Annotated in this window: 48 protein-coding genes and 2 tRNA genes (2 of these 50 cut by a window edge); 30 read left to right on the top strand and 20 right to left on the bottom strand. The window is 62.3% G+C overall.

The window, feature by feature from the left end; all coding sequences use genetic code 11:
• Positions 1–1452 carry the 5' portion of a MocR-like pyridoxine biosynthesis transcription factor PdxR gene (gene pdxR, locus BUB53_RS08455; RefSeq protein WP_073034266.1) on the bottom strand. It extends 12 nt beyond the left edge of the window, so 1452 of the gene's 1464 nt are visible here — the first part of the coding sequence; it begins with the start codon at positions 1450–1452; its stop codon lies beyond the left edge, outside the window.
• A gap of 113 nt (positions 1453–1565) precedes the next feature.
• Here pdxR and BUB53_RS08450 point away from each other — a divergent pair, with 113 nt between their 5' ends.
• Positions 1566–1913: an antibiotic biosynthesis monooxygenase family protein gene (locus BUB53_RS08450; protein WP_073034360.1), complete on the top strand. Its 348-nt coding sequence runs from the start codon at positions 1566–1568 to the stop codon at positions 1911–1913.
• A 149-nt stretch (positions 1914–2062) separates the two neighbouring features.
• Here the strand turns inward: BUB53_RS08450 and BUB53_RS08445 are convergent, their stop codons facing one another.
• Positions 2063–2644 carry a HupE/UreJ family protein gene (locus BUB53_RS08445; RefSeq protein WP_073034265.1) on the bottom strand — a complete coding sequence of 194 codons (582 nt, stop codon included), beginning with the start codon at positions 2642–2644 and terminating at the stop codon, positions 2063–2065.
• A gap of 162 nt (positions 2645–2806) precedes the next feature.
• Here BUB53_RS08445 and BUB53_RS08440 point away from each other — a divergent pair.
• A tRNA-Arg gene (locus BUB53_RS08440) sits at positions 2807–2883 on the top strand.
• 113 nt (positions 2884–2996) lie between these two features.
• On the opposite strand, the gene BUB53_RS08435 is transcribed toward BUB53_RS08440, so the two are convergent.
• Together BUB53_RS08435 and BUB53_RS08430 are read right to left on the bottom strand one after the other, a co-directional pair.
• Positions 2997–6098, bottom strand: coding sequence for an efflux RND transporter permease subunit (locus BUB53_RS08435; RefSeq protein ID WP_073034264.1), 3102 nt, complete (start codon positions 6096–6098; stop codon positions 2997–2999).
• 26 nt (positions 6099–6124) lie between these two features.
• Positions 6125–7201, bottom strand: coding sequence for an efflux RND transporter periplasmic adaptor subunit (locus BUB53_RS08430; RefSeq protein WP_229709514.1), 1077 nt, complete (start codon positions 7199–7201; stop codon positions 6125–6127).
• Positions 7202–7567: 366 nt separating this feature from the next.
• Here BUB53_RS08430 and map point away from each other — a divergent pair, with 366 nt between their 5' ends.
• Positions 7568–8392, top strand: coding sequence for a type I methionyl aminopeptidase (gene map, locus BUB53_RS08425; protein WP_073034359.1), 825 nt, complete (start codon positions 7568–7570; stop codon positions 8390–8392).
• A 65-nt stretch (positions 8393–8457) separates the two neighbouring features.
• On the opposite strand, the gene BUB53_RS08420 is transcribed toward map, so the two are convergent.
• Positions 8458–10503 (bottom strand): NADH:flavin oxidoreductase, encoded by a 2046-nt coding sequence (locus BUB53_RS08420; RefSeq protein WP_073034262.1) that lies wholly within the window; start codon positions 10501–10503, stop codon positions 8458–8460.
• A 116-nt stretch (positions 10504–10619) separates the two neighbouring features.
• Here BUB53_RS08420 and BUB53_RS08415 point away from each other — a divergent pair, with 116 nt between their 5' ends.
• Entirely contained in the window at positions 10620–11285 is a 666-nt protein-coding gene (locus BUB53_RS08415) for a TetR/AcrR family transcriptional regulator (RefSeq protein ID WP_073034261.1), read from the top strand.
• A gap of 14 nt (positions 11286–11299) precedes the next feature.
• Here the strand turns inward: BUB53_RS08415 and BUB53_RS08410 are convergent, their stop codons facing one another.
• Complete coding sequence (locus tag BUB53_RS08410; RefSeq protein WP_073034260.1) at positions 11300–12868, bottom strand: trimethylamine methyltransferase family protein; 1569 nt, start codon at positions 12866–12868, stop codon at positions 11300–11302.
• 201 nt (positions 12869–13069) lie between these two features.
• On the opposite strand from BUB53_RS08410, the gene BUB53_RS08405 reads away from it, so the two are divergent.
• From BUB53_RS08405 to BUB53_RS08380, 5 genes are all read left to right on the top strand, one after another.
• Positions 13070–13921, top strand: coding sequence for a LysR family transcriptional regulator (locus BUB53_RS08405; protein ID WP_073034259.1), 852 nt, complete (start codon positions 13070–13072; stop codon positions 13919–13921).
• Between the two features lie 396 nt (positions 13922–14317).
• Positions 14318–16057 carry a type I secretion system permease/ATPase gene (locus BUB53_RS08395; RefSeq protein WP_073034257.1) on the top strand — a complete coding sequence of 580 codons (1740 nt, stop codon included), beginning with the start codon at positions 14318–14320 and terminating at the stop codon, positions 16055–16057.
• The gene (locus BUB53_RS08390; RefSeq protein WP_073034256.1) at positions 16054–17364 is read left to right on the top strand and encodes an HlyD family type I secretion periplasmic adaptor subunit; all 1311 of its coding nucleotides are present in this window, start codon (positions 16054–16056) and stop codon (positions 17362–17364) included. Before BUB53_RS08395 ends, BUB53_RS08390 begins: the two co-directional genes overlap by 4 nt.
• A 225-nt stretch (positions 17365–17589) precedes the next feature.
• On the top strand, positions 17590–17976 hold the full coding sequence (locus tag BUB53_RS08385) for a DUF2946 family protein (RefSeq protein ID WP_073034255.1): 387 nt from the start codon (positions 17590–17592) through the stop codon (positions 17974–17976).
• A gap of 100 nt (positions 17977–18076) precedes the next feature.
• Complete coding sequence (locus tag BUB53_RS08380) at positions 18077–20155, top strand: TonB-dependent receptor domain-containing protein (RefSeq protein ID WP_073034254.1); 2079 nt, start codon at positions 18077–18079, stop codon at positions 20153–20155.
• Between the two features lie 55 nt (positions 20156–20210).
• Here BUB53_RS08380 and BUB53_RS08375 read toward each other — a convergent pair whose 3' ends face one another.
• The 5 genes from BUB53_RS08375 to ileS form a co-directional block, all read right to left on the bottom strand.
• Positions 20211–21122 carry a helix-turn-helix transcriptional regulator gene (locus BUB53_RS08375; RefSeq protein ID WP_229709513.1) on the bottom strand — a complete coding sequence of 304 codons (912 nt, stop codon included), beginning with the start codon at positions 21120–21122 and terminating at the stop codon, positions 20211–20213.
• 63 nt (positions 21123–21185) lie between these two features.
• The gene (locus BUB53_RS08370; RefSeq protein WP_073034253.1) at positions 21186–22007 is read right to left on the bottom strand and encodes an ABC transporter substrate-binding protein; all 822 of its coding nucleotides are present in this window, start codon (positions 22005–22007) and stop codon (positions 21186–21188) included.
• Between the two features lie 31 nt (positions 22008–22038).
• Positions 22039–22818, bottom strand: a complete 780-nt coding sequence (locus BUB53_RS08365; RefSeq protein WP_229709512.1) for an ATP-binding cassette domain-containing protein — start codon at positions 22816–22818, stop codon at positions 22039–22041.
• Positions 22805–23512 (bottom strand): ABC transporter permease, encoded by a 708-nt coding sequence (locus BUB53_RS08360; RefSeq protein WP_073034252.1) that lies wholly within the window; start codon positions 23510–23512, stop codon positions 22805–22807. Before BUB53_RS08360 ends, BUB53_RS08365 begins: the two co-directional genes overlap by 14 nt.
• A 178-nt stretch (positions 23513–23690) precedes the next feature.
• Positions 23691–26606, bottom strand: coding sequence for an isoleucine--tRNA ligase (gene ileS / locus BUB53_RS08355; RefSeq protein ID WP_073034251.1), 2916 nt, complete (start codon positions 26604–26606; stop codon positions 23691–23693).
• A gap of 229 nt (positions 26607–26835) precedes the next feature.
• Here ileS and BUB53_RS08350 point away from each other — a divergent pair, with 229 nt between their 5' ends.
• The 3 genes from BUB53_RS08350 (at position 26836) to BUB53_RS08340 (ending at position 28716) form a co-directional block, all read left to right on the top strand.
• Complete coding sequence (locus tag BUB53_RS08350) at positions 26836–27570, top strand: hypothetical protein (RefSeq protein ID WP_159437785.1); 735 nt, start codon at positions 26836–26838, stop codon at positions 27568–27570.
• A gap of 110 nt (positions 27571–27680) precedes the next feature.
• Positions 27681–28091 (top strand): group III truncated hemoglobin, encoded by a 411-nt coding sequence (locus tag BUB53_RS08345; protein WP_073034249.1) that lies wholly within the window; start codon positions 27681–27683, stop codon positions 28089–28091.
• Positions 28092–28521: 430 nt separating this feature from the next.
• On the top strand, positions 28522–28716 hold the full coding sequence (locus BUB53_RS08340; protein WP_073034248.1) for a hypothetical protein: 195 nt from the start codon (positions 28522–28524) through the stop codon (positions 28714–28716).
• A 108-nt stretch (positions 28717–28824) separates the two neighbouring features.
• Here the strand turns inward: BUB53_RS08340 and BUB53_RS08335 are convergent, their stop codons facing one another.
• From BUB53_RS08335 to BUB53_RS08320, 4 genes are read right to left on the bottom strand one after another with little or no spacing between them, the layout of a single operon-like run.
• Positions 28825–31566 carry a DUF2339 domain-containing protein gene (locus BUB53_RS08335; RefSeq protein ID WP_073034247.1) on the bottom strand — a complete coding sequence of 914 codons (2742 nt, stop codon included), beginning with the start codon at positions 31564–31566 and terminating at the stop codon, positions 28825–28827.
• A 37-nt stretch (positions 31567–31603) separates the two neighbouring features.
• Positions 31604–32602: a YcjF family protein gene (locus BUB53_RS08330; protein WP_073034246.1), complete on the bottom strand. Its 999-nt coding sequence runs from the start codon at positions 32600–32602 to the stop codon at positions 31604–31606.
• Complete coding sequence (locus BUB53_RS08325) at positions 32599–33048, bottom strand: GNAT family N-acetyltransferase (RefSeq protein WP_073034245.1); 450 nt, start codon at positions 33046–33048, stop codon at positions 32599–32601. Before BUB53_RS08325 ends, BUB53_RS08330 begins: the two co-directional genes overlap by 4 nt.
• A complete protein-coding gene (locus tag BUB53_RS08320) occupies positions 33045–34499 on the bottom strand; it encodes a YcjX family GTP-binding protein (protein ID WP_407690091.1) in 1455 nt (484 codons plus the stop codon). Before BUB53_RS08320 ends, BUB53_RS08325 begins: the two co-directional genes overlap by 4 nt.
• 71 nt (positions 34500–34570) lie before the next feature.
• Between BUB53_RS08320 and truA the strand changes: the two genes are divergently transcribed.
• Positions 34571–35341: a tRNA pseudouridine(38-40) synthase TruA gene (gene truA, locus BUB53_RS08315; protein WP_073034244.1), complete on the top strand. Its 771-nt coding sequence runs from the start codon at positions 34571–34573 to the stop codon at positions 35339–35341.
• A 67-nt stretch (positions 35342–35408) separates the two neighbouring features.
• Here truA and BUB53_RS08310 read toward each other — a convergent pair whose 3' ends face one another.
• On the bottom strand, positions 35409–36794 hold the full coding sequence (locus BUB53_RS08310) for an aminotransferase family protein (RefSeq protein ID WP_073034355.1): 1386 nt from the start codon (positions 36792–36794) through the stop codon (positions 35409–35411).
• A 407-nt stretch (positions 36795–37201) separates the two neighbouring features.
• On the opposite strand from BUB53_RS08310, the gene BUB53_RS08305 reads away from it, so the two are divergent.
• The 3 genes from BUB53_RS08305 to BUB53_RS08295 all read left to right on the top strand — a co-directional run bounded on the left by BUB53_RS08305 (position 37202) and on the right by BUB53_RS08295 (position 40351).
• Positions 37202–38200, top strand: a complete 999-nt coding sequence (locus BUB53_RS08305; RefSeq protein WP_073034243.1) for a taurine ABC transporter substrate-binding protein — start codon at positions 37202–37204, stop codon at positions 38198–38200.
• 79 nt (positions 38201–38279) lie between these two features.
• Positions 38280–39086 carry a taurine ABC transporter ATP-binding protein gene (locus BUB53_RS08300; RefSeq protein WP_073034242.1) on the top strand — a complete coding sequence of 269 codons (807 nt, stop codon included), beginning with the start codon at positions 38280–38282 and terminating at the stop codon, positions 39084–39086.
• Positions 39086–40351 (top strand): ABC transporter permease, encoded by a 1266-nt coding sequence (locus BUB53_RS08295; protein ID WP_073034241.1) that lies wholly within the window; start codon positions 39086–39088, stop codon positions 40349–40351. Before BUB53_RS08300 ends, BUB53_RS08295 begins: the two co-directional genes overlap by 1 nt.
• A gap of 70 nt (positions 40352–40421) precedes the next feature.
• Here BUB53_RS08295 and BUB53_RS08290 read toward each other — a convergent pair whose 3' ends face one another.
• Entirely contained in the window at positions 40422–40883 is a 462-nt protein-coding gene (locus tag BUB53_RS08290; RefSeq protein WP_073034240.1) for an Lrp/AsnC family transcriptional regulator, read from the bottom strand.
• A gap of 64 nt (positions 40884–40947) precedes the next feature.
• Between BUB53_RS08290 and BUB53_RS08285 the strand changes: the two genes are divergently transcribed.
• The 4 genes from BUB53_RS08285 to BUB53_RS08270 all read left to right on the top strand — a co-directional run bounded on the left by BUB53_RS08285 (position 40948) and on the right by BUB53_RS08270 (position 43604).
• On the top strand, positions 40948–41550 hold the full coding sequence (locus BUB53_RS08285; RefSeq protein ID WP_073034354.1) for a LysE family translocator: 603 nt from the start codon (positions 40948–40950) through the stop codon (positions 41548–41550).
• A gap of 21 nt (positions 41551–41571) precedes the next feature.
• Positions 41572–42186 carry a hypothetical protein gene (locus BUB53_RS08280; protein WP_073034239.1) on the top strand — a complete coding sequence of 205 codons (615 nt, stop codon included), beginning with the start codon at positions 41572–41574 and terminating at the stop codon, positions 42184–42186.
• A gap of 96 nt (positions 42187–42282) precedes the next feature.
• Positions 42283–42501, top strand: coding sequence for a hypothetical protein (locus BUB53_RS08275; RefSeq protein ID WP_073034238.1), 219 nt, complete (start codon positions 42283–42285; stop codon positions 42499–42501).
• Between the two features lie 140 nt (positions 42502–42641).
• The gene (locus BUB53_RS08270) at positions 42642–43604 is read left to right on the top strand and encodes an acetyl-CoA carboxylase carboxyltransferase subunit alpha (protein WP_073034353.1); all 963 of its coding nucleotides are present in this window, start codon (positions 42642–42644) and stop codon (positions 43602–43604) included.
• Positions 43605–43715: 111 nt separating this feature from the next.
• Here the strand turns inward: BUB53_RS08270 and BUB53_RS08265 are convergent, their stop codons facing one another.
• Genes BUB53_RS08265 through BUB53_RS08255 form a run of 3 tightly spaced genes read right to left on the bottom strand, consistent with a single transcriptional unit; the run spans position 43716 to position 46316 of the window.
• Entirely contained in the window at positions 43716–44924 is a 1209-nt protein-coding gene (locus tag BUB53_RS08265; RefSeq protein ID WP_229709511.1) for a cation:proton antiporter, read from the bottom strand.
• A 3-nt stretch (positions 44925–44927) separates the two neighbouring features.
• The gene (locus BUB53_RS08260) at positions 44928–45575 is read right to left on the bottom strand and encodes a GntR family transcriptional regulator (RefSeq protein ID WP_073034237.1); all 648 of its coding nucleotides are present in this window, start codon (positions 45573–45575) and stop codon (positions 44928–44930) included.
• A 48-nt stretch (positions 45576–45623) separates the two neighbouring features.
• Positions 45624–46316 (bottom strand): M48 family metallopeptidase, encoded by a 693-nt coding sequence (locus tag BUB53_RS08255; protein ID WP_073034236.1) that lies wholly within the window; start codon positions 46314–46316, stop codon positions 45624–45626.
• A gap of 115 nt (positions 46317–46431) precedes the next feature.
• On the opposite strand from BUB53_RS08255, the gene BUB53_RS08250 reads away from it, so the two are divergent.
• The 10 genes from BUB53_RS08250 to BUB53_RS08205 form a co-directional block, all read left to right on the top strand.
• Positions 46432–46755, top strand: coding sequence for a TIGR02300 family protein (locus BUB53_RS08250; RefSeq protein ID WP_073034235.1), 324 nt, complete (start codon positions 46432–46434; stop codon positions 46753–46755).
• Positions 46756–46841: 86 nt separating this feature from the next.
• Positions 46842–46917, top strand: a tRNA-Ala gene (locus tag BUB53_RS08245).
• A 1155-nt stretch (positions 46918–48072) separates the two neighbouring features.
• Positions 48073–49089: a TRAP transporter substrate-binding protein gene (locus BUB53_RS08240; protein WP_073034234.1), complete on the top strand. Its 1017-nt coding sequence runs from the start codon at positions 48073–48075 to the stop codon at positions 49087–49089.
• A 140-nt stretch (positions 49090–49229) separates the two neighbouring features.
• Positions 49230–49733, top strand: coding sequence for a TRAP transporter small permease (locus BUB53_RS08235; RefSeq protein WP_073034233.1), 504 nt, complete (start codon positions 49230–49232; stop codon positions 49731–49733).
• A 22-nt stretch (positions 49734–49755) separates the two neighbouring features.
• Positions 49756–51090, top strand: a complete 1335-nt coding sequence (locus tag BUB53_RS08230) for a TRAP transporter large permease (RefSeq protein WP_073034232.1) — start codon at positions 49756–49758, stop codon at positions 51088–51090.
• 109 nt (positions 51091–51199) lie between these two features.
• Positions 51200–51697, top strand: a complete 498-nt coding sequence (locus BUB53_RS08225; RefSeq protein WP_073034231.1) for a flavin reductase family protein — start codon at positions 51200–51202, stop codon at positions 51695–51697.
• 789 nt (positions 51698–52486) lie between these two features.
• Positions 52487–53821, top strand: coding sequence for an LLM class flavin-dependent oxidoreductase (locus BUB53_RS08220; protein ID WP_073034230.1), 1335 nt, complete (start codon positions 52487–52489; stop codon positions 53819–53821).
• 75 nt (positions 53822–53896) lie between these two features.
• Positions 53897–54736, top strand: coding sequence for an ABC transporter substrate-binding protein (locus BUB53_RS08215; protein ID WP_159437784.1), 840 nt, complete (start codon positions 53897–53899; stop codon positions 54734–54736).
• 129 nt (positions 54737–54865) lie between these two features.
• The gene (locus BUB53_RS08210; RefSeq protein WP_229709509.1) at positions 54866–56194 is read left to right on the top strand and encodes an LLM class flavin-dependent oxidoreductase; all 1329 of its coding nucleotides are present in this window, start codon (positions 54866–54868) and stop codon (positions 56192–56194) included.
• Positions 56195–56269: 75 nt separating this feature from the next.
• On the top strand, positions 56270–57016 hold the 5' portion of the coding sequence (locus BUB53_RS08205; RefSeq protein ID WP_073034227.1) for a transporter substrate-binding domain-containing protein. Its footprint extends 132 nt past the window's final position; the window shows 747 of its 879 coding nt (coding positions 1–747); the start codon lies at positions 56270–56272; the stop codon falls past the right edge of the window.

Below are 57016 nucleotides of genomic sequence, written 5' to 3'. Positions count from 1 at the left end.
ATGCAGTTCTTCAGCAAGGATGGCGATTCCATCTGAAATCCGTTCGGATGGGATCGAGGAATAGGCCAGCCGGTAATAGTTGCGTGGGGCGTCGGGACCTCGGAAAAATGACAGGCCCGGCTCGATCAGGACGGACCGGGCGCGCAGGCGCTGATCCAGTTCGGCGGTATCGACGCTATCGGGCGCGCGCATCCAGATGGACGACCCTCCAAAAACGCCGCGCCCTTCAATCCCCAGCCCGTGATCCGCAAGGGCCTGCTCCATCGTCTGACGGCGGCGTGCAAAAACCGTGCCCATGCGCCGCACAAGGCTGTCATAATGGCCAAGCGACAGGAAATAGGCCGCCGTGCGCTGAATATGGCCCGGCGGATGTCGCAGCACGCTGGCCCGCAACGCGCGGCACTCACGGATGAATTGTCGCGACCCCACCAGATACCCCAGACGAAGCCCCGGAAAGATCGACTTGGAAAAGCTGCCAACATAGATGACACGCCCATCGGTATCCAATGATTTCAGGGCAGGAAGGGGCGCGCGCAGGAACGAGATTTCGAACTCGTAATCGTCCTCGACGATCAGCGCGTCCATCTCGCGCGCCTTGTCCAGCAGCACCTTGCGCCGATCCATCGGCATCGTGGCGTTGGTGGGTGACTGGTGGCTTGGCGTGGTAAAGATTACGTCCGCATGTTGTGGCAGGGCATCGGGCGGCAGCCCGTCGCGGTCGACATCCACCGGGGCCAGATGACAACGCGATTGCATGAGGATATCGCGCAACGCGTGATAGCAGGGCTCTTCGATGGCGGCGGTACGCCGTTGGGTCAGCAGCACCTGTGCGGTCAGCCACAGCGCGTTTTGCGCACCCATGGTGACAAGGATCTCATCGGGTTGTGCCAGTATCCCGCGACGGGGCAGGGTGTGGCGTGCAATGAACTCGATCAGTAAGGGATCATCCTGATCGTAGTAATCTGTGGTCAGCGCCTGAAAGTCCTTTTGCCCAAGGGCTTGCAAGGCGCAGTGGCGCCAATTGGCGTGATCGAAAAGGCTTGGATCGGCCTGCCCGTAAATGAAAGGATACCGATAGCTGGACCAGTTCTGCGGCTTTTCCGGTGTATGCCCACCTGTGAACCGGCGGCCAAGCGCGCGGCTCCAGTCGATCACGTCGGTGCCTGAGGGTCTGGGATCGAACTGCGGTGGTTCGGGTGCGTTTTCAGAGACGAAATAGCCCGACCGATCGCGCGCCTCCAGATAGTCGCTGGCCTGCAATTCGGTATAGGCCAGCGTCACGGTGATCCGACTGACGCCAAGATGGCGGGCCAGGCTGCGCGAACTGGGCAGCTTTTCGCCCTTACGAAAACGGCCCGATAAAATGCCCTGCGCGATCATCTGTTGAATCTGGGCCTGAAGCGTGCCTTCGGCGTTCGGATTCAGGAAAAAGGTTTCGACCGAGATGGACATATCGTCACGATAGTCTGGACTTATCCATCTGGCAATCTGGTCTGATGGCCATGTGCCGGCTTGTGTTCAGCAGGCATGCCGGGAATGCTGATGGCGGAAAGCGGAGGATCAACATGATTGCCATTATCTTCGAAGTCGAACCTGCCGAAGGGCAGAAAGAGCCTTATCTGGATATGGCCGCGAAAATGCGGTCGCTCGTGGAAGAGGTCGAGGGGTTCATTAGTGTGGAGCGATTTCAGAGCCTGACAAACCCCGGCAAGCTGTTGTCGCTGAGTTTCTGGGAAGATGAGGCCGCGGTGGAGCGGTGGCGCCAGTTGGAGGGGCACCGGCGGGCCCAGAAGGCCGGGCGCGAGCGGATGTTCGAGGATTACCGCCTGCGGGTGGTCAGCGTGATCCGCGACTATGGCAAGCATGACCGCGTACAGGCCCCGGATGACAGCCGGGCGGTGCATGGGGCATAGGGCGGATCATGCGAATCGGTGAATCCAACCTTGTTAACAAGGGAAATCCCCGATCGGCATCATATCGGTAAAACGTCGGTATTGCGTCGGTATCGGATCGGCAAACAGCCGGATAAACGGGGCGCGCGTTGCGCCCCGGACCGGTTTTGTTAACCAATTGCCAGAAAGATGCCGACCAGTGTGGTCGCGCCGCCCATCGCCCGCAACACGGCACCGGACCCGGCACGCAAGGCGCGGGCAAAGAGCAATGCGACGATCAGGCCGACAGCGTGCAATCCCGCCGTGGCAAGCGCGAAGCCTGCACCGAATTGCATCGCCTGCGCGCTGCCCAGTTCGCCGCCATGGGCGTGGCCGTGAAACAGTGCAAAGACGGCCACGGCGGTGATTGCCACCCACGGGGCCGGGCGCAGCGCCAGCGCCACCACCATCCCCAATACCATGATCGAAGCCAGAATCATCGGTTCGACGAACGGCAGCGGTAGCCCGGCCAGCGCCAGGATGAAGCCCGCAATCATCGCCGCGACAAAGGCGGTAGGGACCTGCCACAATGCCCGTCCACCGATCTGGGCAGCCCAAAGTCCGACGGCGATCATCGCCAGAACATGATCGAGACCGAACAGCGGATGCGTCACCCCGGCCATGAAAGACCCGTATTCGCCGGGGGGAAGGTGCGCTGCGGCAGGGCTTGCGACAAGAATTGCGGGAATGATCAGGGGAATAGGGTGTTTCATGTGGCTCCGTCCTTGGGTCTGCCGGCGCCTCGGGATGAGTCGCGCCTGAGTGCAGAAAGACACCCCTTGGCCAAGGGTGCAAGCGGTCAGCCAAACGATTTTACACGGCCGCCCCGATTTGTCTTTGATCTTGGCAAAGGGCGACGGTAAACGAGGCCAAGCGGTCCCGTAGCTCAACTGGATAGAGCAGCTGACTTCTAATCAGCAGGTTCGGGGTTCGAGTCCTCGCGGGATCGCCAATTTTCATTTGCGATGTGGTTGCGAAAGCGATCCGGGGTTCGGTCCGTTGGTATCGCATAAGAGGGGGTGTCGGGGTCCGGGGCGCACTGATGTCATGCGCCCCGGTTCGGGATTATTTACCGCCAGCCCTGCGGAACAGGCGGGCGACGATCACGAAGAACAGGGGGATGAAGAGCACCCCCAGAACGGTGGCCGACAACGTGCCCCCCAGGACACCCGAGCCGATGGCATTGCGCCCGCCCGAGCCTGCCCCGGAACTCAGCACCAGTGGCAACACGCCCAGAGAGAAGGCCATTGATGTCATGATGATCGGGCGAAAACGCTGACGCCCGGCTTCGACCACGGCCTCGACCAGGCGTTCGCCCCCTTCATAGCGGTCACGGGCGAACTCGACGATCAGGATGGCGTTCTTGCCTGTCAGACCGATCACCGTCAGCAGGCCGACCTGGAAAAACACGCCGTTCTCGAAAGACCCCAGCCATGCGCCGATGAGTGCCCCAAGCACACCGATCGGCATGGCCAGCATCACCGCGAAGGGGATCGACCAGCTTTCGTAAAGGGCAGCGAGGGACAGGAACACCGCAGCCAGCGACAAGGCGTAAAGCAGCGGGGCCTGATTGCCTGAATCGCGCTCTTCCAGCGACAGGCCGGTCCAGGCAAGGTTATAGCCATCGCCCAGTTGTGCGACCAGCCGTTCCATTTCGGCCATGGCCTCGCCCGTGCTGACGCCGGGTACCGGTGTGCCCTGAATCTGGATCGAGGGTACACCGTTGTAGCGATAAAGCCCCTGCGCGCCGTAATCCCAATTTCCTTCCGCGAAGTTGGAGAAGGGGACCAGCCCGCCGCTGGCGTTGCGCACCCGCCATTTGTCGATATCGGTGGGGGCGGTGCGTGCGTCGGCCTCGCCCTGAACATAGACACGCTTGATCCGGCCCTGGTCGATGAAATCGTTCACATAGGTTCCGGCCCAGGCGATTTGCAGCAATTGCCCCACATCGGTGGGTGTCAGCCCCATAGCCCCTGCCTTGCGCCAGTCGATATCCAGGTTGAACTGTGCCGCGTCCTCAAGCCCGCTTGGCCGGACCGAGGTGACGATCTCGCTTTGTGCAGCCATCCCCAGCAATTGATTGCGGGCATTGATCATGTCTTCGTGGCTTTGGCCGCCGCGCGCCTGAAGGTAGAAATCGAAACCCGACACGTTGCCCAGTTCAATCACCGAAGGCGGGACGACGGGGAACACCATCGCGTCCTGGATCTGGCTGAACGCCCCGAAGGCCCGGCCAGCCAGCGCCTGAACGCTTTGTTCGGGGGAGGGGCGTTCATCCCAGTCTTTCAACTGAACAAAGGCGATCCCCATGTTCTGTCCGCTGCCGGCAAAGCTGAAGCCGACGACGCCGAACATCGAGTCCACGACCTCGGTTTCGTGATTCAGGTAGTAATCTTCGATTTGCTTGACGACGTCCAGCGTGCGCTCGGCAGAGGCCCCGGTGGGGGTCTGGATCAGGGTGAACAGGATGCCCTGGTCCTCTTCGGGAAGAAACCCGGTGGGTGTGCGCATGAACAGCATGACCATCACCGCGGCCATCGCAAGATAAACCATTGCCACGCGGAACGGGCGCTTCACGGTCCACCCGACCGTGTTGGTATAGCCCGAGATCAGTTTGTTGAAACCGGTGTTAAACCAGCCGAACGGACCGCGCGTCTTGCCGTGCCCCTTGGCTTTGAGCAGCGAAGCGCAAAGGGCGGGTGTCAGCGTGATCGCCACCACCACTGACAGCGCCATGGCCGACACGATGGTAATCGCGAACTGCTGGTAGATCACGCCGGTCGAACCGGGGAAAAATGCCATCGGCACGAACACCGCCGACAGCACCATCGCGATGCCGATCAGGGCGCCGGTGATCTGGCCCATGGATTTATGCGTGGCCTCACGCGGCGGCAGGCCCTCTTCCTCCATGATGCGCTCGACGTTTTCGACCACCACGATGGCGTCGTCCACCAGAAGGCCGATGGCCAGCACCATGGCCAGCATGGTCAGGGTATTGATCGTGAACCCGGCCACCGCCAGAACGCCGAAAGTGCCCAGCAGAACCACTGGCACGGCCAGGGTGGGGATCAGTGTCGCCCGCAGGTTTTGCAGGAACAGGAGCATCACGAGGAACACCAGCACGATTGCCTCGAACAGGGTCTTGACGACCTCTTCGATCGAAATCTCGACAAACGGTGTGGTGTCGTAGGGAATGACGTAATCCACGCCTTCGGGGAAGAAGCGGGAGAATTCCTCCATTTGCGATTTGACGGCTTCAGCCGTGTCGAGCGCGTTTGCGCCGGACGCAAGGCTGATGGCCATGCCCGCAGACGGGGCGCCGTTGAACCGGGCGATGGTGGCGTAGTTTTCCGCCCCAATCTCGACGCGGGCGACATCGTCCAGCAACACGAGGCCGCCGTCCGTTTCCGCGCGCAGAACGATCTGGCGGAAATCTTCGGGCGTGCTGAGCAGCGATTGCGCGGTGATCGTGGCATTCAACTGTTGCCCGTCCACCGTGGGCCGCGCCCCGAAGGAGCCGGCTGAAATCTGCGCGTTTTGCGCTGAAACGGCCGCCACCACATCCGCAGGCGTCAGTTCGAAAGCGGCCAGTTTGGAGGGATCGAGCCAGATACGCATCGCGTATTGCCCGCCGAACACCTCTACGGAGCCCACGCCCTGAATCCGGCTGAGCTCATCGACGAGATTGGATTCCATGTAGTCGGCAAGGTCGACCTGTTCGAGGCTGCCATCCCTGGAAATCAGGGCAACCACCATCAGGAACCCGGCCGAGGATTTCTCGACGGTGATGCCCTGACGTTGGACGATCTCGGGCAGGAGCGGTGTGGCCTGGCTCAGTTTGTTCTGTACCTGCACCTGGGCGATGTCGGGATCCGTGCCGGTTTCAAACGTCAGGGTGATGCTGACCCGTCCCGCCGCGTTGGAACTGGACGAGAAATAACGCAGCCCGTCCAGCCCGGTCATCTGTTGCTCGATGACCTGGGTGACGGTATTGGCGACCGTATTCGCCGAAGCGCCGGGGTAGGTGGCCGAGATCGCCACCGAGGGCGGTGCGATCTGCGGATACTGTGCGATGGGCAGTACCCGGATCGCGAGGACCCCGATCCCCATGATGATGATCGAGATCACCCAGGCAAAGACGGGCCGGTCGATGAAAAAACGTGCCATGATTTATGCGTCCCCGTGCCTGCGCATCATTGCTCGGATGCCGCGCCGTCGTCAGACGCGGCGCGTTCCTCAGGGGCGACGGTGGCCCCCGGCGCGGTTTTCTGGAATCCGGCCACGACGATGCGGTCGCCCGGTTCCAGTCCGCTATCGACCACCCAGTCCGAGGCGCGGTCCTGAAGGATTGACAGCGCGCGCTCTTCGATCACGTTATTGGCGTTGACCACCCAGGCAACGGGCCGTCCCCGCCTGTCGCGTACCACGCCTTCATGTGGGACCAGGAAAACGTTATCGGCCACTTCGACCGGCATGTTCACCTGAACATACATTCCCGGAAGCAAAAGCGCGTTCGGATTGGCGAATTGCATCCGCAGCGTCACTACCCCGGTTTGCGGGTTCACGTTGGGTTCGGCTGCCTGCAAGCGCCCGGTTTCACTGTATTCCGATCCGTCGGCCAGTGTCAGGCGCACGGTACCATCGGCCCCGGCCAGATTCTCTTCGGTTTCGCCGCGTCGCCACCGCAACAGATCGGCGGCGGACTGGGTTACATCAACATGGACCGGATCAATGTCGCGGATCACGGCCAGAGGTTGCGCCTGACTCGCGGTGACCAGCGCGCCGGGGCTGGTTTGCGACAGACCGATGCGGCCCGACAACCGTGCGCGGATCGTGGTGTGCGACAGCTCGATCTCGGCGGCATTCAGTTGGGCGTGCGCCAGTTCCAGTGCCGCTTCCGCCGAATCGCGGGCGGCCTGCGCTTCGTCCAGTGCCTGTTCGCTGGCCACGTTACGGGCCTGCAATTCGACTAATCGCGCAGCTTCGCGCCGGGCGGCGCCCAACTGTGCCTCGGCCTGTGCCACGCTGGCGCGGGCCTGTTGAACGGCGGCCTCATAACTGGCGGCGTCGATCCGGTAAAGCGGATCGTTGGCTTTTACATGGGCGCCTTCTTCGAAGAGGCGTTCGGTGATGATTCCGTTTACTTGCGGGCGTACTTCGGCTTCTGCCGAAGCCGCCACACGACCCGGTAACGTCGAGGTCAGAGTTACGGTTTGCGGCTGCAAGGTGACCACAGTGACAGGAACGGGCTGGTCGGATTGCTGTGCCATACCCTGCAGTGTGGCTGCAAACAGAAGTGCGATGGCCGGAAGTAGCCGGGAAAATGACAACATGTCAGACCTTTCAGGGAAATCGGCAGTGCGTCTGAGAGACGGTTTGCGGTGTTGCGGCAGGGTAATGCGCAAATCCCGGTCTTGGCAACTGTGGTTGTCTGCTCAGTTTGCACAATGTGTGGTGTGTAAATGCACAGAACGGTGCGCAGGCGCGCAGAGTGGTGATTTTTCAAGCTTTATGTGCAAAAAATAAAAGGATTACTTCGTTGTGCGGCTGGTTGTCGAATGTTGTGGCCCCTCTGGCTCTTTCCGGGAAAAAACCTTAGATACAGGCCATATAGGCTGAAAGGTTGGATGACGCGCGTGAAGAGCAAACATAACGGACGAGTAACCCGGGACGGTATCCGCATCCATGAGGAAGCGGACTTTGCAGGTATGCATAAGGCCGGCACATTGGCGGCACGGATTCTCGACGAGGTCGCCGAGCATATTTTCCCCAGCCAGACCACTGGCGAGATCGACCGTATTATCGAAGACAAGGTGAATGCCGCAGGTGCAAAATCAGCCACGATTGGCTACAAGGGCTACAAGCATGCGAGCTGTATCAGCGTCAATCATGTGGTCTGTCACGGCATCCCCGGTGACAAGAAGCTGAAGGATGGCGACGTTCTGAATATCGACGTGACGGTGATCGTTGACGGCTGGTTCGGCGATACCAGTCGCATGTATGTCGCCGGCAAACTGAGCCGCAAGGCTGAGCGTCTGATCCAGGTGACACATGATTCGCTCATGAAGGGGATCGAGGCGGTCAAACCCGGCAACACCTTTGGCGATATCGGTCATGCGATCCAGACCTATGTGGAAGCGAACCGCATGTCGGTTGTGCGCGATTTCTGCGGTCACGGGTTGGGGCGCGTGTTTCATGCGCCGCCGAACGTTCTGCATTACGGTCGTGCCGGCACGGGGCCGGTTCTGGAAGAGGGCATGTTCTTTACCATCGAACCGATGGTGAACCTGGGACGCCCGGAAACCAAGGTTCTGGCCGATGACTGGACAGCGGTGACACGGGACAAGTCCCTGTCGGCGCAGTTCGAGCATTCCATCGGCGTGACGGCGGACGGGGCCGAGATTTTCACCCTGTCCCCTGCCGGGCGCTTCCATCCAACCTGGAAAATGAAGGACGCCTGACAGGGTTCAGTAAAGGCCCGTTCGTCTGACCTGCCGGTTGCCCGATGGGGCAACCGGAGAGTATGTCAGATGTCCTTGACCAGGCGCAGGGCGTCGTAGATTGCCGCGTGGGTGTTACGGGCGCTGACGGCATCGCCGATGCGAAACAGCTGAAAATCCCCGTCGGTATTGCGCATTATCTGTTGCGGCTGTCCGGCGACAAGGGCCTCGTAATCGACCGCGCCGTGGTTGGATGACAGCGGTTTGAGATCGAAATACAGCTCGTCCATCGGCATGGTGCCGTAATTCACCACGATCTGATCATAGGTCTTTTCAGAGGTGAAATCGCTGTAATCCGTGCCAATTGTCGCCTTGAGCTGGTTGCCGTCGCGCGTGACGTTCAGCAGGCGGCGGGTGACTGTGAATGTCACATCCTTGTCCTGAAGGGCGCGCATGTAGGGTGTCAGGTTCATCGCCATGATGTCGGGGGCGAACACGCGGTCAGGGGTCATTACCTCGACACTGGCCCCGGCGTTGGCGGCGACTTCGGCGGCCATCAGGCCAGGGTGATCGCCGCTTTCATCATAGATCAGCACGTTTTGCCCCGGTTTTACGTCGCCCGAAATCAGATCCCACGAAGTGACGACCAGATCCTGATCCTTACCAGTCTCGAACAGTTCGGTGTTGGGCAAGCCGCCGGTGGCCACGATCACCACATCGGGGTCGAGTGCGGTGACATCCGCGGTCTCGGCCCAGGTGTTGAAATGGAACGCCACGTCGCGCGCGGCGCATTGGGACATGCGCCAGTCGATGATCGAGATCATCTCGCGTCGGCGCGGGTTCTGCGCGGTCAGGCGCACCTGTCCGCCCGGATCGGGCTGTGCCTCCAGTACGGTCACGTCATGGCCGCGCTCGGCGGCCACGCGGGCGGCTTCCAGACCGGCGGGACCGGCCCCGATGATGGCGACTTTCTTCTTTTCCTCTGCCGGGGTGATGCTGTGCGGCATGCTGAGTTCCCGCCCTGTGGCGGCGTTGTGGATGCACAGCGCCTCACCCGCGGCATAAATCCGGTCAAGGCAGAAGGTCGCGCCGACGCAGGGGCGGATATCGTCCTCGCGCCCCTCGACGATCTTTTGCACGATGTGGGGGTCGGCCATATGGGCACGGGTCATGCCCACCATGTCGAGCAGACCGGCATCGACCGCGTGGCGCGCTGTGGCCACATCGGGGATCTTGGCCGCGTGAAAGGTCGGCATGCCGGTGGCCTTTTTCACTGCCCCGGCGAAATCGAGATGCGGGGCGTTCTTCATCCCCTGCACGGGGATCACATCGGTCATGGCCGGATCGGTGTGGATGCGCCCGCGCACCACGTTGAGGAAATCGACCATTCCGCTATCGGTCAGGCGCTTGGAAATCTCGATGCCTTCCTCGGGTGTGATGCCCCCGGCCTCGGCCTCGTCGGCGGTGTAGCGCAGGCCGACGATGAAATCGTCGCCCACGCGCATGCGAATGCCGCGCAGCACGTCGAAGACCAGCTTCAGGCGGCTGTCGAGTGTCTGTCCCCCATAAGGCCCATCGAGATCGTTGGTCAGCGGTGACCAGAACTGATCGAGCAGGTGGCCATAGACCTGCAATTCGATCCCGTCCATGCCGCCTTCTTTCATCCGTTCGGTCGCGTCTGCGAAATCGCTGATGATGCGTTCGATGTCCCAGTCTTCGGCCAGCTTGGGAAAGGCGCGGTGGGCCGGTTCACGGTGTTTGGAGGAGGACACAGAGGGCAGCCAGTCACCCTTGGACCAGCCGGTGCGGCGGCCAAGGTGGGTGAGCTGGATCATCACGGCGCAGCCGTGATCGTGGCAGGCGTCCGTCAGCTTGCGAATCCATGGCACGACTTCCTCCTTGTAGGCGAGGACGTTATTGAACACCGGCGGGCTGTCGCGGCTGACCGCCGCCGATCCCGCCGTCATGGCCAGAGCCACCCCGGCCCTGGCGCGTTCGGCGTGATAGGCGATGTAGCGATCCTTGGGCATGCCGTCTTCGGGATAGGCGGGCTCGTGCGCGGTGGTCATGATCCGGTTGCGCAGCGTCAGGTGCTTGAGCTGGTAGGGCTGAAGGAGGGGGTCTTTGGACATGGGTATGGCTCCGTCTGGCTGACTCAAGGATTCCCGAAATGTTCATTTATGTCAAGTTTGTGTTCATAGGTGACGATTTTATTGCCCTGACCCTGGCTTGGGGCTAGTGTGAGCGTATGGAAAAGACGCCCCTGACCGAAAATACCGAGAAAACCAGTGGCTGGCGCGGATCGCGCGAAGTGTGGCTTGCGGCGGCGCGCGAGGCGTTCATCGAAGCGGGGCTGGACGCGGTGAAGATTCAGCCGCTGGCCAGCCGGTTGAACTTGTCGCGCACCAGTTTCTATTGGTTTTTCAAGGATCGCGCCGCGCTGCTGGATGCCCTTCTGGCAAGCTGGGAAGACAGCAATACCGGCAGTCTTGTCGCGGCAACCGAGGCCTATGCCGAAACCGTCACCGAGGCGGTGCTGAACGTTATAGGGGTGTTTCTGGAGGGCGGTCCGTTCGAGCCGCGCCTCGATCTGGCAGTGCGAGGCTGGGCGCATCGGGCGCAGGCCGTGGCCGACCGCGTGCATGGGGCCGACGACACCCGTCTGGCGGCGATCCGGGGTGTGTTCGAGCGGTTCGGCTATGAGCGGAACGAAGCGGATGTGAGGGCGCGGACCGTTTACCTGACGCAGATCGGCTATATCTCGATGCAGGTGAGCGAAGACCTCGAAACCCGGATGATTCGTATACCCGGCTACGTCAAAACCTATACCGGCCACACCCCGCCCCAGCGTGAGCTGGAGCGGTTTCATGCCCGGCATGGGTATACCCCGCCGGGCGATGCGCGTCTGGACTGAGTGCCGTTCGGAGATCAATACCAGGCGTCCGGCATCGACGCTTTCTTGCGGGTGACAAAATCCTTCAGGGCGTCGTCCAGGGTCGGGTCCATCGCGGGGGCCTCGTAGGCGTTCAGCAGGTCTTTCCAGCGCTGGTTTGCCACCTGCGCATAGTCGGTGCCGCCCTGTTCGCTCCATGTTTCGAACGGTTGATCGTCGTTCATTGCGCTGTCCCAGTATGCGTTCTGATAGTGGCGCAGCGTGTGGTCGGTGCCGAACAGGTGTTCGCCCGGACCGTTCTGTGCCAGAGCCTCGAAGCCCAGGGTGTCCTCGTTCACCTCGATCCCGGCCATGTAGGCGTGCAATGCGCCGGCCATATCGCAATCCATCACGAATTTTTCGTAGGACATGGACAGAAGTCCGTCGAGAAACCCCGCCGAATGCAGGATGTAATTCGCGCCGCCCTGAATGGCCGACATCATCGACATCATGGATTGCTGCATTGCCTGCCCGTCGGGCAGTTTCGAAGTGCTGAAATTCCCTGCGCAGCGCAGGGGCATATCCAGCCGCCGCGCCAGTTGGCCCATGACCAGCGAGCCAAGCGCCGGTTCGGGGGTGCCGAAGGTGGGACTGCCCGAGCGTAGCGACATGGATGACAGGAATCCGGCCAGAACGGCGGGTGCTCCGGGGCGCACCAGTTGCGTCAGCGCGCAGGAGGCCATGGATTCGGCCAGGCATTGCGCTACCGCCCCTGCCATCGTCAGCGGCGCGACCGCCCCTCCCAGAAGGAACGGCAGATGAATCGAGGCCTGTCCGGCCTCGGCATAGGTGCGGATGCCCGCCGTCGTCACCCCGTCCAGCACCAGTGGTGAGGTGGTGTTGAAATTCCCCATGATGACGCAATTCCGGTTCACGAAATCGGAGCCGAACAGGATGCGGCACATCTCGATACTGTCGGCGGCGCGTTCCGGCGCGGTGATCGAGCCGAGGAAAGCCCGGTCGGAATAGCGCATATGGGCATAGACCATATCGAGGTGGCGCTTGTTCACCGGCACGTCGGTGGGCTCGCAGATGGTGCCGCCGGAATGATGCAGCCAAGGGGAGGATTGGGCCAGTTTCACGAGGTTCTCGAAATCGGCGATGGTGCCGTAACGGCGCCCGTTATCCATATCCATCACGAAGGGCGACCCGTAGGAGGGGGCGAAAACCATCGTATCGCCGCCGATCTCGACATTGTTGGCGGGGTTGCGGGCGTATTGCGTGAAACGCCCCGGCGCGGTCTTCAGGATTTCGCGGATCATGCCGGGTTCGAATTTCAGGTTCCATGCCTGCGCCGATATCTCGGTGACCTTTGCACCCGCCTCACGGTAGAGCCAAAGCGCCTCTTCGTCCTCGCGCAGTTCGATCCCGATTTCTGCAAGGATGCGGTCGGCGGTGGCCTCGATCTTTTGCAGGGCCTCTTCGCCCAGCAGGTCATAGGTGGGTATCTTGCGGGTGATGAACGGCACACGCAGATGCAGGTTTTGCCCTCGTTCGTTACTGCGCGGCGATTGCGAGCGGTTGCGGCGGCTTGTCCGTGGCTTGCGCGGGGCGTCCTGAAGCATGGTGTAATCCTTGTGATGTACGAGGAGCAGCCCGCAGTTTTGGCGTGGATGCGTTTCATGGCAATTGCATAAAATTTCATCCTTGATTAGCTGAACTAAGTCATGTTGTGTTTAGGTGCGTTTTTATTCCTTCTTTTAATGCATTTGTGAAAATCTACACATGAGGTTGTTTTGTCTAAGCGTCCCTATGATCTGCCAGCAATGAGCGCGCTTGTCGCCTTCGAGGCGGCGGCGCGGCATGTCGGGTTCAAGGCCGCTGCCCGAGAGTTGAACGTGACACCGGCCGCGATCAGCCACCAGATCAAGGCGCTGGAGACCGAGCTGCGCTGTCCCTTGTTTCGCCGCCATCATCGCGGTGTCGAATTGACGGAGACCGGGGCCTATCTGCTGGTCGCCCTGCAACGTGGTTTCGAAACCATGAGCGATGCCGTGGATCAACTCAGGCAGAGGTCGAACCGGGCCTCTGTCACGATCGGGGTGACAACGGCTGTCAGTTCGCTCTGGCTGACACCGAAACTGGCCCAATTCTGGAAGTCGCACGGCGATGTCTCGGTTGCTCAGATCGTCGACGATACCGGTCAATCCCCGGCGGACTGTGACCTGAGCATTCACTATGGGGACATGTCGCGCGAAGCTGGCAAATGCCACATCCTGTTCCATGATCGGATCATGGCGTTGGGCAGTCCGCGTTTTGCCTGCGCGCACGAGATCAAGCGGGTCGAAGACCTGGCGAAACTGTCACTGATACATTTCGAATCCGCCGTGGTCGGGTGGACCGACTGGCCGGGTTGGTTTCGCGCACTGGGATATACCGGCCCGGTGAAAAACAGCCACCGCGTCAACAACTATGTGATTGCCTTGCAGGCCGCACGCGACGATATGGGGGCCGTTCTGGGGTGGGTCGGATTGACCAAAAGGTTCATCGACGCAGGTGAACTTGTGCCGCTCCTGCCGGAACGGGTGGAAACGACCGAGGATTTTTATGTCAGGCTTCACCCTCACGCTTCGGAGCGGGCGCAACTGGTTTATGACTGGCTTGTGAACGCGCCGTGACGGACCGTCTCTCGGTCTTCGCCGGGAACAGAAGGTGCTGTTCAGGGAGCGCTTACTTCCCTTTCAGGGAATCCATCATTAATTTTTCAGGAATATGCTGACATAACAGATCCCGTGGTGTTTGAGGGCGCAACAACCAGGATTCGCGCCACAGAGAGATGGATCAGTGGAGCGTGCGGATTTCGCGGGCCGGATGTATCTGGTTGAAGATCGTTATCCGGAATATTTCCTTCAAAGAGGACATAAACCACAGATTGGGCAGTTTTAAACGATTGCGAAATCTTATTGTGCCGATGCTGACGTGGCAAACTCCGATGGTTCGTTTCAGCGAAATCCAATATGCGCTGACGGGTGTTCAAAAGTTGTAAATCGGTAATCAGGTACACGGGTTTTGTCATGAGGTTGAATAAGATTCGGATTGCCGCTGGCCAGGAAGAACTGCGCGCCGCCCGTCGGGAAAGCCGCCCACTCTACTGGTTTGTCGGGGTCTTCAGTTTTTTCGCAAATCTGTTGATGCTGACGGGCCCGCTTTACATGCTGCAGGTCTATGACCGCGTGCTTGGCAGCCGGTCGGTCGAAACCCTGGTCGCGTTGTCGGTGCTGGTGGTGTTTCTCTATGGAATGATGGGGGTGCTGGATTATTCCCGAGGGCGTATCATGGGGCGCGTGGCTGCGCGGTTCCAGGCGCGGCTGGATCACCGGGTGTTCGATGCGGCGATGCGCAAGGCCGCGATTGCGCCGGATGAGGGTATCCAGACAGGCTTGCGCGATCTCGAAGCGATCCAGAGGTTGATGTCGTCTCCGGTGCTGATGGCGGTGTTCGACATCCCCTGGACGCCGTTTTTTCTTGTGGGGATATGGATATTCCACCCGTGGCTGGGGGCACTTGCGGTTGCCGGGGGACTGACCCTGATCATTGTCACCTTGATCAACCAGATGGTCACGCGCCAGCCTCTGTCTGAAGCCAACCGCGCCAGCGTCGCATCGGAGGCGATGTCGATGCAAATTCATGGCGAGGCCGAGATGGTTCAGGCCATGGGCATGCGGGATGCGGCCTTTGCCCGATGGCGGCAGCTGAGAGACAAGACGCTGCGCGAACAAATCCGCTCGGCCGATCTGGGCGGCAGCTTTTCCAGCGCGACCAAGACGTTCCGTCTGTTCCTGCAATCCGCGATGCTGGGTCTGGGCGCGTATCTGGTGCTGCAAGGCGAACTGACTGCGGGGGCGATGATCGCCGGGTCGATCCTGCTGGGCCGGGCGCTTGCCCCGGTCGAGCAACTGATCGGTCAGTGGGCGATGGTCCATCGCGCAATCAAGGGATGGGATAACCTGGCCCATCTGCTGGCCGAACTGCGCCCCGATGCCCCCAGGACAAGCTTGCCCAGGCCACGTGCCGTGCTGTCGTTGCAGGGCGTGACAGTGGTCCCGCCGGGTCTTCAACAGGCTGCGCTGAAATCGGTGACGTTCACGGTGCAGCCGGGGCAGGCCGTTGGGGTGATCGGTCCGTCGGGGGCGGGAAAATCGACCCTGGCCAAGGCGCTGACCGGGGTATGGCGCCCCGCGGGAGGCAAGATCAGGCTCGATGGGGCCACGCTGGATCAATACGCCCCTGATGTTCTGGGTCAGCATGTCGGTTACCTGCCCCAACGGGTTCAGCTTTTCGATGGAACGATTGCCGAGAATATCTCGCGCCTGTCCACCCTTCCGGATGCCGAGGCCGTCGTCGCCGCCGCCAGAAAGGCCGATGCGCACGATATGATCCTCAAGCTGCCCAACGGATACGATACGCGGGTCAGCGCAAGTGGCGGACAGCTTTCGGGGGGACAGATGCAACGGGCCGGGTTGGCGCGCGCGATGTATGGCGATCCCGTTCTGCTGGTTCTGGACGAACCGAATTCAAATCTCGACAACGAAGGCAGCGAGGCGGTGAACACCGCGATCCGCAGTTTCAAGGCAGAAGGCAAATCGGTGTTGATCATGGCGCACCGTCCGGCGGCGATTCAGGAGTGCGATCTGCTGTTGATGCTGGAAAACGGTATGGTACGCGCCTTTGGCCCCAAGGAAACGGTCCTGCGCGATGTCGTAAAGAACCACGGTGAAATCGCCCGCACCCCGGCGCAGGGGGGCGTGAGATGACGGATCGGGATAAACGCGATCCCTGGTCTGTTCGCCGGCCTTTGATCGTCGGGCTTTTAGGTCTCGTCCTGCTGATCGGCGGGTTCGGGACATGGGCTGTCACGACTAATATTTCAGGGGCGATCATTGCCGGAGGCCGCATCGAAGTGGATCAGAACCGGCAGGTTGTCCAGCATCCCGACGGCGGCGTGGTCGAGGCCGTTCAGGTCCGCGAGGGCGATGAGGTTGCCGTGGGCGATGTGTTGTTGCGTCTGGATGCGACCGACCTGCGGTCGACGCTGGTGGTGACGGAAAACCAATTGTTCGAGATCATGGCGCGGCGCGGCCGGCTTGAGGCCGAACGTGACGACAGTCAAATAATCACGTTCGATCCGCTGCTGGTTGAAGCGGTGCAAACCAACGGGGATGCTGCAACCCTGATCGCCGGGCAGCAGCGCCTGATGGAGGCCCGCGCCCAATCCATTGCACAGGAAGTCGATCAGTTGCAAAAGCGGCGCGGCCAGATCGAAAACCAGATCGGCGGGATCGAGGCGCAGCAAAACTCTCTGTACAGGCAACTCGGGTTGATCCGCAAAGAGCTGAACAATCAGCAATCGCTGTTGGATCGCGGATTGGCACAGTCGGCGCGGGTGCTGTCCCTGCAGCGCGAGGAGGCCCGCCTGAGCGGCTCCATGGGAGAGCTTGAAGCGCAAAAGGCGCAGGCCAATGGCCGCATCACCGAGATTGACATCGAGATTCTCAAATTGCAAAGCCAGCGACGGGAAGAGGCGATCACCCGACTGCGTGATCTGCAATACCGGGAACTGGAACTGCGCGAGGAGCGCCGCGCGCTGATCGAACGCATGAGCCGTCTTGAGGTTGCGGCCCCGGTGTCGGGGGTGGTGTACGGCCTTCAGGTCTTTGGTCCGCGCTCGGTTTTGCGCCCGGCCGATCCGGTGCTCTACATTGTGCCGCAGGACAGGCCACTGATCATCAACGCACAGGTCGAGCCGATCCATATCGACAAGATCTATGTCGGGCAGGAGGTTGTCTTGCGGTTCTCGGCACTGGATCAACGCCGGACCCCGGAACTGACCGGCAAGGTGACACAGATTTCTGCCGACGCGTTTCAGGACGAGGCCACGCGGCAATCCTATTATCGGGCCGAAATCGTTCTGAGCGAAGGTGAGCAGGACAAATTGCCCGAGGGGACTGCCCTGATCCCCGGCATGCCGGTTGAGGCCTTCATTCGCACCGACGATCACACTCCGATGACCTATCTGGTCAAACCGTTGAGCGATTATTTCGCCAAGGCCTTTCGTGAATAGGCCGATGGGGGTCTTTTCGACGTCGGCTGAAAGCGGTGATGCCAAGGGGGAAACATTACCACCAGGTGAGCCGGAAATATCACCCACGCCGGAACGTAAGACGGCCGACTGTATCTTTGGTCCAGTGGCGATCCGCGGTCTCGACAACCGGTCGGTTCATGGAGTGCCTGAGTGCGACGATATATAGCTTGCTAATTCAGTGTTTCTCGCGCGATTAAGACGGCCATGCAGCGAGCAGGCCGTATAAGATCGCGTTTCAGTGGTGCTGTATCACTGTTCCTGACCGCCCTTCTGGCGGTGCAGGTGGCGACGGCGTTCCTGCCGGCAGCAGGCAGTACGCGGGCCGATGCGATCGAGATGATCATTTGCAGTGCCGATGGTGCGCAGACGGTCACGATTTCGCAATCCGAAGAGTCCGGCGGCCACGCGGATATGGAGGGGCACTGCCCGCTCTGTATCGTAGCAGTGTCAGATGCCTGGGCGACGCAGCCCGATGTGAATGTTGCCATTTCGCAGTACACATTGCGCTATGTCCTCCCCGAGGCAGCACAGGTTCCTTGCGATGCCTGCGGGCGCCCTTATGCGATCCGCGCCCCGCCTTTGACCGTTTGATCTCAGGAAAACAATGACCGACCGGCGTTGAGAAACGCCGGAGGCGGCCTGTCGCGGCACGTTTGCTGCGGACCATTCAAACGATCAAAGGATCATCCCGATGTTTTATTCTTTCGCGACGCGCGTCAGCGTCTCGGCCCTTCTGATGTGTTCGATTTCAGAGCTGGCTGTTGCCCAGCCCCATGACCCGGCAAACGCCGAGGAAGAGGCTCCGCTTGTACTGGCCCCCATCACCGTCAAAGGCGGTGCACCACAAGACGGTCCCATGACCAGTATCCTCCCGACCTCGGGGATGAGTACGCGTCCCGCATCCGATGCGGCGGAGGTTCTGCGCAGCGTGCCCGGTGTTACCTCGGGGCGGATGGGCGGTCATGGGCTGGAACTGGTGATCCGCGGCCAGCAACAGAACCAGCTCAACATTATCGACGCCGGGTCGTTCACCTATGGGGCCTGTCCCAACCGGATGGACCCGCCGACCAGCACCGCATCGCTGAATCGTGCAGATACGATCATTGTTGAGAAAGGGTATTCCAGCGTTACCAACGGCCCCGGCGGTTCGGGTGGGTCGGTCATTCTGGAACGCGAGGCACCGGGTTTTGACAGCGGCAAACGGATCGAAGGCACTCTGTCCGCCGGGACGGGAACGAATGGCACTGGAACGGAACTGGGCGGCACGCTGTCGGTCGATCTGGGCAAGGGGTTCTATATCGAGGGCGGTCTCGATCATGCAACTGCCGGCAATTATACGGACGGGTCGGGCCGGACGGTGCGCAGCGCCTTCGATCAGACCAATGCGGGGCTGACGCTTGGCTATGTGGGCGAGCGTTTCGATCTGGCCTTCGACGTGGATTACAGCCTTGCCGAGGATGTGCTGTTTCCCGGTGCGGGCATGGACAGCCCGATGGACGAGACCTTTGTCTACCGCCTGCGCGGTGGAGTTGACGTAAACGCCGGGATTCTGAACCGGATTGAGGGCAATCTTTATGTCAGCACTGTCGATCACGTCATGGACAACTACTCGTTGCGGCCTGTCGGCATGATGGCCATGCGCACGCCTTCGAGCTCGGACACGACGGGCGGCAAGCTGGAGGCGCACCTGAGCTTTGGCGCGACCGAGGCCAAGTTGGGGGTCGATTATCAGTCCAACAACCGCTTTGCGGCCATGTATGCCGGGATGCCGGGCATGATCCGACAGTTGGATGCGGCCGATCCGACGCGCATGCGCTTCCTGATGTGGCCGGATGTGACCATCGAGCAAACCGGCCTGTACTTCGAATCCGAAACCGACCTGTCGGACCGCGCCCGGCTGAAGTTCGGTGCGCGCTATGACCATGTGCGCGCCGATGCCGGGGCTGCAATCGTTTCGCCGGCGCTGGACGGGGGGCGCACGCCGAATACCTATTACCTTGCGCAATACGGCACGACCTTCAACAGCGCCCGGACCGAGGACAATTTCGGCGGGCTGATCCGGCTGGAATACGACCTGACCTCCGATACGACACTGTTCGCCGGGCTGTCGCGTTCGGTGCGGACCGCCGATGCGACCGAACGTGCCATGGCGCGTGCGAACTGGGTCGGCAACCCGGATATTGACCCGGAAAAGCACCACCAGCTTGATCTCGGCGTGCAGATCGACAAGGGCAACTGGTATCTGAATGCCTCGGCTTATGCCGACTGGGTGGAGGATTACATCCTGCGCGATCAGTTCTCGGTGCCCGGTGTCATCACCTATCGCAATGTCAGCGCGCGCCTGTCCGGTGTCGAGCTGTCGGCAGGGTGGGAGCGCAACGGTTTGGAAATCTGGGGTGACGTTACCTATACCCACGGCGAGAATGAAACCTACAACGCACCGCTGGCGCAGATCCCGCCGCTGCAAGGGCAGGTCTCGGTCGCTTATGGGCGGGATGGATGGCGTGCGGGCGCCCGGGTGAACTGGGCCGCGGATCAGGACCGGATCGACCTGTTCCGCGATCCCGGCGCGACGCCCGGATACACCACGCTGGACCTGTTCGGCAGCTATGAGTTGCACGAAAACACGGTTCTTCTGGCAGGCATGAACAACGTCACCGATGAGACCTATGCCAATCACCTGAGCCGGTCGAACCTGTTCGATACCGCCGTCACGCAGGTGAACGAGCCGGGCCGGACCTTCTATATCAAGCTGGAATCGAAGTTCTGATACCAACGCCCCGGCGTGGCCATGTGCTGCGCCGGGGCTATTTGTGCCGACCGTTTCAGGCGTTCCAGCGGACTTGCCCCAGTTCCGTGATGTCATAGCCCGCCAGTTGACCGGCATGGGTGCGGAAACTGTCACCGCGGCAGAACGCCATCAGGTTTTGCATGGGCGGTTCGAACCATGCACGGCGATCCACCAGCAGATCGAAATGCTCTTCGACGATGGGCACGAAGGCCAGCCCGTGCTGCGTGGCCAAGGATTGCAGCCCGAAGGTCACATCCCCCCGCCCCTCGGCCACGGCCAGCACCGCATCGGTTTCACTGGGGACGGTTTCGGTCATTTTCTGGCTCGCCAAGTCAAGCCCTGCGGCGGCGGCCAGTTCCTGAAACAGGGTTTGCGTTCCGGTCTCGATGGGGCGCGGGACGATCACCTGCCCGTCAAGATCGGCGACACCCTTCACCGTGCCGGACAGATCGGGGCGCATCACCAATCCGCGCGCGCGGCGCGCCCACGAAACCAGCACGGCGTTCTGATCCGTGCAGCGGGCCGAGACCTGCGCGATGTTCCAATCATCGTTCGCCGGATCATGGATATGCAGGCCTGTGGCCACACCCTCGGAAGCGCAAAAGCGATCCAGGCCGTCGAGGCTGCCGTCAAAGAAAGAGGCCAGACCGCAACGGGACTGCCGCAGCGCCCATTCCAAAAGCGGATCGTGACTGCCCAGGCAAATCGCCGGGCGCGGGGCTGACGTGGCGGGGGTGCCCCCGGAACTGGCGCTGGCGATCCAGGCCTCGATTTCAAGCCGGGGAAACAGAAGTTTTCCGGTTGCGCGCGATACCGGAATATCGCCCGAGGCCGCAAGATCGTAAACCTTGCGTTCCTTGATGCGCAGCAACTCGGCCAGTTCGCGCACGGTCAGATAGTCATGGGGCATGGGGCTGGAATGATCGGTACTGGACATGTTGTCCATGATCATCCCTCAGCTTGGCCGCGCCGACAAGCCCCGGCGCGGCCCTGTTTTGCGAAAGTCCGGTTACTCGGCGTTCGGGAAGAACAATTGCTGGCCGTTCAGCTTATAATCGCCGATCGCCTGCTGGCCCGCGTCCGAGATCAGCCAGTCGACAAAGGCCTGACCGGACTCGGCGTCGACGTTCTCACATTTCTCGGGGTTCACGAGGATCACGCCGTACTGGTTAAACAGGTCTTCGTCGCCTTCGACCTGGATTTCGAAATCACCCTTGTTCTCAAAACTGATCCAGGTGGCGCGGTCGGTCATCACATAGGCATCCATGCCCACGCCAGCATTCAGCGTGGCGCCCATGCCCGAGCCGGTCTCGCGATACCATTCCCCCGAGCCATCAGCCGGGTTCACATCGGTATCGGCCCAGAGGAGCATTTCCTTCTTGTGGGTGCCGGAATCGTCCCCGCGCGAGGCAAACAGGGCACCGCTGCCGGCGATCTTTTCAAGGCTGTCCTGAGCATCGGTCATACCGGCCACACCAGCGGGATCTTCATTCGGGCCGACGATGACGAAATCGTTGTACATCAGGTCGAACCGTTCGACACCCATGCCATCGGCCACGAACTGCTCTTCGGCGGGCTTGGCATGGACCAGCAGAACGTCACCGTCGCAGTTGCGCGCGTTCTTGATCGCCTGCCCGGTGCCCACGGCCACGACATTCACCTGAATGCCCGTCTGCTCGGCGAAGATCGGCAGCAGGTAATCGTAAAGCCCCGAGTTCGCTGTCGAGGTCGTGGACTGCACGATGATGGATTTGTCCTGGGCGCTTACAAGCCCCGCTGACAATGCCAGTGCCAGGGCTGTGGTCACACCGAACCGCAAATTGAAGGTCATCAGGTATCTCCCTTTGTTTGCCAGATGAAAGTCAGACGACGATGCGTCCTTGAAGAAAGTCCCGCGCTTCCTGGGTGTCGGGGCGGGACAGGAACAGGTCTGCCGGGCCGTGTTCATGCACACGGCCCCGGTGAACAAACACGATGTCATCGGCCAGCCGCCCGGCCTGACCGGGATCGTGGGTGATGAAAATGATCTTGGTGCCAGCCGTATGTGCCTCCTGCACGATGCTTTCGATCTTGAGGACAGAGGCGGGATCGAGGCTGGCGGTGGGTTCGTCCAGCAGCATGACTTTGGGTTTCAACGCCAGCGCCCGCGCAAGTGCCAGCCGTTGTTGCTCGCCGCCTGACAGCAGGCGCGCGGGTTGGCGGGCATGGTCCAGAAGGCCGACATGATCCAGCAGGTCATTGCGCCGGGCGGCGTCGCGGATGCCGCGTGCCTTGAGCACGAAATCGACATTCGCCACCACCGAGCGGCGGAGCAGTACGGGTTTCTGGAACACCATCGCCTGGGTGCGGCGACCGGCATCGTTCAGCGGTTCGCCGCCCCATGTCACCGTACCTTTCGTCGGTGCGATCAGGCCATGCGCCAGTTTCAGCAGCATTGATTTGCCCGCGCCGTTCGGCCCCATGATCATGGTGATCCCGTTGCCGGAAAGCGACAATGAAGCGTCTTCGATCAGGGTCGTGTCGCCCACGGTCAGCGATACATCCTGCAGCGCAAGTGCACGCTGATCCGTAGAGTCGCTGGCGTTGTGGCGCAGGTTGTCGAATTCGACAATGTTGTCGGTCACGGCATCACGCATAGGCATGGCGCACCGCCGTCATGCGCAGGGATTGGACAAGGGCATTCACACCAAGCGCGATCACCATCAGCACCAGCCCAAGCGCGAGTGCCAGCGCCAGATCGCCTTTGGAGGTTTCGAGGGCGATGGCTGTGGTCATTACCCGTGTCAGGTGGTCGATGTTGCCGCCGACGATCATCACCGCGCCCACCTCGGCCACGGCGCGGCCAAACCCGGCCAGCCCGACGGTCAGCAGGGAAAACCGCGCGTCCCAGATCAGAGCCGAGACCTGTTGCCAGCGGCTGAGAACGAGCGAACGGAACTGATCCGCGTATTCGGCGTGCAAATCCTCGATCACCTGCCGCGACAGGGCCATGACGATGGGCGTGATCAGGATGGTCTGCGCGATGATCATGGCCGTCGGGGTATAGAGCAGCCCAAGGAAGCCAAGCGGCCCGGCACGCGACAGATGCAGGTAGACCAGCAGACCGACCACCACCGGCGGCAACCCCATCAGCGCATTGAACAGAATCAGAACCGCATTGCGCCCCGGAAACCGGGTGATCGCCACCAGTGCCCCGACGGGCAGGCCGATCAGGCAGGCAAGCCCCGTGGCCGACAGGCTCACGCGCAGGGAAAGTGCAACGATTTCAACAAGATCGGCATCGCCTGACGCGACAAGCGACAGGGCAAGCCCGAATGCTTCGCCAAAATCCTGCAAAATTTCCCCTCCATCCGCAAAGTTGCGGAATTTATGCAAGGCTAACGCAGTCAAGACAGGCCGCGCAAGGGAGGAAATGTATGACCGGCACCCTGAACACGACATTGCGGTGGCGGGATACGAAAAGGGCCGCCCAAAGGCGGCCCGGATCAATCCGTACATTCTCTGCTGGCCGTGATCAGCCAAGCGCCTCGTTGCAGCGTTTGCAGGTGCCTGCGTGGCTGTGCAGCCCTACATCGGGCAGGATTTTCCAGCAGCGTTGGCACTTGTCGCCGCTGGCGCGTTCGAACACCACGCCGACACCTTCGACCTCGGGCATGCGGAAGGCCTCGTTCGGCAACGGATCGCCGGTGAGGCGGATATCCGAGGTGATGCAGATATCCTCGAAATTCACGCTTTTCAGCGCCTCCAGCATCTCGGGATCGCGCACATGCACCACGGGCGCGGCTTCGAGCGAAGCACCGATCACCTTGTCGGTACGCTGGATTTCCAGTGCCGCAGTCACAGCACGGCGGGCCTGACGGACCTTGGCCCATTTCGCGGCCAGCGGTTCGTCCAGCCAGTCGGCGGGCGTTTCGGGGATATCGACCAGATGCACGCTCGACTCCTCGCCCGGATTCCGCTCGAGCCAGACCTCTTCCATGGTGAAGGTCAGCACCGGGGCCAGCCATGTGGTCAGGCGATGGAACAGGATATCCAGCACCGTGCGCGCAGCGCGGCGGCGCAGGGTATCGCCATCGCAATAGAGCGCGTCCTTGCGGATGTCGAAATAGAAGGCCGACAGTTCCACCGTGGCGAAGTTGAACAACTGTTGCACGACGCCCTGGAAATCATAGGCATTATAGCCTTTGCGCACGACGTGATCCAACTCGGCTAGGCGGTGCAGAACCCAGCGTTCCAGCTCGGGCATCGCGGAGGGATCGACGCGGTCGGACTCTTCGAAATGCGCCAGTGCGCCCAGCATGAAACGCATGGTGTTGCGCAGGCGGCGATAGCCATCGGCCACGCCTTTCAGGATTTCCGGCCCGATGCGCAGATCGGCGGTATAGTCCGACTGCGCCACCCACATCCGAAGGATGTCGGCGCCGTATTGTTTGGTTACGTCCTCGGGGGCGACGGTATTGCCGAGCGATTTGGACATCTTGTTGCCCTTCTCGTCCAGCGTGAACCCGTGGGTCAGCACGCCGCGATAGGGCGCGCGCCCGATGGTGCCGCAGGCTTGCAGCATCGAGGAATGGAACCAGCCGCGGTGCTGGTCGGTGCCTTCGAGATAGAGATCGGCCAGCCCGTCATCCGAGCCATCCTCGCGGTCGCGCAGGACGAAGGCGTGGGTCGACCCGGAATCGAACCACACGTCGAGAATGTCATCGACCTTGTTCCACTCCGACGAGTCGTAATCGTTGCCGAGGAAGCGTTCCTTGGCGCCGGGTTTGTACCACGCATCCGCGCCTTCGGTTTCGAAGGCTTCGAGGATACGGGCGTTCACGGCCTCGTCGCGCAGCAGGTAATCGGGATCGGTGGGCAGGGCGCCGACCCTGGTAAAGCAGGTGAGCGGCACGCCCCATGCGCGCTGACGCGACAGCACCCAGTCGGGCCGCGCCTCGATCATCGAATAGAGCCGGTTGCGCCCGGTCTTGGGCGTCCATGTCACCAGTTGGTCGATCGAGTTCAGCGCGCGTTCGCGGATGGTTTTGCCGTATTCGTCCTTGCCGTCCCCGATCTCGCGGTCGATGGCGGCGAACCATTGCGGGGTGTTGCGGTAGATCACCGGCGCCTTGGAGCGCCAGCTATGCGGATAGCTGTGCCTGATCTTGCCGCGCGCCAGAAGGCCGCCGACCTCGGCCAGCTTGTCGATCACCGCCTTGTTGGCGTTGCCCTCTTTTCCCTTGCGATCAAGGATATACGTGCCGCCGAAGAACGGCAGATCCTCGCGGAAGCCGCCATCGTCCATCACGTTGTAGGTGATGACCTGCTCCAGCATACCCAGATCGCGGTAAAGCTCGAATTCCTCCATCCCGTGGGAGGGGGCGCAGTGAACGAACCCGGTGCCTTCCTCGTCGGTCACGAAATCGGCGGCGCGGAAATCGCGGGGGTCGTCCCATTCGCCGTTACTGCCTTCGGCCCCGGCCAGGGGGTGGGCGAGGGACAGGCCTGACAGTTCATCGGCGCTGACCGAGCGGACGCGTTTCCACATGCCGTCATCCAGCCGCGCGCGGGTCATGACATCGCCGGCCAGTTTGTCGGCGAGGATGAAACGATCCCCCACGCTGGCCCAGCATTCCTCGGGCGTGGCCGTGATCTCGTAAAGGCCATAGTCGAAGCTGTCGCCGAAGACGACGGCCTTGTTCGAGGGGATGGTCCAGGGGGTTGTCGTCCAGATGACGATATTGGCCCCCTGCAAGTCCCCCTCGGTCAGGACCGGGAACTTCACCCAGATGGTGAAACTTTCCTTGTCGTGATACTCGACCTCGGCCTCGGCCAGGGCGGTTTTTTCGATGGGCGACCACATCACCGGCTTGGAGCCCTGATAGAGTGTGCCGGTCATCAGGAATTTCTGGAACTCCCCCGCGATGATGCGTTCGGCGCGGAAGTCCATGGTAAGATAGGGTTTTTCCCACTTGCCGGTGATCCCGAGGCGTTTGAATTCGTCGCGCTGGATGTCGATCCAGCCCTCGGCGAACTTGCGGCACTCCTGGCGGAAATCGACGACATCGACCTCGTCCTTGTTCTGGCCCTTCTTGCGGTATTGTTCCTCGATCTTCCATTCGATGGGCAGGCCGTGGCAATCCCAGCCGGGGATATAACGGGCGTCGCGGCCCATCATCTGCTGAGAGCGCACCACCATGTCCTTGAGGATCTTGTTCAATGCGTGGCCGATATGCAGGTGGCCGTTGGCATAGGGCGGGCCGTCATGCAGGATGAAGGGTTTGCGGCCCTCGGCGCGTTCGCGCAGGCGGTCGTAGATGCCGATCCGCGCCCAACGATTCAGCCAGTCGGGCTCGCGCTTGGGCAGGCCGGCGCGCATGGGGAAGTCGGTTTTGGGCAGGTTCAGGGTGTCTTTGTAGTCGGGCGTGTCAGTCGTTTCGGCGCACATCGGGGGCGTCCTTTGTCAACGGAATTTCGTCTTGTGGGGTATGGGCGGCGCGAAAAGTCCATACGCCATTGTCCCGGCGGCTCGTATCACTCAGAGCGCCGGGCACGTAATTCGAATAATGATGGCGTGAGCATACATCATGGGCGCGTTATAAGCCCGTGATAGCGCAGCGTCCAGAGGGGCGATCCCACTTGGAATTTCGAAGCTTCCATACTCAATGATTGAGGTTATGCGGTGGTTCAGCTACCCAAAACCGAAATCTGTTCGTGTCGAGGGGTTCCAAGTGCGGAAATTAGCTCTGTTTATCGTGTGTCTGAGTATTCAGGGGTCAGTGGCCTTTGCCGGTGCACTGCCTGAAGAGATCGCTTCCATGACCTGCCGGGAGTTCGGCGAGAAAGTAACAGCTTATACAGCCGAACAGACGGGACCGGACGCGGAGGCCGATGTCATACTCCGGACGATCCGGCAAAGCCCGATGATAGAGGCCGTGTCGAGCACGATGAACGATCTTGACATCGAGGCGCACAGGCGTATTTCACCGCCTTTCATGGAACGATTTATCAACGCATGCCCGATCGTCACAAGCGAGACCGTCTCTGACGACGTTGTGACGGTAGGGGAGGCATTCGACAAGGCTGCCAATTCACTGGAACTCGATCCGATGGCGCCACGTTGGGGGCTGATGGACGCACCGGATAGCCTAGATTACGACACAATGACCTGTATGGAGATTGTGGAGGAGGCGCGTAAGATTCCGGGGCGTTCGAATAATCCGGTGAACGACCTTATGGCGGCCGCTGTTTTGCGCTATCTTGACGAATACGATCAGTCCACGCCGGAGAGTCTTCTCAAGGTCAGGATCGCCACGACCTCATTGGCATTCATGTCTGCCTTTGAACCCGATGCGCCTTGCAAAGAGGTGATGGACAAAGCCGCCGCCGAGGCGGGATTGATCCGAAAATAAGTGGTGTCGACTGCCTTTATAAAGGTGTAACAATTTGAATTTATTGATATATCTACCCTGCGGTTCAAGTGTCACTTGAAAGCCTGATCCCGCTGGCGCATGTCAGGCGTATGACAAACGCACTGCCTCCCCGTTTCGACATCACCCGGCCCGAGATCGAGCGGGTCGTTGCGGCGTTTTATGCGGCGGTGCGGCGGCATCCGGGGTTGGGGCCGGTGTTTGCGGTGCATGTCGAAGACTGGCCCGCGCATGAGGCGAAAGTCGTTGATTTCTGGGCAAATTCTATCCTGCACGAACGCAGTTACGATGGAAGCCCGATGGCCGCGCATATCAAGGCGGGGAACGTCAAGCCGGGGATGTTTTCCACATGGCTCGATCTGTTCGACGCCACGCTGCGGGTCGAGTTGCCGCCGGAAAAGGCCGCTGCGTGGTCGGCGCTGGCGCATCGGATCGGGCGCAGCCTGCGCGCCGGTGTCGTGGAGCGCGAGACCCTGCCGGGCGGCATCCCAAAGCTACGCTGAGTTTTGTACGAAACGTACGATGTGTACGCGGGTTTTGTACGAAACTCGGGGCTTTGGCCCGGATGTGACTGCATCATGTACGCAAATCGCGCGCCATGGCGCTGATACGTGAGGCAAAGGATTTCCAGACATGTCATGGGATCGGCGCTTTGTGTCTCAATTCCCGTATTCGCGGGGGCGGAATTTGGCCGAGTTCCGTCGCGGCATTTGACATGGCTTCTTTCCGCCGGAGCGGGAAAGCCGAAAAAGCCGAGATTCGCCGGAGTCGGCCAGCGGCCAGCCGCGGTCTGCCGGGGGAACCGGATATGACTTAGAGTCAGGGGGTAATGTGAGAGAGGAGAAAACCATGCAAATCCCACATGACCACCCACATGACCATATGAGTCCCAGACCGTCCCGGGATATCTATACCCCCGGAGAACCTGGCGGAATGGCATCCACAAGCGGATCGCTGACCGCGCTGCTTGTCATTGTTGCGTTGCTTGGCGGGCTCATCCTTCTGGCGAGCCTCGGTGGCGGCTCGGACGATGTAAATAGCGGCCAGAGCGGAACTGCCACGACTGACACCAGCGGTGTGGTCACGACGGCACCGGAAAGCGGCACGTCACAAGCGACGCAGGAGTGACAACGGTATACGTCACCGTACAGACCTGAACGCCGCTTCGCCCCGGCACGCCCGGTCGCGATCCCTTTATACGGGGATCGCGCAAGCAAGAATGGGCCCGGGTGGCCTTTAGCCGGGGGAGTCATCCGTGCGCGGCGCGTCGCCCCATTGCGCCGACATCATCCTGTCGAGCCACGCCAGACCGGCCAGCGCCAACCCCAGTCCGAGGAATGAGGCGACGCGGATCAGACCGCTGAGCCCGGCCATGTCGATCAGGAACACCTTGGCCACGGTCAGGGCCACGCCCGCCATGGCCACCCGCCGCAGCAGGGTGGAGCGCCGCCAGAACGCCACCAGCAAGGCCCCGAGCGCGGCGATCATCATGGCCACGGTATAGCTGTAAAGCTCGGGTTGGGTGACGTCGGGCACCGACAGGACCGGCCCACGCCAGAGGCGGCGGATTTCCAGTGCGATGTAACAGGCCGCGTATCCCGCCGAGATCACCGCCAGCAGGCGGCGCATGAGGCGCGGCAGGGTGTCCAGCCGCCATGCCGCCACGGCGAACACCGCCGCCAGCGGCAGGTAGGCCACGGCAAGGCTGTCGAGGACCGGCGGGCCCTGCACCCGTTCGACTGATCCGAACAGCCCCTTGAACAGCGGGTTGAGCAGGGTTGCCTGGAGGGCGGCCGCCCCCAGACCGGCAAGGGCAAAGAGAGCGGCCAGCACAAGGCGGACCACCTTGAACAGCCGTCCGCCCATGCGCAGGCGATAGAGCTGGTTGGCCGCCGAGGCGAACCAGACGGTTGCCAGCAGGCCCATGCCCCAGTGCGAGCCCATGTCGTTCTCGCCCATGATCTGGAACAGCAGGACGCAGGCGAAAACCGCCGAAAGGGTCCATATCCCGCTTTCGACCACGATGCGCACGGGCTGGCCCGCGCGGTGATCGAGCATCTTCCAGCCTGCGGCCAACAGGGCGAGCGGGCCGCCATAGGCCAGCATTGCCTCGGGGAAGGTCGCTTCGATGCCATGGATCACGCCGGGATCGACGATCAGGCGATAGCCGATCACGATCACCCCGAGCTGAATGAACCAGCCCAGAAGCGGCAGGTCATAGCGCCGGTCGATCAGCGCGACCCCCAGCACCATCACCGACAAGGCCAGCGTCAGCGCGGTTTGCGACAGCAGAAGGAACAGCGCCAGCGCGATCATGGTCAGGGCCGATACGGCGAACAGGGCGGTGCGCAGGCGGCGTTCGGCCTTGTCGGGGGTGGCGGCGGTGCGTTCGGCCAGCAGGGTCATCAGGGCGGCGACGGCGAGGGCGTGCAGCGCCCAGCCGTATGAGCCCAGAACGCTGGCGGGGTGCCATGTGAAGTCCAGCAGCAGCGTGGCCGTTGCGGCAAAGCAGGCCGCGCCGATGGCCCAGAGGATGGCCGGGGTCGGCCCGGTATCGGCCTCAGCGGCGCGTTTCATCCGCCAGAAGGCCAGTGCCGATCCGGCGGCGGCGATGGCCAGCAGGATCGAAACGCTCAGCGGCAGGGGCGTTTCCGGCGGGGCCTCGGGCGCGGCGGCAAAAGCGGCGTGGAGCGGGCCGGACGGATAGGCGGCTTGCAGGACGATTCCCGCCAGCAGGGCCAGCGCCGGGGCCAGCGTGAGATCGGCCAGCGCCGGGGCGTTGCGCAGCCAGATCAGCGCGGCACCCAGCATCAGCGCCAGCATCGCCACCGCCTGCCAGACGCCGGTGAGGGTATTGGCCTCTTGCATCGTGAGGACGCCGCCGATGGCGGCCGCGGGGATCATGCCGATGGCCAGCCGCGTGGGGAAATCCGGCAGCGGGTGGCGGCCCAGGGCCGCGCCCAGGAGCGATGTGCCGTCATGTGTGGGGGTCAGGCTGCGGTTCGGGACGATCAGGGTCAGCGCCGTGACGATCAGCAGGCCGATCAGGAAGTGCAGCCCGCCCGCGCCCATCGAGAAGATCAGCCATGACGCCCCCGTGGTGGCGATCAGCACCAGCGCCGAGACCCAGGCCCAACGCTTGACCGTATCCACCGCCAGCCCGGCGGCGGCGATCAGGGCGAAGTAATAGTAGAACAGCCACGGCGCATCCGACGATCCGCCCACGAGGAAGGGCGCGGCGGTGGCGCCGATGATCCCGCCCGCCGCCAGAAGCGGGCCGTGGAACCAGCCCAGCACGATGGCCAGCGCGGCCACCGCCACCAGCCCGGCCAGCGCCGGTGTCGGGCCGATCAGCCCGTAGAGCCCGCGCGCGGCGAGGATGCCCGCGAAGAGCGAGACCAGCCCGGCGGCGGAGAGGGTCGAGGGCAGGAAGCCGGTGGGCGTATCGGTGTCGTCGCCGTGGCGGCGGCGGATCACCTCGCCCCCGGCGATCAGGGCCGCGCCAAGGGTGAGCGCGCCGATGACGCGCCAGACAGGCGTGAGCAGCCCGTTTTCCACGCCGTATTGCACCATGAAGACGCCCGCCAACGCCAGCGACAGCCCGGCCAGCGCCAGCGGCCAGTTGCCGCCGAGCCAGCGACCGAGCGCTTGCAGCCTGTCCTGTCGGAACACGTAGGCGCGCGGCTCGGGATCGGGGGTCGGTTTTGGGGAGGGGGGACTGGCAGGAGTGGCGCTGATTTCCGCCGGGGTGTTGTCCGGGGCTTCGGCTTTGGCAGGAGCGGGGGCGGCAGGGCGTGGGGCGCTTTGGCTGTCGGGCGTGTCCTGCCGGTTGGCGTTCAGGGCGGCGGAGAGGGCCTCGGCGCGCAGTTCGAGCGCCCTGACCCGGCGTTTCAGCCCCGAATGCGAGATCAGCAGGTAGGGAACGCCGATCACGATCAGAAGACCGAAGATCGCACTCAGAACGCCCAGAATCTCCATACGCCAATTCCTTGAAACGAAAATACGTTGTGCAGCCCTAGCGTGAGCCGAACAGCCCCGTCAACGCGCGTTTGACCAGCCCGGTCACCGAGGGGCGGCGCGACCGGGTGAAGGGCAGGGGGCGGCAGACCTCGATCGCGGCGACGCCGACGCGGGCGGTCAGGGCGCCGTTGACCACGCCTTCGCCGAAGCGGCGCGAGATTTTCGACAGCACCCCGCCGCCCGCGACCGAGCCGATCAGGTCGTCGCCCACGGCCACGGCCCCGGTGGCGACGAGATGGGTCATCACCGCGCGGGCCAGCCGCCAGCTGCCCAATGTGCCGGAGCGCCCGCCGTAGATTTCCGCGATGCGGCGGATCATCCGCAGGTTCGATGTCAGCGCCGCCACCACATCGGCCAGCGCCAGCGGCACCACGGCGGTCACGGTGGCGACCTGACGGGCGGCGGCCTCGATTTCCTGTGTGGCGACCCGATCGAGGGGGGCCAGCAATTCGGTTTCGGCCAGCCCCAGAAGCGAGGCGGCGTCGAACTGATCGGCGCTGAGATCGGACAGGCGGTCGCGGCCCCAGCGTGTGTCCTCGCGCCCTGCATAAAGCGCGGTGAGGTCGGCCATGACGGCGCGGGCCTCTATCAGGCTGTCGCCGGACAGTGCGGCCTCGGCCCGCGATTGCAGGCGGTCGATACGCGCCAGCCGGGAAAACGCCGCCAGTTCGCGCAGGGCGATGACCAGAAGCACCAGCACGAAGGCGGCGATCAGGCCGGTGACGCCGTAGCCCAGAAGCGGCGCGCGGGCGATCAGCCCGTTGACGAAATCCCATGCCGCGACCGAGATGACCGCACCGAGGATCGCCACCAGCAGCCCCCAGAACAGCCGCGCCAGCCGCGAGGGTTTGCGCGCGGCCAGCGTGGCCACGGTTTGCATCGCGCGCCCTTCGGGACGGGGCGGCGTATCGGGGTCGGGTACCGGCGGCGCGGTATCGGGCGTGGGCGCCTCTGCGTCGTCTTCGAGGTCAATCAGGATCGGGCCCCTGGTCATGGTTGTTCCCCGTGCGTTGCCTGCCACACCATGCGAATGTCGGGCAGGTTTTCATCGTTGCCCGCACCGTTGGTGCGGGTGGCCTCGGCAAACCCGTGGCGCGCATAGAATCCCCGCGCCGGGCCGTTGGCCTGAAGCACCCACAGGTCCAGCCGGTCGGCGCAGGTTTTGGCGTCGTCGAGCAAGAGGCGGCCAACGCCGCGCCCGCGGGCGCGGGGGTGGACATAGAGCGCATGGATACGCTCCCCGTCGCGGGCGATGAACCCGGCGGGGCCCTGCGCGTCATGCACCACCTGCACCCAGCCCCGGCGGATCACCTTGAGCATGACCCGGAGGTCGGTGAGCCGCGAGCGCACCTGCGGCAGCCATGACGTATGGCGGGTGAAGGCCCAGAGGATCGCCAGAAGATGCGGCGCATGGCCGATATGGGCGCGCGTCACGGTCATAGCCTGTCCCCGATCAGGAACTGCGCGGCGCGGTCCAGCCGGATATGCGGCGGTCCCTCGCCGGGTCTGAGCGTCAGGCGGGCGGGGGCGAAGTTCATCACCTGATAGTCGGCATCGAGCCATTTGTCGGCCCCGTCGCGCGCCGGGGTCAGCAGGCGGGCGGGGTCTTCGGGCAGGTCGCCGGGATAGAAGGCCGCCTGTTTGCCGGTCTCCAGAAGACGCCCGCGCACGCAATCGAGGGTCCGGCCGTTGTGCCGGACGGTTTCCTCGACCGTGGCGCGCAGGGCGGCGAGAGTCATCGACTGGGTTTCTGCCCCGGCGAAATCGGCGCGGTCGCGCGCCTCGCGGGTCAGCGCCGCCATGATCGCGGTCAGGCGGGCATGTTGGGTGTGGTGCAGGTGATCGGCCTTGGTGGCGGCGAACAGGATCTTTTCCACCCGGCGGCCCATCAGCAGGCGGCTCAGGAAGGCGTTGCGCCCCGGACGGAAGGCCGACAGGATATCGGCCATGGCGCGGCGCATGTCCTCGACCGCCTGCGGCCCGCCATGGATCGCGCCGAGCGCATCGACCAGCACGATCTGGCGGTCGATCCGGGCGAAATGATCGCGGAAGAAGGGTTTGACGATCTGCGCCTTGTAGGCCTCGAACCGGCGTTCCATTTCCCGCCATAGCGATTTGCGCGGCGGGCTGTCGGGCGGGGCGAGGGGTGCAAAGGTCAGTGCGGGCGATCCGGCCATGTCGCCCGGCAGCAGGAAGCGCCCCGGTGTGCAGTCGTAAAATCCCGCGTCGCGGGCGGCATGCAGGCAGGCGGTAAAGCCTTTGGCCAGCGATTGCGCCACGGGTTCGTCGAGCCGGGCGGCGGTATCGGTGGATCGCGCCTGTTCCAGATAGGCGGCGGCCTGCGGGCGGTTCGCGATGCGGCTCAGAACCTCGGCTGACCAGTCGGTATAGGATTTGTCGAGCAGGGCGAGATCGAGCAGCCATTCGCCGGGATAATCGACGATATCCAGATGCACGGTGCGCGGCCCCGACAGGCCGGCCAGCAACCCGCTGGGCCGCACCCGCAGCGACAGGCGCAGTTCCGACACGGCGCGCGTGCTGTCGGGCCAGCGCGGATCGGGCGCGGTGAGAGCGGCGAGGTGGGTTTCATAATCGAAACGCGGCACGGTATCGTCGGGTTGGGGTTGCAGGAAGGCGGCGCTGATCCGGCCCTCGGAGGCGGCCAGAAGGCCGGGCATGCGGCCCCGGTCCATCAGGTTGGCGACCAGCGAGGTGATGAACACGGTCTTGCCCGCGCGTGACAGGCCGGTGACGCCGAGGCGGATCACCGGCTCGAACAGGGTTTCCGACAGGGTGTCGGTGACGTTTTCGACCCTGCGGGTCAGGCCATCGGCAATATCGGTGATGATCAACTGCGGCCCCCTTGCCTGTATGACCGCCAAGATAGCCATGGCCCGGCCCGGTTGCCAGAGGGGAGGTTTGGGGGATTGTTCCCCGGCGGGGGGCGGGGTATTTGGCGGACATGCCCAGATACGCGTTGAAAGTGGAATATCACGGTGCGCCGTTTGCCGGGTGGCAACGGCAGGCCGATCAGCCTTCGGTTCAGGGGGCGATCGAGGCGGCGCTGGGCCGGCTGGAGCCGGGGCCGCACACCATTGCCGCCGCCGGGCGCACGGATGCGGGGGTGCACGGGCTGGCGCAGGTGGCGCATTGCGACATGGAGAGGGAATGGGCGCCGTACCGGCTGTCGGAGGCGCTGAATTATCATCTGAAGCCCGATCCGGTGGCGATTGTCGGCTGTGCGCGGGTCGATGACGACTGGCACGCCCGGTTTTCCGCCGTGGAGCGGCGGTATCTGTTCCGGCTGCTGATGCGGCGCGCGCCTGCGACGCTGGAAAAGGGGCTGGTCTGGCAGGTGCCGCAGGATCTGGACATCGAGGCGATGCGCGCGGGGGCGGCGCATCTGCTGGGCAATCACGATTTCACCACCTTCCGGTCGTCGATCTGTCAGGCGCGAAGCCCGGTCAAGACGCTGGACGCGCTGGAGATTGCACGGGTCGAGGGCGTCAGCGGGCCGGAGGTGCAGTTTCGGCTGCGTGCGCGGTCCTTCCTGCACAACCAGGTGCGCAGTTTCGTCGGCACGCTGGAGCGCGTGGGGGCGGGGGCCTGGGCGCCCGAGGACGTGAAACATGCGCTTGAGGCGCGGGATCGTGCGGCCTGTGGCCCGGTCTGCCCGCCGCAGGGGTTGTACCTGGCCGGGGTGGGATACCCGGACGATCCGTTTACCGCATAAAGCCGCATAAAAAAGCCCGGCACGCGACGGCGCCGGGCAGGAGGGGAAAGGATGGGTGTGCGGCGTGTCAGCCGAACACCCTGGTCAGGGCCGTGTCCGTCGCCGCGACGATCTGGTCGATATCGTCCCTGGTGGAGATCAGCGCGGGCGAGTAGCACAGGGTATTGTTGAACCCCGGCACCGAGCGGTTGGTCACGCCGATGATCACGCCCGCCGCGTTGCATTCGGCCACCACGGCCTGCGCCTGTTTTTCCGGCACCGGCTCGCGGCTGGTGCGGTCCGACACCAGTTCGGCCCCGAGGAACAGCCCCTTGCCGCGCACATCGCCGATGACCTTGTGCTTGTCCTGGAGGGCGCGCAGCTGGTCGAGCATGTAGTCGCCCATCACGGTGGTGTTTTCCAGCAGGCCCTCTTCTTCGATGATGGCCACGTTTTCCAGCGCCGCGGCGGGACCGGCGGTGCAGCCGCCGAAGGTCGAGATATCGCGGAAGTAATCGAGCGGGTCGGTCATGTCTTCCTTGAACATCTCGAACACACGCTCGTTGGTGACGCAGCAGGCGATGGCGGCATAACCGCTGGCCACGCCCTTGGCCATGGTCACGAAATCGGGTTCGATCCCGTAATGCTGATAGCCGAACCAGTGGGTGCCGGTGCGGCCCACGCCGCAGACGACCTCGTCGATATGCAGCAGGATATCGTATTTGCGGCAGATTTCCTGCACGCGGGGCCAGTAGCCCTCGGGCGGGGTGATGACGCCGCCGCCGGCGGTGACCGGTTCGAGGCAGAGCGCGCCGACGGTATCGGGGCCTTCGGCGAGGATCACCTCTTCGATGGCGTCGGCGGCGCGCTGGCCGTAGTCTTCGCCGGTCAGGTCCCATTGCGCGCGGTATTCCATGCAGTGCGGCACCCGCACGAACCCGCCCGCGAAGGGGCCGTATTGCACGTTGCGCTCATCCTGGCCGCCGCAGGACATCGCCCCGATGGTCGAGCCGTGATAATCGCGGTCGCGGTAGAGGATCTTGTGCTTTTTGCCGCCATAGCGCTTGTGCGCGATCTGGCGGACCATCTTGAAGGCTTTCTCGTTCGCCTCAGAGCCGGAATTGGTATAGTAGACACGGCTCATGCCCGGCATCCTGGAAATCAGTTTTTCCGAGAACTGCGCGCCGGGGATCGACCCGGCGGAGCCTGCGAAATAGTTCAGCTTGATCAGCTGGTCGCGCACGGCGTTGGCGATGCGTTCGCGGCCATAGCCCACGTTCACCGTCCAGACCCCGCCGGACACGGCATCGAGGAACTCCTTGCCGTGCTGGTCCCAGACGCGCATGCCGCGGCCTTCGACGATGATGCGCGGCTCGCCGGTTTCGAAGGGTTTGTGCTGGGTCAGGTGATGCCAGACATGGGCGCGGTCGGCCTCGACCACTTTCTCGATGTCGTTTTGCAGGTTGCCGTCCATCATTGGGGTGCTCCATCCGTTAAGGCCCGGCCCGAAGGCCGGGTTGCGGGCCACGGCCCGCGCAATTTCCTGCCTTCGATAGAGCCTTGAAATCTCTGTGGCTGATATATCCAGTTTGTGGGTTTGCTTAAAGCCAGATTGAGGCGCTGGCACAGGGATGTTCCGGCGGTGGCCGTATAAAGCGCGGGTTTTTCGTGCATTTTGTCCGAACCGGTCTTTCGCAAAAGCCGAAATTCCCGGCCGCGCCCGATAAAAACATTGATCGGAATCGCAAATTCGGCTCGGATGAGGCCACAAATCACGGGTTTGACAGGTTTTGCGCAGGTTTTCCGCCCCGAATGGTGCGAAAACCGGGGCCGGACCGGAACGAGCCGGAAATAACAACGATCAACGGGAGACTATTCCATATGACACTCAGGACCAGTTTCATGTCCGCCGTGGCGGGCGCCGCCCTTTTGGCCGGCGGCACTGCCGCGATGGCCCAGGAAATCACGGTGGGCTATTTCCTGGAATGGCCGATGCCGTTCCAGTACGCCAAGGTGCAGGGCACCTATGACGAAGCGCTGGGCATAACCGTGAACTGGCGGGCCTTCGATACCGGCACGGCGATGAGCGCGGCCATGGCCAGCGGCGATGTGCAGCTTTCGGTCAGTCAGGGCGTGCCGCCCTTCGTGGTGGCCACCAGCGCCGGGCAGGATTTGCAGGCCGTGGACGTGGCCGTCTCCTATGCCGACAACGACAACTGCGTCGTGGCCGAGGCGCTGGAGATCGACAAGACCAATGCCGGGGAACTGGCGGGCAAGAAGGTGGCGGTGCCGCTGGGCACGGCGGCGCATTACGGCTTCCTCAAGCAGATGAATCATTTCGGTGTCGATCTGGCCAGCATGGATATCGTCAACATGGCCCCGCCCGAGGGCGCGGCGGCGATCGCGCAGGGCGCGGTCGACATGTTCTGCGGCTGGGGCGGCAGCCTGCGCCGTGCGCTGGAGCATGGCAACGTGCTGCTGACCGGGGCGGAAAAGGAAGAGCTGGGCATTCTGGTGTTCGACGTGACCAGCGGACCGGCCGATTTCATCGCCGAAAACCCCGAGGTGGTGGCCGCGTTCCTGAAGGTGACGGCGGATGCCAACGCCATGTGGGCCGATCCGGCCAACCGAGACGAGATGCTGCCGGTGATCGCCAAGGACAGCGGCATGGATGTCGAGGCCACGGCGGCCACCATCGACACGTTCGTGTTCCCGTCGGCCAGCGAGCAGCTGACCGAGAAATGGCTGGGCGGCGGCGCGCAGGAGTTCATGAAAGGCGTGGCGGACGTGTTCGTCGAAGCCGGCAGCATCGACGCGGCGCTGGACACCTATGAAAGCAATGTGAACGCCGCGCCGCTGGCGCAAGCCAACGAGATGTAAACCGGGGCGTTCGAGCGCGGGCCCGCGATATCGTGCCGGGCTCGCGCCGCTCACTTTCAGAAATTTGAACGGAGACGCGATGTCGACTCTATCCATCGAAAATATCTCGATGCGTTTCGATCTGCCCAATGGCAGCCATGTGCAGGCGCTCAAGGATGTCACGCTGGAGTTGCAAACCGGGGAATTGATGAGCGTGCTTGGCCCGTCGGGTTGTGGCAAGACCACGCTGCTGAATATCCTGGCGGGCTTTCTGGCCCCGACCGAGGGGCGGATCATGCTGAACGATCATCAGGTCACCGGGCCGGACGCCGAGCGCGGCATGGTCTTTCAGCAGGGCGCGTTGTTCGAATGGATGAGCGTGCGCGACAATGTCAGCTTCGGCCCACGCATGAAGGGGCAGAAGAAATCGGTATACATGCCGACCGTGGATCACCTGCTGGAGGTGGTCGGGTTGCAGGATTTCAAGGAAAAGGCGGTTTACGAACTGTCCGGCGGGATGCAGCAGCGCGTGGCGCTGGCGCGCTGTCTGGCCAATGACCCGGACGTGATCCTGATGGACGAGCCGCTGGGCGCGCTGGATGCGCTGACCCGCGAGAAAATGCAGGGGCTGGTTCTGAAGCTGTGGAAGGAAACCGGCAAGACGATCATCCTGATCACCCATTCGGTGGAAGAGGCGCTGTTGCTGGGTGAGCGCCTGCTGGTGATGGCCCCGCGACCAGGGCGCATTCACAAGGAATACCGCCTGCCCTTTGCCGATGACGGCGTGGGCAAGGATCTGCGCGAGGTCAAGAAAAACCCCGAGTTCGCCGAAAAGCGCGAGGAAATCCTGTCGATGATCTGGGACATGGAAGAAGAGATCATGGGCCGCGCCGAGGAGAGTGCGTGATGACCATTCTGATCATTTACATCGCCGTTTTCGTCGCCGCCTTCCTGATCGTGCGCAAGGGCGTCAATCGGGCAATGGCACGGCGCGATTTCACTTCGCTGAAAACCGTGACCTTCGGGGACGAAAGCGCGGTGCGCCCCGACCGTTGGGCCAGCGTCATTTCGGTTGTCACGATTTTCCTGCTGTGGGGCGCGTTCACCGGCAGCAAATGGGTGCCGGTTCATGCGCCCGGCCCCTTCGTGGGGGATACCGAGTTCACCTATACGCTGGAGGCCCCGGACGGCAGCCGCGACGACGCCACGGTGTATGCCCGCGTCTTCAACGTGGGCGAGGATGCCGCCGAACCCGAGGTCGATCCCGGCGACGGGTTTGCCAAGAACGACGCGATCAAGGTGGGGGCGTGGCGCTCGGCGTTGTTGCTGATGGACAAGAACGACGAGGTGAAGCGCGAGGACGGCGCCAAAGTGGTGGCGATCGACGGTCAGCCGGTTGCGCCCGGCGGGTCGGTGAGCGTGGCCAATGGCACGGTCGCGATCACCTCGAAAGGGTCGCTGAACTTCAGCCCGGCCAAGGGGATGCAGATGGAGCCCATCTGGCTGCCCCCACCCGAGGCCGTGGTCGCCCGCGTGGGCGAAATCGCCAGCGCGGGCTATCAGAACTTCACCCTGTGGGAGCATCTGTACTGGTCGCTGTTCCGGGTGATCGTGGGCTTCTTCTTCGGGGCGCTGGTGGGTATTCCGCTGGGCTATGCGATGGGGCTGAGCGACTGGTTCCGCGGCTGGTTCGATCCGATCGTGGAATTCATGCGCCCGGTGCCGCCGCTGGCGCTGATTCCGCTGGTGATCATCTGGGCGGGGATCGGTGAAAGCGGCAAGATCATCCTGCTGTTCCTTGCGGCATTGTGGATCATGACGATCTCGGCGCGCGCGGGCGTGTCGGGCGTGGCGATTTCCAAGGTGCATGCGGCCTATTCGCTGGGGGCCAGCAAGTGGCAGTTGATGCGCTATGTGATCGTGCCCAACAGCCTGCCCGAGATATTCACCGGCGCACGGGTCGCGATGGGGGTGTGCTGGGGCACGGTGGTGGCCGCCGAACTGGTGGCCGCCGAAAAGGGCGCGGGCATGATGATCATGGTCGCCAGCCGGTTCCAGAACACCGATATCGTGATCATGGGGATCATCCTGATCGGGATCATCGGCTATGGCATCGACATCCTGATGCGCAAGGCCGAGACATGGCTGGTGCCGTGGAAGGGCCGGGTGTAGGGGGGGCTGCCTCCGCCGGGACATTCGGAAACAGGGAAAAGGGCCGGTATCTGCCGGCCCTTTCGCCGTTTCAGGCGCGTTCGTCCTTGGGCGAGCCCATCACCACGTAGGAGGTGATCGCATGCACCTGCGGCAGGGTGCCCAGAACATCGGTGTGGAAGCTTTTATAGGCGGTCAGGTCGGCGGCCTCGACCCGCAGCAGGTATTCCACGGCGCCGGTGATGTTGTGGCATTCCACCACCTCGGGGGCGCGGGACATGGCGCGCTCGAACGCCTCCTGACTGGCCTTGGTGTGCGTGTTCAGCCCGACCGTGACATAGGCGGTGAAGCCGACGCCAAGCGCGGTGCGGTTCAGCACCGCGCGATAGCCCGCGATCACGCCCGTCCGCTCCAGCGCCGCGACCCGGCGCAGGCAGGCCGAGGGCGACAGGCCGACACGCTCGGCCAAGTCCAGATTGCTGATCCGGCCGTCATGCGCAAGTTCGTGCAATATATGATCGTCTATTTTATCCATGGCGGTGAATAATTGCATACAAAATCACCAGGCGCAAAACAACGCAATTCAAATGCGCGCCGCGCCGCATAAGATTGCGGTCATGACACTTGATTTGCTGACCGCCCTTGTTGCCTTTGCCTTTGTCACGGTGATCACACCGGGGCCGAACAACCTGATGCTGATGGCGTCGGGGGCGAATTTCGGGTTTCGCCGGACGGTGCCGCATATGCTGGGGGTCGGTCTTGGCTTTCCGGGGATGGTGCTTCTGGTCGGCATCGGCGTGATGCAGGTGTTCGACCTGTGGCCAGCCAGCTATGCGATCCTGAAAACCCTGAGCGTGGCGTATCTGCTGTATCTGGCGTGGAAGATCGCCCATGCCGCGCCGCCAAGGGAGGCCGCGGCAGAGGGGCGGCCGCTGACATTCCTGCAATCGGCGGCGTTCCAGTGGGTGAACCCCAAGGCCTGGAGCATGGCGCTGTCGGCGATCACGCTTTACGCCGCGAGTCGCGATCTGGCGGCGGTGCTGTGGGTGGTGGGCATCTATGTGGCCGTTTCCGTGATCAGCACGACCGGCTGGACGGTGCTGGGCCAACAGATGCGCCGCCTTCTGAAAAGCCCCGCGCGGCTGCGGATTTTCAACCGGGTGATGGCGGCTCTGCTGGTGGCGACGCTGATTCCCGTGTTATGGCCCGCGCAAAGCTGATCCACGCGGAGCCGCCCTGTCATGGCCCTGACCCTTTTGCACACGGCGCAAACCCATTGCGCCACGTTCGATGCGTTGCGTGACCGGATCGCGCCCGGACTTGAACTGCGCCACATGGTACGGCCCGAGTGGCTGGCCCGGTCGCAGGGGGGTGTCCCTGCGGATGTGGCCGCCGAAATCGCCAGTGCCGCAGGGCAGGCAGAGGGCCCGGTTCTGTGCACCTGCACCACCATCGGGCCGGTGGCCGAGACGGTGGGCGCCTTGCGGGTGGACTGGCCCATGATGCAGGCCGCCGCCCGCTTGGAGGGCCCGATTCTGGTGGCCTATGCGCTGGACAGCACCCGCGACGTGAGCCTTGCCCTGCTGGACCGCGCCCTGGAGCAGGAGGCCCGCCACGCCGAAGTGCGCCCGCTGCCCCTGACGCAGTTCTGGCCGCTGTTCGAGGCGGGCGAACGCATGGCTTTCGACGCCAGCATCGCCGCCGGTATCCGCGAGGCCGTCCGCCGGGTGCCGGGGCTGGGATGCGTGGTGCTGGCGCAGGTGTCGATGGCGGGAGCCGCGCCGCTGCTGGGCGATCTGGCGGTGCCGGTTCTGAGCGCGCCGGACCTTGCGTTGCGGGCGGCGGTGGAAATGTGAATTGCAGATTCTTGATTTAGGTCAAGGAATGTATTCCGAATCTGGCATGTAATTACCCCGAAGATTGCGCATGGCAGAGATCGAAGCGGGTGTATCATGTCCAACCTCGTGAAAACCGCCCTGTTGGGGGCCGCGATCCTGGCCGGGGTGGCCCTGCCGCGGGCGGGTCATGCGCAGGACATGCAGGACTTGTCCGCACCCATCGCCGCGCCTGAGGTGCAAGGGATGGCGATGCGTGCGGATTTTATGAATCTCTGGCGGTCGGTTCCGGGTGAGGAACAGATTGCCGGGATACTTGCAATGGACCGGGACTGACCGGGCAAATTGCGTTTCCTTCCAACTTGCAGCCCCGTGCCGATGGCCGGGGCTGCCTTTTTTGGCGTGTCCGAAAGGGTGGCGATTGCAAATTGCCGCACACGCAGCCATATATCGCTGCGTCAATCTTGGAGTTTGCGATGACCAATTACCTCGACTTCGAAAAGCCTCTGGCCGAGATCGAAGGCAAGGCGGAAGAACTGCGCGCGATGGCGCGGGCAGGCGAGGGTGTGGATGTCGAGGACGAGGCCGGGGCGCTGGATCGCAAGGCCGCCGACATGCTGCGCGATCTCTACAAGACCCTGACCCCCTGGCGGAAATGCCAGGTGGCGCGGCACCCGGACCGGCCGCATTGCCGCGACTATATCCGCGCGCTGTTCACCGAATACACGCCGCTGGCCGGCGACCGGAACTTTGCCGACGATCATGCGGTGATGGGCGGGCTGGCGCGGCTGAACGACCGCCCGGTGGTGGTGATCGGCCATGAAAAGGGCAACGACACCAAATCGCGCATCGAGCGGAATTTCGGCATGGCCCGCCCCGAGGGGTATCGCAAGGCCATTCGCCTGATGGAACTGGCCGACAAGTTCAATCTGCCGGTGGTCACGCTGGTGGACACCGCCGGGGCCTATCCCGGTAAGGGCGCCGAAGAGCGCGGCCAGTCCGAAGCGATTGCGCGCTCGACCGAGAAATGCCTTCAGATCGGTGTGCCGCTGGTCAGCGTGATCATCGGCGAGGGGGGCTCGGGCGGGGCGGTGGCCTTTGCCAGCGCCAACCGCGTGGCGATGCTGGAGCATTCGATCTATTCGGTGATCAGCCCCGAGGGCTGCGCCTCGATCCTGTGGAAGGACGCCGAAAAGATGCGCGAGGCCGCCGAGGCGCTGCGCCTGACCGCGCAGGATCTGATCAAGCTGGGCGTGGCGGATCGGGTGATCGACGAACCGCTTGGCGGCGCGCATCGCGACCCGGAGACGGCGATCAGGGCGGTGGGCACGGCCATCGAAGCAATGCTGAGCGAGCTCGATGCCAAGGACCGCGAGGGCCTGATCCGGGACCGGCGCGAGAAGTTCCTGAAGATGGGGGCAAAGGGGCTGACCGGCTGAGCCTTTATTCGCCGTGATATGGGGGCTCTGCCCCCGTCGCCCGATGGGCCTGTCCGGGGCTCCGCCCGTTCGGGGCGGAAACGATCCCCCGGATCGTTTCCGGCACGCCCCTCACCCCCCGGATATTTCCAGCAAGAAGAAAGGGGCTGACGCACGCAGGATCAGGGCCGAGGGGTGTTCTGCACCTTGCGGATGGCCCAGAGGGTGGTGACCGGGCCGATCAGTTCGAACACGACCGTCGTTGCGATGGTGAGGCCCAGGATCAGGTCCGCCCAGTCGGGAAATTCGCGCGCCGCGATCAGCGCCATGCCCACGGCCACTCCGGCCTGCGGCAGGAGCGCGAGGCCGTAGTAAGGCCGATGCGCCGGCGGTGCGCCTGCCAGGGCCCCTCCGAGCCAGCCGCGCGCCGATGCGCAGGGCGATATATGCCCCGCCGATCATGCCCAGTTGGCCCAGAAGGGTCAGGTCCAGAGAGGCCCCGGCCAGCAGGAAGAACAGGATCATGAAGGGCCACTGGATATGCTCGATCTCGTGAAAGGCGCGTTCGTGATGCGGCGCGGTGTTGGCGATCACCGCCCCCACGGTCATCCCCGCCAGCAGGAAGGACACCTCGGCCCAGATCGACAGGCCGGCGGTGAGGAAGACCAGCCCGAGCGCCTCGGTCAGGAGGGGTTCGCCTTTTTGCAGGCGGCCCGTCAGGAAGGCCGCGGGCAGTCCGATCACCGCCCCGATGAGCACTGCGCCGCCGATCTCCCATCCCGCATCGGCCAGCAGGTGCCAGTCCGCCGCGCCGTTCAGGCCCAGGGCGAAGACCACGGCCAGGGAAAAGGCGATCAGGCCCCAGGCGTCGTCGATGGCCACGATGCCCTTGATCAGGTCGACGAAGGGCCCGCGCTGGCCGCTTTGGCGGATGGCGTCCTGCGTGGCGGCGGGATCGGTGGCGGTGGCGATGGCCCCCAGCACGAGCGCCACCGGCGCGGGTACCCCCAACAGCCACAGCCCGGCCGCGACCAGCCCCATGGTGACCAGAACGATCAGCACCGACACCGACAGGATCGCCCGCCCGTGGCGCACCAGCACCTGCCCGGTCAGGGAACTGCCCAGGATGAAGGCCACCATGGTCAGCGCGACCACCGACAACACATCGTAAAGCGCTTGCAGTTCCGCCGGGATCAGATCGAGCCCGGCCCCGCCGACGGCGATTCCGCAGGCCAGAAGGACGGTCACGCGGGGCAGTTTCGTGCGGTGGCCGATGGCGTCCGCCGCCAGCCCCACGAGGAACAGCGCCCCGAGCGCGATAAGCAGGACGGGAAGGTTCATGGCTCAGGCCACCAGCATCCGCAGGCCCTGCGTGACATCCGAGCGCACGGCCAGCCGCAGGCCCGGCTCGTCCCCGGCCTTGAGCGCGGCGATGATCAGGCGGTGGTAATGCGGCGGGTCCTTGCGGCGCAGGCGCCCGTAGAGGGCGCGCATGGTCGGCCCCAGTTGCAGCCAGACAGTTTCGGCCATGGCCAGCATCGCCGGGGCCTGCGCGCGCAGGTAGAGCGTGCGGTGAAATTCGAGATTGCGGCGGATATAGGCCACGGCATCCTGCCGGGCGATATCTTCGGTGATGCGCGCGTTGATGCTTTGCAGCCGTTCGATCAGGGCGATATGCGCGCGCGGCAGGGCGCGGCTGGCCAGTTCGACCTCGAGCAATGCGCGCAGGGCGGCCAGTTCCTCGATCCGGTCGTTGCTGAGATCGGGGGTGGTGACGCGGCCCGAACTGGATACGGTCAGCGCGCCCTCGGCGGAAAGGCGGCGCACGGCCTCGCGCGCGGGGGTCATCGACACGTCGAACTCGGCGCCGATGCCGCGCAGGGTCAGGGCCTGACCAGGGGGCAGTTCGCCGTGCATGATACGGCTGCGCAACCCGCGATAGACGCGGTCATGGGCCGACGGGGCCGGATCGGGGCGCGGATTGAGCAACATGGGTCATTTGTGATCACACAATGCGCCCGCGTCAATCGGGAATGCGTCTCAGTCCTCGAACCTGTAGCGGTGCAGATCGCTGCCGTGGTCGCGCAGCCAGCGGCGCGGCCCCTCGTAACCGGGGTACAGCCGGGCCACATGCGCCCAGAAGGCGGGCGAGTGATTCATCTCGGCCAGATGCGCGACCTCGTGTGCGGCGACATAATCCAGCACCTCGGGCGCGGCCATGATCAGCCTCCAGGAATACATCAGCCCCCCGTTTGACGAGCACGACCCCCAGCGGGAGCGCGTATCGCGCAGGGTGATCCGCGCATAGGGCCGTCCGAGCGCCTGCGCGTAGCGGTCCGAGGCCGCCGCAAGGCGATCCCGCGCCAGCGTTTTCAGCCATGCCTGAAGGCGTATGGCGACGCCGTCGGCCGCGCCGGGCACCGCCAGCTCATTTTCGGCAAGAACGACACGGCGCCCGGTGGCGGGAATGATTCGCCGCAACCGTCCTTCGACCGGAATTTCCGCCCCCATCGCCACCGCCGTCATTTGCGGCTGCGCCTGCAACTGGGCGCGCAGCCAGTCCTCTTTCGAGCGGGCGAAATCCAGCGCCGCGGCGCTGCGCACCCCCTGTGGGAGGGTCAGTGTCACCCGCCCGTCAAGCCGCGACACACGCAACGAAATCCGCCGTGCGCGCGACGACCGGCGCAGGGTCAGTTCGACGGGGGGATTGCCCGGCAGGATATGTTCGCCCATATGCCCTCCTGATCACGCCGACGCACGGCGTTGCTTAAAGGCTTTGACACCTTGTTCGCGTTATGGCAGGTGGCGCTGATCGTCGACAAGACAGAAAGATGTGAGGGGATTACCCATGCCCAAGGAAGAATGGGGCGTCAAACGCGTTTGCCCGACCACCGGAAAACGGTTCTACGACCTGAACAAGGATCCGATCGTCAGCCCCTACACGGGTGAGATCGTCGAGTTGGAAACCGGCAAGAGCCGGTCGATCACCGCCGATGACGAAGACGCCGAAACCAAGAAGATGAAAGGCGCCGATATCGATTCGGATGCCGAAGTGCTGGACGATGACGACGTCGATGTCGATCTGGGCGATGACGTTCTGGACGATGACGACGACGACAACGTTTCGCTGGACGAGATCGCGGACGTGTCCACCGAAGACAACGAAAACTGATTGCGAAAAGGCGGGATTTTCCACTTGATCCCGCCTGCCGCTTTGCCTAGATAGCGGCGAACACAGGGCCGGATGGCCAATGTGACGGGGCCTTAGCTCAGCTGGGAGAGCGCTTGCATGGCATGCAAGAGGTCAGGGGTTCGATCCCCCTAGGCTCCACCAAATTCCTTGTGAAAAGCACCAGATAGTTCTGCCCTTTTCGTCAGAAGTATTGCCTCTGACCGGGCGGCCTACGCCGAAGCGGCCTTTCGCTACGGCTGGTGCGAGCGTCGGCAGTGCGGGACCTTTCAGACCTTGGCTGCAAGGGTATCAATGTCCGGTTTGGCGAACCGTTCAACAAACGCTCCTTTTTGGCGCATGTCCAAACCACCCCGATTGATGCTGTCCAAAACCCTGTTCAAAACCCAAGTAGTTGTTGAGGGTTTCTGACGCACCATGACAGCAGACATTAGCGGCATCGCAGAATTTCGGTAATTTGGCCTCCTTCCAGCCCTTCGTCGCGCTCTGCCTGAAGGGCTGCTTCGAGCGCGGGCGACCGTGATGCGACACATGAGAGGCAAACTTTTCTGACGAAAGAGGCAATCCCGGCTCCGCGCCGAGATTTTGCCGCTCTGTTTTCAAACGAGATTTCTGCGCCCCAGAGGCAGAACCATGTGACCCCTGCCACCTTGAAATCATTGGCCAACTTCCCTGGCCGGGTGCTGTATCCCTGTAGTGCTTCTGGAGCTGTGTGACAGATGCGGCCTTTGGTAAGGGAGAGTGCGCCGTGTCGGACCATGGGTCGCCTTTAGGGGCTGTCTGCCGTCAGGTCGCGGAGGGATACCTTTACCGTCCACGTCCGTCATATGAACCTGCTTCAAGACTGCCGGATATGTTTCGGGTTACAACGGAGAAGCCTTAGCCAAGGTGACCTTCGGGATATGGCTATTCCGCCGGGCGTGGACGATTTCAGGACAACCAATTGCGCTGTGTGCCGGAGTGACTCCCCGGCATTGCGCAGCGATAGCGGAGATCGGTTGTAAATCATCGCCGTCACGCGGGTGATTTGAGGGCCGGTTTCTGAACTGTCCGGGCGGTTCGTGCTTCTTCATGCTGGCGGGGTTGGGGGTGGCTCAGCCTGTTTCAGTCCGGGTTGTTCCGACGATGCTTGGATATTGCATTGCCTGGTCGTTCTGGATACACATAATGTGTGTATACAATTACACGCAGATGCATGCGTTTGCCGGTAGCAGCCAGACAAAGGTGTTTCGGCCTGGCGCGAATAGTGTCCAATGGGAGAAAAAAATGAAGGCTTTATGTAAAAAATCATTGGCGGTCATGGCGACGCTGGTCACCGCTGCATGGGTGTCCGCGCCTCCCGCTGCCATCGCGCAGGAAGTCACGCTGCGCTTACATCAGTTCCTGTCAGCGCAATCGAATGTGCCCCGGTATGCCATCGACCCCTGGATCGAAAAAATAGAACAACAATCCGACGGTCGTATCCGCATCGAGCACTTCGCTTCCATGTCGCTTGGGGGCACGGTGCCGCAGCTGATGGATCAGGTGAAGGACGGGACGGTGGATATCGTCTGGGGGGTTCCCGGAAGCACCCCTGGCCGTTTCCCGACAACTGAACTGTTTGAGCTGCCGTTCATGATGACGGACGCCGAATCTACATCCCGTGCGTTCTGGGATGTGTTCGAAGACCATATGCGTGACACCGAGTTCAAGGACTGGCACGTTCTGGCGACCTGGGTTCACGGGCCCGGAATTATCCATTCCAGCAAACCTGTAAAGACGATGGACGACCTTCGGGGCGTATCGGTCAGGGCTCCGACGCGCATCGTGAACGCCTTGCTTAACGAACTCGGCGCCACTCCCGTCGGCCTGCCCATTCCCGAGGTGCCCCAGGCGCTGTCGCTCGGGGTCATCGGCGGGACGGTGCTGCCTTGGGAATCCTCGGCAAGCCTGCGCGTTCCGGAACTTGTTCGCAATCATACGGAATTCGGCGGAGGCAAGGCGCTTTATACGACGTCGATGGTTCTGGCGATGAACAAGGACCGCTATGAAAGCCTGCCCGACGATCTCAAGAAGATCATCGACGAGAATTCGGGTCAGGATCTTTCGGCCGAGTTCGGGCGGGTGCAGCAGCATTACGATGCGCCGGGTCGGGAAATGGCGGTAAATGCAGGCAACAACATCATTACGCTGAGTGCCGAAGAGGCAGATCAGTGGGTTGCGGCTGCGGAGCCGGTCGTTGACAACTGGATCAAAGAAATGGACGCGCTCGGACTCGATGGTCGGGGTCTGGTGGATCAGGCGCATGAGCTTATCGAGCGCTATACCCAGGACTGACGGAACGACAGGAAGCACATGGACAAAGTGGGGCGCTTGCATTCGCGACCCGCTTTGTCGGCCAGGTTGCCGTGGCGTTGTGCGCGCTTGCCGGGCCTGTGCCTGTTCACCGTTCGGTCGTGAAAACCGGGAGTAAACAGATGAACGTTAGCCGTGTGGTAACAGGGGTCGTGCGGTCTCTGGCGGTATTGGGTGGCGTGGTTTTGAGCGTTGTGACGCTGATCATCGTTATCAGCATTTCCGGCCGGGCTCTTGTCTGGGCCGGGTTGGGCCCGATTCCCGGCGATTTCGAACTGCTCCAGGCCGGGGTGGGCTTTGCCATCTTTGCCTTTTTGCCCTGGTGTCAGATCAATCGCGCCCATGCGAAGGTCGATATCATTTCGACGCTCTTTCCCGATTACGTAAACCGGGTCATCGACCTGATCTCGGAGCTTCTGATCACCCTGGTGATGATACTGATCGCCTGGCAGCTGTGGTTCGGCCTACAGGACAAGATCAGCTATCACGAAACGACATTCGTGCTGCAATTCCCCTTGGCATGGCCTTATGCGGCCTGTTTCGCGACGGCGGTCGTCGCGGTCGTCGTCTCGATCTACATGGTCGGGGTTCGTTTGAAGGAACTCAGATACCGGATCAAACGATGAATCCGGAACAAGGGCTTATACAATGAGCAATATCGAACTGGCCATCTGGTCATTTCCAATCCTCATCACGATGATATTTTTGCGAATCCCGATAGGATTGGCGATGATGATTTGCGGGTTCGTCGGTTCGTATTTCATCATGGGCTCCACAGGCCCAATTCTCGCCCGGCTGAAGCACGAGACGTATTCGACCTTTTCCAACTATTCCTTTTCAATCATTCCGCTTTTTCTGCTGATGGGGCAGTTCGCGATACTGGGGGGGATGTCGCAGGCCCTTTTCAAGACGGCTGAATCGTGGCTGGGGCACCGCAAGGGGGGCATAGCCATTTCGGCGGTTGGCGCCAGTGCGGGGTTTGGCGCCATCTGCGGATCGTCGCTGGCGACCGCCGCGACCATGGGGCAGGTCGCTTTGCCGGAACTGCGCCGCTACGGCTATTCGGGATCGCTTGCTACGGGGGTTCTGGCGGCCGGAGGAACGCTTGGCGTTTTGATCCCTCCCTCGGTCGTCCTTGTCATCTACGCCATTTTGACGGAACAGAACATCGCCAAGCAGTTTGTTGCAGCGATCGTGCCGGGGGTTCTGGCGGCGCTGGGCTATATGATTGCGGTCGCAATCTATGTGAGGGTCAGACCTGACTCAATTGGCCAGGATGGCATCCGACGGGAGCGCAAACCCTATGCCGAACGCTTGCGGATGCTGGTGTCCGTGTGGCCGGTTTTCGTCATTTTCATCGCAGTGGTCGGCGGTATTTACGGTGGTATCTTTACGCCGACCGAGGCGGCAGCCGTCGGCGTTGTCGGCACCGGGGTGCTCGCGCTTCTGAATGGTGGTCTTACCGGACGCAGCTTTGTCGAGGCTATCCTGGAAACGGCGGCGGCCACGGCGATGATCTTCTTCATCATTCTTGGCGCCTCTATGTTCAACAGCTTCCTGGCGCTTTCGCAGATGCCGCAGCAGGCCGCGATGTTCGTTTCGCAGCAGGACGTGAGCCCCTGGATCGTTCTTGCCCTGATCCTTCTGACTTATATCGTCTTCGGTTGCGTCATGGATTCTCTGTCCATGATTCTGCTGACGGTTCCGATCTTTTTCCCGATTGTCTCGGTCCTCGATTTCGGGCTGACGCCAGAAGAAACGGCCATATGGTTCGGAGTGCTCGTACTGGTGGTGGTGGAGTTGGGGCTGATCACGCCGCCTGTCGGCATGAATCTGTTTGTCATAAACGCAATGGCCAAAGACACGCCGATTACCCAAACGTATCGTGGCGTGATGCCGTTCATCGCGGGTGACCTGATCCGTGTGGTCATATTGGCGATGTTTCCGAGCATCACGCTGTGGCTGATGCGGTATTTGTTCTAGGTCGCCAGTTTCACCGCGTTCTCCGGTCAAACCTCTCTCGTGGTTTCGCTTGAAGGCTCGGGAGCGATGGCGGCGGGTTTCACGAAACGCAACAAGGACAGGGTAAGCCATGAGTTTTAAAAGAACAGAGGCGGATATTGATCCGGGGGCTTTCTGGAGAACGCTCGGTGAGCGCCCGATCGGAGCGACGGTCATAACCACAGCCGGAGAGAACGGCCCCGAAGGGTTTCTCGGGCTCTCCTTTGCCCATGTGTCGGCTGCGCCACCGACTGTACTGGTGTCCGTTGGCAAATCGACTTCGGCGCTTGATGCGATCCGCCGCACTGGCAGCTTTGCTGCGAACATCATGCCCGATGATGCCGAGGGTGTTGTGCGTGGCTTTGGAGGAGAGAGGCCGGTGGAAGAGAGATTCGCCGGTGTTTCTCATTCCGGGTTCGTCACCGGAGCACCGGTGTTGGATACCGCGCAAGCGGTCTTCGATTGCCGTGTTCTCAGGGAAATCGAAGAAGGCGACACGGTCATCTTTCTGGCGCGAGTTGCAGGTGTGAACATCGGTGCGTCGGGGCGTGCACTTGTCGCTTACAGAGGGGGATATTGCGGGCTTTAGCCCTGTCGTTACCCTTGTAGTGAGTCCCGTTTGAACCGGCCCGCCATGTTGAGGATGTGGAAGGCCAGGAATGCCCGCCGGCCCAAGGCCGAAGCGGGCGGAAATCGTCTGGAAGATTGGGCAGGCTGGCGTTCTGATGGGGCACGGCGTGCCTTGCCGAAACGATGTGATCTACGCCTTGATGAACTGCTTGTCTTGCCCGGAGCGCATCGCTTTATCGGCTGATATGCTCTCAGCCAGTGCGGGAAATCGACGGTTCGGAGGGGTGCGCTCCGGTGATGTGCCAGCGCTTGAACCGGATCGTCGGATAGGGTCAACCACCTGCGTTATGCTATCGCTATGAGTGTGAGTGGATACGTTCTGTTCAAAGTTCTGAGAATTTTCTGAAGCTATTGAAAGCCATGTAATTCAAATGGTTGCTGGCCATTCGGCGCGGCGGCGCGTTGCGGGTTCACGTCGTTTGATCGGAAGTAATGCGCGCGGGACGCTCCCTGTTTCCGCGAGAGTTCATTCGGGTTTGGCCTGTTCATTTTCATAGCACATGGTGAGGGTTGTGCCCCTGCTCAGCGCCACTTCTCCAAAATGATAATTGACAGAAGCAACTTTTTGTATTGTTGTGTATACAAACGCATTCAGTTGTCGGCGAAAACCCGTTGAAGCCAGACAACAAAGCCTCAGCGGTATGAGGCAGATGGAAGTAACCAGTGACCGAACTGGGGCGTGACGGAAAGTTGCGCTGAATACCAAGACCCGTTCCGGGTCGATTTTGGTTGAGAAGGATTCTTAGGGATGGCGCGCGAAAACCATATGCATTTGGGTCTCTACCTGAGCTGGGGAGGGGAGCATATTGGCGGCTGGCGCTTGCCTGAAGCGGAGCACGGGGCGGAAAAGCTCGACGTGGTCGTTCGCGGAGTTCAGGCGGCGGAGCGAGGCAAGTTCGATTTCGTGTTTTCGGCCGATGGCCTGGCAACGACGCTGGATTTCCATCCGAGCAGCCTGGTGCATTTCGAACCCCTGACGCTGCTGTCCGCCCTGTCCGTTCTGACTTCTCGGATTGGCTTGGCGTCCACCGTCTCCACCACATATTCCGAGCCTTACAACGTGGCCCGTCTGCTGGCTTCGCTGGACCATCTGAGCAACGGTCGCGCCGGTTGGAATGTCGTGACCGGCTCACAGCCGGAAGCGGCATGGAATTTCGGCAAAGACGCACACCCGGATCAGGCGGAACGCTATGCTATTGCCGGGGAGTATCTCGAGGCCATCAAGGGGCTTTGGGATAGCTGGGAAGACGGAGCGATCGTAGAGAACAAAGAGACCGGGCAATATATCGACGCCGACAAGCTTCATATCCTCGATCACGTTGGCGAGCATTTCAGGATCAAGGGGCCCCTGAACATCACCCGGCCGCCGCAAGGATATCCGGTCATCATGCAGGCGGGCGGCTCGGAGGCGGGGCTGGACTTTGCCGCACGAACCGCCGAGGTCGTCTTTGTCAATCAGCCGGGCATTGATGACGCAATTGAATTTCGCAAGGATTTGCAGGATCGCTGTGAACGCGCGGGCCGACCGCGCAATGCGATAAAGGTCCTGCCTGGGCTCAACGTTTACTGGGCCGAAACCGAGGATGCAGGAAAGGCGAAACTGGCGGAACTCGCGTCCTTCACGGATCGCGCGGCGGCCATGAAAGTGCTGTCCGAACGGCTTGGGCAGGATCTGTCCGTCTATCCGCTGGATGGCCCGGTGCCGGATTTGCCTCCTTCGAAGATAATGCAGGGGCATGCAAATGCGTTGAAGGCCATCGCAAAGCGCGAGCAATTAACTCTGGGTGAGCTGCTCGATTACGCAGCGGCGGGGAGCGGCCACCGCGTGCTTTATGGCCCCGCGGAGAAGATAGCCGACGACATGGAGGAATGGTTCCGGCGCGGCGCGGCGGACGGCTTCATGCTCAAGTTCGGTTATGTGCCGCAGCCCATCGAGGAGTTCGTCGAACACGTCGTGCCGGTTCTCCAGAAGAGAGGCCTTTTCCGCGAAGACTATCAGGGAACCACGCTGAGGGAGCACCTTGGGCTTTCTCGACCGCCGCATCCGGCGGCTGCAACGCGTGAGGCGGCTGTCGGAGAGTAGTCGTTTTAAAAAAGAGCATCAACGAAGGGAGATAATATGAAACACCTGATGAAGAAATACATGCGGACCGGCGTCATGGCGATTGCGGCCACCGTAACGATGATTGGGCTGTCTCCAGCGGTTTCCGCTCAGGATGTTGTCGAAGAAGCGCGTGCCGCACTTTCGCAGGAGATTCTGGACCGGGGTACCATTTCGGTTGCGACCAACTTCAACTGGCCGCCTTTTGACTACATGTCCGAAGAGGGCGAGCCCACAGGTATCGAGGTGGACCTGATCCGCGTGATCGGAGCCAAGCTGGGCCTTGAGGTCGAGTTCAACGACATGAAGTTTCCGTCGATCATGCCGGGCGTATCGTCTTCGCGCTTCGATGTGGGCATGAACCAGTTCAACATTACGCCGGAACGTCTTAAGACACTGGATTTCCTCCCATATTTCGAAAGTGGATATGGATTGCTCGTGCCGGAAGGCAACGCTTCGATCGACGTCAACAACCTGTGTGGCAAAACGTTGGTCATCACTCAGGGCAGCTACTACATCTCCTATATCGAGGAGATGTCCAAAGCGTGCACCGATGCGGGCAACCCCGAAGTGGGCATGAAAGTGTTCCAGAGCGCAGCCGAGACCATGCTGGCCCTGTCGAACAGTCGTGGCGATGGTTTTATCACCGCGAGTGCAGTGGGCACCTATGTTGCGCAGCAGAATCCGGGCCTCGAACTTTCCTCCGGTCGCATCGAAGGCCGCCAGGATCTCGTGGGCTTCATGATCCGAAAGGGCAGCGATCTGGACAAGGCGATGCTGATCGCGCTTGAGAGCGCGGTGGACGACGGCAGCTATCTTGAAGTTCTTGAGAAATATGGCGTTTCCGAAGGGGCGATCGGGCTCGAAACCATGCGGAGCCTGGCCGACAACAGTTAACGCCATTCTCCGCAGGCTTTGAGCGGAGCGGCGCTCGCCCAGACCGCGCCGAACTGCTCAAAGCATAACTTTCAGCCGATCACGTCGGCTCTGAACTCCGGGACCTTACCGATGAAAAACGGAAAGAAAATGCACATTGGCACGCTCATGACATGGGCGGGAACGCATGTCGGGGGGTGGCGGATGCCGGACGCCGAACACGGGGGGGAAGACCTCGATGTGGTTGTGCGTTGTGCGCAGATCGCCGAGCGTGGAAAGCTGGACTTCGTTTTCTTTGCCGACGGTCTGGCCACCTCGCTGGACTTTCACCCCAGCAGCATGTTGCATCTGGAACCACTGACCTTGCTCGGCGCTTTGGCTGTCAGCACATCCCATATTGGCCTTGCCGCTACGGTGTCGACGACCTATTCGGAGCCTTACAACGTGGCCCGCATGCTGGCCTCGATTGACCACATGAGCAAAGGCCGCGCGGGCTGGAATGTGGTGACCGGTTCCCAGCCTGAGGCCGCCGCGAATTTCAGCAAGGAAAAGCACCCGCCCCATGCCGAGCGCTATGCCGTTGCGGAGGAATACCTGAGTGTTGCGAAGGGCCTGTGGGATACATGGGAGGAAGGCGCTGTTGTAGCCGACAAGGCGACCGGCCAGTATATCGAGCCTTCGAAGATGCATGTGCTCGACCATACAGGTGCGTATTTCAAGGTCCGCGGCCCGCTCAACATCACGCGCCCGCCACAGGGTTACCCGGTGATACTCCAGGCCGGCGCCTCGGAGGCCGGGCTGAACTTTGCGGCGCGCACCGCCGAGGTGGTCTTTGCAAGTCAACAGGACATCGATGAGGCCATAGCCTTTGCCGAAGATCTGCGCGACCGCTGCGAGAAGGCCGGGCGGCCACGTGACGCGATCAAGATACTGCCGGGTCTCGCTGTCGTGCTGGGCGAAACCCAGGAAGACGCCCGCAACAAACTGAATGAGATGTCCACCCTGGTCGATCCGGTTGCGGCGATGAAAGTCCTTTCGGACAGGCTTGGCGAAGATATGTCGCGCTATTCGCTCGACGAGCCGGTGGCGGAGCTGCCGGAATCGACCTTGATGCAGGGTCATGCGCGGGTTCTCACCTCGATGGCCAGGCGCAAGAACCTTACGCTGAGGGAATTGCGCGACCTGGCCTGTGTCGCCACTGGCCACCGCGTGGCGTTTGGCACCCCCGAAGAAATCGCCGATGACATGGAAGAATGGTTCCGGCGTGGCGCGGCGGACGGTTTCATGATCAAGACGGCCTATTTGCCCGCGCCGCTCGACGAATTCGTCGATCAGGTCATTCCGATCCTCCAGAAACGCGGGCTCTTCCGTGAGGAATACGAGGGAACCACCCTGCGCGATCATCTCGGGCTGCCGCGTCCGGCGCATCCGGGGGCGCGCAGCGAGGCGGCAATTACGACAGATGCGCCCGCCGACTGAACCCGGCTGGCCACCGAATAAACCAATAACAAAAAAACAAACAAACTCGACAGACAACACGGGAGTACTCAAAAAATGAAACTTTTCTCGCGTCTAAGACGAACCTCGATCGCTGGCACCGTTGCCGGGGCGCTTGGCTTGATGGTCGCCGCGGGGCAGGGCTTTGCCCAGGACGTGGTGGAGGAGGCGCGCGCGGCGCTGCCAGCCGAAATGCGCGAGTCCGGCATACTGAAGGTGGCCACCAACTTCAGCTGGCCACCCTTCGCCTACAAGGATGAAAGCGGCAAGGAGACCGGTATTGATATCGAGTTGGTAAAGCTGCTTGCCGCCAAGCTCGGGCTTGAGCCGGAATTCGAGGATCTCAAGTTTCCCTCGATCATCCCCGGCGTCTCCAATGGTCGCTACGATGTGGGGGTGAACCAGTTCGGCATCACTGCCGAGCGACAACAGGTCGCTCAGTTTCTTCCCTATTTCGACACCGGATTCTCGCTGCTCGTGCCGGAGGGAAAAACCGAGATCGACATCAACAATCTTTGCGGCAGGACCATCGTCATCACTCAGGGCAGCGCGCTTGTATCCGTGGTGCAAGATCGTTCCGACAAATGTGTGGCGGCCGGCGATCCCGAGATCAATCTCGTCTTCTTCAAGAATACGGCTGACACGCTTCTGGCGCTGACGAACGGTCGTGGCGACGGTTTCGTCACCGCGCGCCCGGTGGGCATCTATATCGCCGAGACAAGTGAGGGCCTCGATGTCGCGAGCGGTACGCTGGAAGATTATAGTAGCATAAACGGCATTGCGCTCGGCAAGGAGCGTGACGAC

This window comes from Roseovarius pacificus (assembly GCF_900142665.1).
Classification (GTDB): Bacteria; Pseudomonadota; Alphaproteobacteria; order Rhodobacterales; family Rhodobacteraceae; genus Roseovarius; species Roseovarius pacificus.
The sequence above is the reverse complement of the archived record's forward strand: the minus strand, read 5'-3'. Positions and strand labels throughout refer to the sequence as shown.

What these genes read in the sequence shown, in the direction of transcription:
- BUB53_RS08375 (WP_229709513.1), bottom strand. Translation starts at nt 21,122, where the DNA reads ATGGACAACATGTCCAGTACCGATCATTCCAGCCCCATGCCCCATGAC.
- BUB53_RS08215 (WP_159437784.1), top strand. Translation starts at nt 53,897, where the DNA reads ATGGCGATTGCGGCCACCGTAACGATGATTGGGCTGTCTCCAGCGGTT.
- BUB53_RS08415 (WP_073034261.1), top strand. Translation starts at nt 10,620, where the DNA reads ATGGAAAAGACGCCCCTGACCGAAAATACCGAGAAAACCAGTGGCTGG.
- BUB53_RS08395 (WP_073034257.1), top strand. Translation starts at nt 14,318, where the DNA reads ATGAGGTTGAATAAGATTCGGATTGCCGCTGGCCAGGAAGAACTGCGC.
- BUB53_RS08255 (WP_073034236.1), bottom strand. Translation starts at nt 46,316, where the DNA reads ATGGGCGAACATATCCTGCCGGGCAATCCCCCCGTCGAACTGACCCTG.
- BUB53_RS08235 (WP_073034233.1), top strand. Translation starts at nt 49,230, where the DNA reads ATGAACGTTAGCCGTGTGGTAACAGGGGTCGTGCGGTCTCTGGCGGTA.
- BUB53_RS08270 (WP_073034353.1), top strand. Translation starts at nt 42,642, where the DNA reads ATGACCAATTACCTCGACTTCGAAAAGCCTCTGGCCGAGATCGAAGGC.
- ileS (WP_073034251.1), bottom strand. Translation starts at nt 26,606, where the DNA reads ATGTGCGCCGAAACGACTGACACGCCCGACTACAAAGACACCCTGAAC.
- BUB53_RS08230 (WP_073034232.1), top strand. Translation starts at nt 49,756, where the DNA reads ATGAGCAATATCGAACTGGCCATCTGGTCATTTCCAATCCTCATCACG.
- BUB53_RS08325 (WP_073034245.1), bottom strand. Translation starts at nt 33,048, where the DNA reads ATGACCGTGACGCGCGCCCATATCGGCCATGCGCCGCATCTTCTGGCG.
- BUB53_RS08265 (WP_229709511.1), bottom strand. Translation starts at nt 44,924, where the DNA reads ATGAACCTTCCCGTCCTGCTTATCGCGCTCGGGGCGCTGTTCCTCGTG.
- truA (WP_073034244.1), top strand. Translation starts at nt 34,571, where the DNA reads ATGCCCAGATACGCGTTGAAAGTGGAATATCACGGTGCGCCGTTTGCC.
- BUB53_RS08345 (WP_073034249.1), top strand. Translation starts at nt 27,681, where the DNA reads ATGACAAACGCACTGCCTCCCCGTTTCGACATCACCCGGCCCGAGATC.
- BUB53_RS08275 (WP_073034238.1), top strand. Translation starts at nt 42,283, where the DNA reads ATGTCCAACCTCGTGAAAACCGCCCTGTTGGGGGCCGCGATCCTGGCC.
- BUB53_RS08450 (WP_073034360.1), top strand. Translation starts at nt 1,566, where the DNA reads ATGATTGCCATTATCTTCGAAGTCGAACCTGCCGAAGGGCAGAAAGAG.
- BUB53_RS08405 (WP_073034259.1), top strand. Translation starts at nt 13,070, where the DNA reads ATGAGCGCGCTTGTCGCCTTCGAGGCGGCGGCGCGGCATGTCGGGTTC.
- BUB53_RS08285 (WP_073034354.1), top strand. Translation starts at nt 40,948, where the DNA reads ATGACACTTGATTTGCTGACCGCCCTTGTTGCCTTTGCCTTTGTCACG.
- BUB53_RS08385 (WP_073034255.1), top strand. Translation starts at nt 17,590, where the DNA reads ATGCAGCGAGCAGGCCGTATAAGATCGCGTTTCAGTGGTGCTGTATCA.
- BUB53_RS08305 (WP_073034243.1), top strand. Translation starts at nt 37,202, where the DNA reads ATGACACTCAGGACCAGTTTCATGTCCGCCGTGGCGGGCGCCGCCCTT.
- BUB53_RS08310 (WP_073034355.1), bottom strand. Translation starts at nt 36,794, where the DNA reads ATGGACGGCAACCTGCAAAACGACATCGAGAAAGTGGTCGAGGCCGAC.
- BUB53_RS08210 (WP_229709509.1), top strand. Translation starts at nt 54,866, where the DNA reads ATGCACATTGGCACGCTCATGACATGGGCGGGAACGCATGTCGGGGGG.
- BUB53_RS08240 (WP_073034234.1), top strand. Translation starts at nt 48,073, where the DNA reads ATGGCGACGCTGGTCACCGCTGCATGGGTGTCCGCGCCTCCCGCTGCC.
- BUB53_RS08295 (WP_073034241.1), top strand. Translation starts at nt 39,086, where the DNA reads ATGACCATTCTGATCATTTACATCGCCGTTTTCGTCGCCGCCTTCCTG.
- BUB53_RS08445 (WP_073034265.1), bottom strand. Translation starts at nt 2,644, where the DNA reads ATGAAACACCCTATTCCCCTGATCATTCCCGCAATTCTTGTCGCAAGC.
- BUB53_RS08340 (WP_073034248.1), top strand. Translation starts at nt 28,522, where the DNA reads ATGGCATCCACAAGCGGATCGCTGACCGCGCTGCTTGTCATTGTTGCG.
- BUB53_RS08330 (WP_073034246.1), bottom strand. Translation starts at nt 32,602, where the DNA reads ATGACCAGGGGCCCGATCCTGATTGACCTCGAAGACGACGCAGAGGCG.
- BUB53_RS08280 (WP_073034239.1), top strand. Translation starts at nt 41,572, where the DNA reads ATGGCCCTGACCCTTTTGCACACGGCGCAAACCCATTGCGCCACGTTC.
- BUB53_RS08380 (WP_073034254.1), top strand. Translation starts at nt 18,077, where the DNA reads ATGTTTTATTCTTTCGCGACGCGCGTCAGCGTCTCGGCCCTTCTGATG.
- BUB53_RS08225 (WP_073034231.1), top strand. Translation starts at nt 51,200, where the DNA reads ATGAGTTTTAAAAGAACAGAGGCGGATATTGATCCGGGGGCTTTCTGG.
- BUB53_RS08410 (WP_073034260.1), bottom strand. Translation starts at nt 12,868, where the DNA reads ATGCTTCAGGACGCCCCGCGCAAGCCACGGACAAGCCGCCGCAACCGC.
- BUB53_RS08250 (WP_073034235.1), top strand. Translation starts at nt 46,432, where the DNA reads ATGCCCAAGGAAGAATGGGGCGTCAAACGCGTTTGCCCGACCACCGGA.
- BUB53_RS08435 (WP_073034264.1), bottom strand. Translation starts at nt 6,098, where the DNA reads ATGGCACGTTTTTTCATCGACCGGCCCGTCTTTGCCTGGGTGATCTCG.
- BUB53_RS08420 (WP_073034262.1), bottom strand. Translation starts at nt 10,503, where the DNA reads ATGTCCAAAGACCCCCTCCTTCAGCCCTACCAGCTCAAGCACCTGACG.
- BUB53_RS08335 (WP_073034247.1), bottom strand. Translation starts at nt 31,566, where the DNA reads ATGGAGATTCTGGGCGTTCTGAGTGCGATCTTCGGTCTTCTGATCGTG.
- BUB53_RS08220 (WP_073034230.1), top strand. Translation starts at nt 52,487, where the DNA reads ATGGCGCGCGAAAACCATATGCATTTGGGTCTCTACCTGAGCTGGGGA.
- BUB53_RS08350 (WP_159437785.1), top strand. Translation starts at nt 26,836, where the DNA reads ATGCGGTGGTTCAGCTACCCAAAACCGAAATCTGTTCGTGTCGAGGGG.
- BUB53_RS08290 (WP_073034240.1), bottom strand. Translation starts at nt 40,883, where the DNA reads ATGCAATTATTCACCGCCATGGATAAAATAGACGATCATATATTGCAC.
- BUB53_RS08260 (WP_073034237.1), bottom strand. Translation starts at nt 45,575, where the DNA reads ATGTTGCTCAATCCGCGCCCCGATCCGGCCCCGTCGGCCCATGACCGC.
- BUB53_RS08300 (WP_073034242.1), top strand. Translation starts at nt 38,280, where the DNA reads ATGTCGACTCTATCCATCGAAAATATCTCGATGCGTTTCGATCTGCCC.
- BUB53_RS08390 (WP_073034256.1), top strand. Translation starts at nt 16,054, where the DNA reads ATGACGGATCGGGATAAACGCGATCCCTGGTCTGTTCGCCGGCCTTTG.
- BUB53_RS08370 (WP_073034253.1), bottom strand. Translation starts at nt 22,007, where the DNA reads ATGACCTTCAATTTGCGGTTCGGTGTGACCACAGCCCTGGCACTGGCA.
- BUB53_RS08430 (WP_229709514.1), bottom strand. Translation starts at nt 7,201, where the DNA reads ATGGCACAGCAATCCGACCAGCCCGTTCCTGTCACTGTGGTCACCTTG.
- BUB53_RS08320 (WP_407690091.1), bottom strand. Translation starts at nt 34,499, where the DNA reads ATGGCTATCTTGGCGGTCATACAGGCAAGGGGGCCGCAGTTGATCATC.
- BUB53_RS08365 (WP_229709512.1), bottom strand. Translation starts at nt 22,818, where the DNA reads ATGCCTATGCGTGATGCCGTGACCGACAACATTGTCGAATTCGACAAC.